This is a genomic window from Pseudomonas sp. TWRC1-2 (genome assembly GCF_049896685.1).
Taxonomy (GTDB): domain Bacteria; phylum Pseudomonadota; class Gammaproteobacteria; order Pseudomonadales; family Pseudomonadaceae; genus Aquipseudomonas.
Map to the genome: position 1 here is coordinate 613,254 of NZ_JAFCUU010000002.1, position 57,671 is coordinate 670,924.

At 60.6% G+C, this 57,671-nt stretch carries 46 protein-coding genes (2 of these 46 cut by a window edge); 22 read left to right on the forward strand and 24 right to left on the reverse strand.

Translation table 11 applies throughout. The annotated features are described in order from the left end of the window. Together xdhC and guaD are read left to right on the forward strand one after the other, a co-directional pair. Positions 1 to 694, forward strand: partial view of a xanthine dehydrogenase accessory protein XdhC gene (gene xdhC, locus ACP7B3_RS07280; RefSeq protein WP_145159098.1) — the 3' portion only. The gene continues 146 nt to the left of window position 1, outside the view; only the last 694 of its 840 coding nucleotides appear in the window; its start codon lies beyond the left edge, outside the window; the stop codon is at positions 692 to 694. A gap of 12 nt (positions 695 to 706) precedes the next feature. Then, positions 707 to 2,011 (forward strand): guanine deaminase, encoded by a 1,305-nt coding sequence (guaD, locus tag ACP7B3_RS07285; RefSeq protein ID WP_426178537.1) that lies wholly within the window; start codon positions 707 to 709, stop codon positions 2,009 to 2,011. A 139-nt stretch (positions 2,012 to 2,150) separates the two neighbouring features. Here the strand turns inward: guaD and ACP7B3_RS07290 are convergent, their stop codons facing one another. Next, on the reverse strand, positions 2,151 to 2,915 hold the full coding sequence (locus ACP7B3_RS07290; protein WP_017134778.1) for a GntR family transcriptional regulator: 765 nt from the start codon (positions 2,913 to 2,915) through the stop codon (positions 2,151 to 2,153). Positions 2,916 to 3,141: 226 nt separating this feature from the next. On the opposite strand from ACP7B3_RS07290, the gene ACP7B3_RS07295 reads away from it, so the two are divergent. Next, entirely contained in the window at positions 3,142 to 4,332 is a 1,191-nt protein-coding gene (locus ACP7B3_RS07295) for a benzoate/H(+) symporter BenE family transporter (protein ID WP_242195874.1), read from the forward strand. Between the two features lie 37 nt (positions 4,333 to 4,369). Here ACP7B3_RS07295 and ACP7B3_RS07300 read toward each other — a convergent pair whose 3' ends face one another. Continuing rightward, the gene (locus ACP7B3_RS07300) at positions 4,370 to 4,714 is read right to left on the reverse strand and encodes a YggL family protein (protein WP_003193255.1); all 345 of its coding nucleotides are present in this window, start codon (positions 4,712 to 4,714) and stop codon (positions 4,370 to 4,372) included. 236 nt (positions 4,715 to 4,950) lie between these two features. Here ACP7B3_RS07300 and dacB point away from each other — a divergent pair, with 236 nt between their 5' ends. After that, positions 4,951 to 6,411, forward strand: a complete 1,461-nt coding sequence (gene dacB, locus ACP7B3_RS07305) for a D-alanyl-D-alanine carboxypeptidase/D-alanyl-D-alanine endopeptidase (protein ID WP_145159104.1) — start codon at positions 4,951 to 4,953, stop codon at positions 6,409 to 6,411. Positions 6,412 to 6,549: 138 nt separating this feature from the next. Here the strand turns inward: dacB and ACP7B3_RS07310 are convergent, their stop codons facing one another. Further along, positions 6,550 to 8,934 (reverse strand): sensor domain-containing diguanylate cyclase, encoded by a 2,385-nt coding sequence (locus ACP7B3_RS07310; RefSeq protein ID WP_242195877.1) that lies wholly within the window; start codon positions 8,932 to 8,934, stop codon positions 6,550 to 6,552. A 149-nt stretch (positions 8,935 to 9,083) separates the two neighbouring features. After that, positions 9,084 to 11,348, reverse strand: coding sequence for a bifunctional 23S rRNA (guanine(2069)-N(7))-methyltransferase RlmK/23S rRNA (guanine(2445)-N(2))-methyltransferase RlmL (gene rlmKL / locus ACP7B3_RS07315; RefSeq protein WP_145159108.1), 2,265 nt, complete (start codon positions 11,346 to 11,348; stop codon positions 9,084 to 9,086). A gap of 532 nt (positions 11,349 to 11,880) precedes the next feature. Here rlmKL and rmf point away from each other — a divergent pair. Further along, positions 11,881 to 12,096 carry a ribosome modulation factor gene (gene rmf / locus ACP7B3_RS07320; RefSeq protein ID WP_002553055.1) on the forward strand — a complete coding sequence of 72 codons (216 nt, stop codon included), beginning with the start codon at positions 11,881 to 11,883 and terminating at the stop codon, positions 12,094 to 12,096. 184 nt (positions 12,097 to 12,280) lie between these two features. Here the strand turns inward: rmf and ACP7B3_RS07325 are convergent, their stop codons facing one another. From ACP7B3_RS07325 to sctC, 4 genes are all read right to left on the reverse strand, one after another. Next, on the reverse strand, positions 12,281 to 13,306 hold the full coding sequence (locus ACP7B3_RS07325; protein WP_426178538.1) for a quinone-dependent dihydroorotate dehydrogenase: 1,026 nt from the start codon (positions 13,304 to 13,306) through the stop codon (positions 12,281 to 12,283). Between the two features lie 86 nt (positions 13,307 to 13,392). Then, positions 13,393 to 13,848, reverse strand: coding sequence for a transglycosylase SLT domain-containing protein (locus tag ACP7B3_RS07330; protein WP_145159113.1), 456 nt, complete (start codon positions 13,846 to 13,848; stop codon positions 13,393 to 13,395). Then, complete coding sequence (locus ACP7B3_RS07335; protein ID WP_179609530.1) at positions 13,841 to 14,242, reverse strand: winged helix-turn-helix domain-containing protein; 402 nt, start codon at positions 14,240 to 14,242, stop codon at positions 13,841 to 13,843. The genes ACP7B3_RS07330 and ACP7B3_RS07335 overlap by 8 nt, the downstream gene beginning before the upstream one ends. 202 nt (positions 14,243 to 14,444) lie before the next feature. Next, positions 14,445 to 15,923 (reverse strand): type III secretion system outer membrane ring subunit SctC, encoded by a 1,479-nt coding sequence (sctC, locus tag ACP7B3_RS07340; protein WP_426178539.1) that lies wholly within the window; start codon positions 15,921 to 15,923, stop codon positions 14,445 to 14,447. A gap of 259 nt (positions 15,924 to 16,182) precedes the next feature. Here sctC and ACP7B3_RS07345 point away from each other — a divergent pair, with 259 nt between their 5' ends. The 8 genes from ACP7B3_RS07345 (at position 16,183) to cobA (ending at position 27,555) form a co-directional block, all read left to right on the forward strand. Next, positions 16,183 to 17,409, forward strand: a complete 1,227-nt coding sequence (locus ACP7B3_RS07345) for a CmpA/NrtA family ABC transporter substrate-binding protein (protein ID WP_426178540.1) — start codon at positions 16,183 to 16,185, stop codon at positions 17,407 to 17,409. A 13-nt stretch (positions 17,410 to 17,422) separates the two neighbouring features. Next, positions 17,423 to 17,998, forward strand: coding sequence for an ANTAR domain-containing response regulator (locus ACP7B3_RS07350; protein WP_083357333.1), 576 nt, complete (start codon positions 17,423 to 17,425; stop codon positions 17,996 to 17,998). Positions 17,999 to 18,209: 211 nt separating this feature from the next. Next, positions 18,210 to 19,421, forward strand: coding sequence for a nitrate/nitrite transporter (locus ACP7B3_RS07355; protein ID WP_426178541.1), 1,212 nt, complete (start codon positions 18,210 to 18,212; stop codon positions 19,419 to 19,421). Further along, positions 19,421 to 21,091, forward strand: a complete 1,671-nt coding sequence (locus tag ACP7B3_RS07360; RefSeq protein WP_426178542.1) for a protein kinase domain-containing protein — start codon at positions 19,421 to 19,423, stop codon at positions 21,089 to 21,091. Before ACP7B3_RS07355 ends, ACP7B3_RS07360 begins: the two co-directional genes overlap by 1 nt. Before the next feature lie 235 nt (positions 21,092 to 21,326). Then, a complete protein-coding gene (gene nirB / locus ACP7B3_RS07365) occupies positions 21,327 to 23,780 on the forward strand; it encodes a nitrite reductase large subunit NirB (protein ID WP_426178543.1) in 2,454 nt (817 codons plus the stop codon). Then, positions 23,777 to 24,094 carry a nitrite reductase small subunit NirD gene (gene nirD, locus ACP7B3_RS07370; RefSeq protein WP_145159126.1) on the forward strand — a complete coding sequence of 106 codons (318 nt, stop codon included), beginning with the start codon at positions 23,777 to 23,779 and terminating at the stop codon, positions 24,092 to 24,094. Before nirB ends, nirD begins: the two co-directional genes overlap by 4 nt. Beyond that, complete coding sequence (locus ACP7B3_RS07375; protein ID WP_426178544.1) at positions 24,094 to 26,802, forward strand: molybdopterin-dependent oxidoreductase; 2,709 nt, start codon at positions 24,094 to 24,096, stop codon at positions 26,800 to 26,802. Before nirD ends, ACP7B3_RS07375 begins: the two co-directional genes overlap by 1 nt. A 9-nt stretch (positions 26,803 to 26,811) precedes the next feature. After that, complete coding sequence (cobA, locus tag ACP7B3_RS07380; protein WP_426178545.1) at positions 26,812 to 27,555, forward strand: uroporphyrinogen-III C-methyltransferase; 744 nt, start codon at positions 26,812 to 26,814, stop codon at positions 27,553 to 27,555. 60 nt (positions 27,556 to 27,615) lie between these two features. Here cobA and ACP7B3_RS07385 read toward each other — a convergent pair whose 3' ends face one another. The 8 genes from ACP7B3_RS07385 to ppsA form a co-directional block, all read right to left on the reverse strand. After that, positions 27,616 to 28,599, reverse strand: a complete 984-nt coding sequence (locus tag ACP7B3_RS07385) for an OmpA family protein (RefSeq protein ID WP_106576304.1) — start codon at positions 28,597 to 28,599, stop codon at positions 27,616 to 27,618. A 107-nt stretch (positions 28,600 to 28,706) separates the two neighbouring features. Then, entirely contained in the window at positions 28,707 to 29,297 is a 591-nt protein-coding gene (sigX, locus tag ACP7B3_RS07390; protein WP_034120675.1) for an RNA polymerase sigma factor SigX, read from the reverse strand. An 87-nt stretch (positions 29,298 to 29,384) separates the two neighbouring features. Continuing rightward, the gene (locus ACP7B3_RS07395) at positions 29,385 to 30,209 is read right to left on the reverse strand and encodes a mechanosensitive ion channel family protein (RefSeq protein ID WP_003193288.1); all 825 of its coding nucleotides are present in this window, start codon (positions 30,207 to 30,209) and stop codon (positions 29,385 to 29,387) included. A gap of 2 nt (positions 30,210 to 30,211) precedes the next feature. Next, the gene (locus tag ACP7B3_RS07400; RefSeq protein ID WP_005790375.1) at positions 30,212 to 30,457 is read right to left on the reverse strand and encodes a hypothetical protein; all 246 of its coding nucleotides are present in this window, start codon (positions 30,455 to 30,457) and stop codon (positions 30,212 to 30,214) included. Between the two features lie 86 nt (positions 30,458 to 30,543). Beyond that, a complete protein-coding gene (locus tag ACP7B3_RS07405) occupies positions 30,544 to 31,539 on the reverse strand; it encodes a zinc transporter ZntB (RefSeq protein WP_426178546.1) in 996 nt (331 codons plus the stop codon). 25 nt (positions 31,540 to 31,564) lie between these two features. After that, on the reverse strand, positions 31,565 to 32,056 hold the full coding sequence (gene rraA, locus ACP7B3_RS07410; RefSeq protein WP_145159137.1) for a ribonuclease E activity regulator RraA: 492 nt from the start codon (positions 32,054 to 32,056) through the stop codon (positions 31,565 to 31,567). A 230-nt stretch (positions 32,057 to 32,286) separates the two neighbouring features. Next, positions 32,287 to 33,276 carry an alpha/beta fold hydrolase gene (locus tag ACP7B3_RS07415; RefSeq protein WP_426178547.1) on the reverse strand — a complete coding sequence of 330 codons (990 nt, stop codon included), beginning with the start codon at positions 33,274 to 33,276 and terminating at the stop codon, positions 32,287 to 32,289. 106 nt (positions 33,277 to 33,382) lie between these two features. After that, a complete protein-coding gene (ppsA, locus tag ACP7B3_RS07420; protein WP_106576300.1) occupies positions 33,383 to 35,758 on the reverse strand; it encodes a phosphoenolpyruvate synthase in 2,376 nt (791 codons plus the stop codon). Positions 35,759 to 35,936: 178 nt separating this feature from the next. Between ppsA and ppsR the strand changes: the two genes are divergently transcribed. Next, complete coding sequence (gene ppsR, locus ACP7B3_RS07425; RefSeq protein ID WP_058412273.1) at positions 35,937 to 36,755, forward strand: posphoenolpyruvate synthetase regulatory kinase/phosphorylase PpsR; 819 nt, start codon at positions 35,937 to 35,939, stop codon at positions 36,753 to 36,755. 127 nt (positions 36,756 to 36,882) lie between these two features. Here the strand turns inward: ppsR and ACP7B3_RS07430 are convergent, their stop codons facing one another. Continuing rightward, entirely contained in the window at positions 36,883 to 38,307 is a 1,425-nt protein-coding gene (locus ACP7B3_RS07430) for a PLP-dependent aminotransferase family protein (RefSeq protein ID WP_416362834.1), read from the reverse strand. Positions 38,308 to 38,467: 160 nt separating this feature from the next. Here ACP7B3_RS07430 and ACP7B3_RS07435 point away from each other — a divergent pair, with 160 nt between their 5' ends. Genes ACP7B3_RS07435 through ACP7B3_RS07455 form a run of 5 tightly spaced genes read left to right on the forward strand, consistent with a single transcriptional unit; the run spans position 38,468 to position 43,956 of the window. Further along, positions 38,468 to 39,361: a DMT family transporter gene (locus ACP7B3_RS07435; RefSeq protein WP_426178548.1), complete on the forward strand. Its 894-nt coding sequence runs from the start codon at positions 38,468 to 38,470 to the stop codon at positions 39,359 to 39,361. A gap of 38 nt (positions 39,362 to 39,399) precedes the next feature. Then, positions 39,400 to 41,262, forward strand: a complete 1,863-nt coding sequence (moeB, locus tag ACP7B3_RS07440; protein ID WP_426178549.1) for a molybdopterin-synthase adenylyltransferase MoeB — start codon at positions 39,400 to 39,402, stop codon at positions 41,260 to 41,262. A 15-nt stretch (positions 41,263 to 41,277) separates the two neighbouring features. Then, a complete protein-coding gene (locus ACP7B3_RS07445) occupies positions 41,278 to 42,192 on the forward strand; it encodes a PLP-dependent cysteine synthase family protein (RefSeq protein WP_119742096.1) in 915 nt (304 codons plus the stop codon). A 37-nt stretch (positions 42,193 to 42,229) separates the two neighbouring features. After that, the gene (locus tag ACP7B3_RS07450; RefSeq protein ID WP_106576296.1) at positions 42,230 to 43,222 is read left to right on the forward strand and encodes a serine O-acetyltransferase; all 993 of its coding nucleotides are present in this window, start codon (positions 42,230 to 42,232) and stop codon (positions 43,220 to 43,222) included. Between the two features lie 2 nt (positions 43,223 to 43,224). After that, positions 43,225 to 43,956, forward strand: a complete 732-nt coding sequence (locus ACP7B3_RS07455) for an alanyl-tRNA editing protein (RefSeq protein WP_426178550.1) — start codon at positions 43,225 to 43,227, stop codon at positions 43,954 to 43,956. 59 nt (positions 43,957 to 44,015) lie between these two features. Here the strand turns inward: ACP7B3_RS07455 and ACP7B3_RS07460 are convergent, their stop codons facing one another. Further along, the gene (locus tag ACP7B3_RS07460) at positions 44,016 to 44,981 is read right to left on the reverse strand and encodes a hypothetical protein (RefSeq protein ID WP_426178551.1); all 966 of its coding nucleotides are present in this window, start codon (positions 44,979 to 44,981) and stop codon (positions 44,016 to 44,018) included. A gap of 330 nt (positions 44,982 to 45,311) precedes the next feature. Between ACP7B3_RS07460 and ACP7B3_RS07465 the strand changes: the two genes are divergently transcribed. Beyond that, positions 45,312 to 47,057, forward strand: coding sequence for an ABC transporter permease (locus ACP7B3_RS07465; RefSeq protein WP_242195915.1), 1,746 nt, complete (start codon positions 45,312 to 45,314; stop codon positions 47,055 to 47,057). A gap of 14 nt (positions 47,058 to 47,071) precedes the next feature. Beyond that, positions 47,072 to 48,391, forward strand: a complete 1,320-nt coding sequence (locus ACP7B3_RS07470; RefSeq protein WP_145159151.1) for an AAA-associated domain-containing protein — start codon at positions 47,072 to 47,074, stop codon at positions 48,389 to 48,391. A gap of 156 nt (positions 48,392 to 48,547) precedes the next feature. On the opposite strand, the gene prpD is transcribed toward ACP7B3_RS07470, so the two are convergent. The 6 genes from prpD to ACP7B3_RS07500 form a co-directional block, all read right to left on the reverse strand. Next, complete coding sequence (gene prpD, locus ACP7B3_RS07475; RefSeq protein WP_426178552.1) at positions 48,548 to 50,032, reverse strand: 2-methylcitrate dehydratase; 1,485 nt, start codon at positions 50,030 to 50,032, stop codon at positions 48,548 to 48,550. 232 nt (positions 50,033 to 50,264) lie between these two features. After that, a complete protein-coding gene (gene prpF / locus ACP7B3_RS07480) occupies positions 50,265 to 51,455 on the reverse strand; it encodes a 2-methylaconitate cis-trans isomerase PrpF (RefSeq protein ID WP_124418255.1) in 1,191 nt (396 codons plus the stop codon). A gap of 10 nt (positions 51,456 to 51,465) precedes the next feature. Next, positions 51,466 to 54,060 (reverse strand): Fe/S-dependent 2-methylisocitrate dehydratase AcnD, encoded by a 2,595-nt coding sequence (gene acnD / locus ACP7B3_RS07485; protein WP_426178553.1) that lies wholly within the window; start codon positions 54,058 to 54,060, stop codon positions 51,466 to 51,468. A gap of 199 nt (positions 54,061 to 54,259) precedes the next feature. Continuing rightward, the gene (gene prpC / locus ACP7B3_RS07490) at positions 54,260 to 55,387 is read right to left on the reverse strand and encodes a bifunctional 2-methylcitrate synthase/citrate synthase (protein WP_426178554.1); all 1,128 of its coding nucleotides are present in this window, start codon (positions 55,385 to 55,387) and stop codon (positions 54,260 to 54,262) included. Between the two features lie 42 nt (positions 55,388 to 55,429). Continuing rightward, positions 55,430 to 56,323 (reverse strand): methylisocitrate lyase, encoded by an 894-nt coding sequence (prpB, locus tag ACP7B3_RS07495; RefSeq protein ID WP_025854214.1) that lies wholly within the window; start codon positions 56,321 to 56,323, stop codon positions 55,430 to 55,432. 11 nt (positions 56,324 to 56,334) lie between these two features. Continuing rightward, positions 56,335 to 57,030 carry a GntR family transcriptional regulator gene (locus ACP7B3_RS07500; protein ID WP_426178555.1) on the reverse strand — a complete coding sequence of 232 codons (696 nt, stop codon included), beginning with the start codon at positions 57,028 to 57,030 and terminating at the stop codon, positions 56,335 to 56,337. A 270-nt stretch (positions 57,031 to 57,300) separates the two neighbouring features. On the opposite strand from ACP7B3_RS07500, the gene ACP7B3_RS07505 reads away from it, so the two are divergent. Beyond that, a protein-coding gene (locus ACP7B3_RS07505; protein WP_119742081.1) for an ATP-dependent zinc protease family protein crosses the window boundary here: on the forward strand, positions 57,301 to 57,671 show its 5' portion. 166 nt of this gene lie beyond the right edge of the window; the window shows 371 of its 537 coding nt (coding positions 1-371); it begins with the start codon at positions 57,301 to 57,303; its stop codon lies beyond the right edge, outside the window.

The window sequence follows — 57,671 nt, forward strand, 5'->3', positions numbered from 1 at the left end:
CGGTGGCGGGCACCTGGAATACAAGGCGATGCAGATCGCCCGCGACATGCTCGTGCGCGGCCAGCAAAACACGCATCTGGAGCGCTTCAGCCTCGGTGCAAGCCTGGGCCAGTGCTGCGGCGGTGTGACTGTGCTGCTGTTCGAACCCATGGGCCAGGTGCAGGCGCACATTGCAGTGTTTGGCGCCGGCCATGTCGGCCGCGCGTTGGTGCCGCTGTTGGCGAGCCTGCCGTGCCGGGTGCGCTGGATCGATTCCCGCGACCAGGAGTTTCCGGAAGACATTCCCCAGGGCGTGCGTAAAATCGTCAGCGAGGAGCCGGTCGACGAAATTGCCGACCTGCCAGTGGGCAGTTACTGCATCGTCATGACCCACAATCACGCGCTGGACCTGGAACTGACCGCCGCGCTGCTCAAGCGCAATGACTTTGCCTACTTCGGCCTGATCGGCTCGAAAACCAAACGGGTCAAGTTCGAACACCGCCTGCGTGATCGCGGCTTCGACACCGCGCAACTGCAACGCATGCGCTGCCCGATGGGCCTCACCGAGGTGAAGGGCAAACTGCCGGTGGAGATCGCCATCTCCATCGCCGGCGAAATCATCGCCACCTATAACGCCAATTTCGGCCAGCACACCGCGAGCGCCGAACCCATTGCCAAACTGCTGCCGGCCTCGCGCCGCAGCCAAGCACTCTAAATTGAGAACACCATGCCTTTGACTCGCAAAGCCTACCGTGCCGCCATCTTGCACAGCATCGCCGACCCTGCTGAAGTGGGGATCGAAGCGTCCTATGAGTATTTCGAAGACGGCCTGCTGGTGATCGATAACGGCCAGATCAGCGCCCTGGGCCACGCCAGCGATTTGCTGCCGACGCTGCCCGCCGATATCGACGTCACCCATTACCAGAATGCGCTGATCACGCCGGGCCTGATCGACACCCATATCCACCTGCCGCAAACCGGCATGGTCGGCGCCTATGGCGAGCAGTTGCTGGATTGGCTCAACACCTACACCTTCCCGTGTGAAAGCCAGTTCGCCGACAAGGCCCATGCCGAAGAAGTCGCAGACATCTTCATCAAGGAACTGCTGCGCAACGGCACCACCACGGCGCTGGTGTTCGGCAGCGTGCACCCGCAATCAGTCAATTCATTTTTTGAAGCGGCCGAGAAACTCGACCTGCGCATGATCGCCGGCAAGGTAATGATGGACCGCAACGCGCCGGACTATCTGACCGACACCGCCGAATCCGGCTACCAGGAAAGCAAGGCGCTGATCGAACGCTGGCACGGCAAGGGCCGTTTGCACTACGCGGTCACGCCACGTTTTGCCCCGACCAGCACCCCGGCGCAACTGACGCTGGCCGGGCAATTGCTGGGCGAATACCCGGACCTGTACATGCAGACTCACATCAGTGAAAACCTGCAGGAAGTGGCATGGGTGAAAGAACTGTTCCCGGAGCGCAAGGGCTATCTGGACGTGTATGACCACTACAAATTGCTGGGTGAGCGCTCGGTGTTTGCCCACGGCGTGCACCTGTGCGATGACGAGTGCGCGCGCCTCGCCGAAACGGGTTCGGCGGTAGCGTTCTGCCCGACCTCGAACTTCTTCCTCGGCAGCGGTTTGTTCAATCTGCCGATGGCCGAGAAGCACAAGCTGAATGTCGGCCTGGGCACTGACGTGGGCGGCGGTACCAGCTTCTCGCTGCTGCAAACGTTGAACGAGGCCTACAAGGTCATGCAGTTGCAGGGCGCGCGGTTGAGCCCGTTCAAGTCGCTGTACCTGGCCACCTTGGGTGGCGCGCGAGCGCTGCGTTTGGAAGACAAGATCGGCACGCTGCAGCCGGGTACCGATGCGGACTTTTTGGTATTGGATTACAACGCCACGCCGCTGCTCAGCTATCGCTTGAAGCAGGCCAATAATATTGCCGAGACGTTGTTTGTGCTGATGACGCTGGGGGATGACCGGGCGGTGTTGCAGACATATGCGGCCGGCAATCTCGTGCATCAACGCTGATCTAAAGCACACCGAGAAACAAATGTGGGAGCGGGCTTGCTCGCGAATACGGAGTGTCAGTCACCAAACGCATTGACTGATCTACCGCATTCGCGAGCAAGCCCGCTCCCACATTTCTGGCCCTGGTGAGTCAGGGAAATTACAGTTTTACGGACGAGCGTCCCGGCTTTTTCGTCTGCAACAAATGCGAGAACACCGCGTGCAAATCGTCCGACGCGCTTTCCTCATCGAGGTTGAGCTTGCTGTCGATGTGATCCATGTGGTGCATCATCAAATTCACCGCCAACGTTGCATCGCGTGCTTCGATCGCATCGATCAGCTGCGTGTGCTCATCGTAGGAACAGTGCGAGCGGTTGCCGCTTTCGTACTGGGCGATGATCAACGAGGTCTGCGACACCAGGCTGCGCTGGAAGCTGATCAGCGGCGCGTTCTTCGCCGCCTCGGCCAGCTTGAGGTGGAATTCGCCGGAGAGGCGGATACCGGCACCGCGGTCGCCGCGGGAGAAGCTGTCGCGCTCGTCGTTGACCATCTGGCGCAGCTCGGCCAGCTGTTCGGCCGTGGCGTGCTGCACTGCCAATTCCGTGATCGCCCGTTCGACCAGACGCCGGGCCAAAAATACCTGACGCGCTTCTTCTACACTCGGGCTCGCCACCACCGCACCACGATTGGGCCGCAGCAGTACCACGCCTTCATGGGCCAGACGCGAGAGCGCGCGGCGAATGATGGTGCGGCTGACGCCGAAGATTTCGCCCAGTGCCTCTTCACTCAACTTGGTTCCGGGCGCCAGGCGTTGTTCAAGGATGGCCTCGAAGATATGCGCGTAAACGATATCGTCCTGGGTTCCGCTGCGACCGGCCTTGCCGGCTCGCGGTTGTTTCTTGAGAGGTTGCAACTGTTCGTTCATGGGCACTCGGGTTTGGAGAACGGCGGCGAATTAACGGTAATACGGCAAGCGCAGGTTGCTGGCAAGTATCACCTAAAAACAGGGCACATTGTACACAACCCAATGCGCCAACACACTGTACGGCTGTTTGCAGCGTCGGCTGTATCGCAACGAGTAGTTACGTTTGAGTTTAGGCTTGAATCTGCGCCTTCACTGACAAATACCCAGGTAAAAGGAACACCTCTCCATGAACGACGCCACCCAAGCGCCTTTGCGCCCGTTGGCCGACACTTCTGCGTCGGCCATCGTCGCCGGCTTCATTGCCATGATGACCGGCTACACCAGCTCGCTGGTCCTGATGTTTCAGGCCGGCCAGGCCGCCGGGTTGACCACGGCGCAGATTTCTTCGTGGATCTGGGCCATCTCCATCGGCATGGCGGTGTGCAGCATCGGCTTGTCCCTGCGCTATCGCACGCCCATCACCATTGCCTGGTCCACACCCGGCGCGGCGCTGTTGATCACCAGCCTGGGCGGCGTGAGTTACGGCGAGGCCATTGGTGCCTACATCACCTGCGCCGTGCTGGTGACGCTGTGCGGGCTGACCGGCAGTTTCGAAAAACTGGTCAAGCGCATCCCGTCGTCGCTGGCGGCGGCCTTGCTGGCGGGAATCCTGTTCAAGATCGGCAGCGAGATTTTCGTCGCCGCGCAGCATCGCACCGGCCTGGTGCTGGGGATGTTTTTCACTTACCTGATCATCAAGCGCCTGTCACCACGCTATGCGGTGCTCGCCGCGCTGGTGCTTGGCACTGTGCTGTCGGGGCTGATGGGGTTGCTGGATTTCAGTGGTTTTCACCTCGAAGTGGCGATACCGGTGTGGACCACGCCGCATTTCTCGCTGGCGGCGACCATCAGTATCGGCATTCCGCTGTTCGTGGTGGCAATGACCTCGCAGAACATGCCCGGCGTCGCCGTGCTGCGTGCCGATGGCTACACCGTGCCCGCCTCGCCTTTGATCACCGCCACCGGCCTGGCCTCGCTGGTGCTCGCCCCCTTCGGCTCCCACGGCATCAACCTGGCGGCAATCAGCGCGGCCATCTGCACCGGGCCGCATGCCCATGAAGACCGCAACAAGCGCTACACCGCCGCGGTGTGGTGCGGTGTGTTCTACGGGATTGCCGGGGTATTTGGCGCGACCTTGGCGGCATTGTTCGCAGCATTGCCAAAGGAACTGGTGCTGTCGATTGCAGCGCTGGCGTTGTTTGGCTCGATCATCAATGGCTTGAGCATCGCCATGAATGAGCCGAAGGAACGCGAAGCGGCGCTGATCACCTTTATGGTCACCGCGTCAGGCTTGACGTTGTTTTCCATCGGTTCGGCGTTCTGGGGGATTGTGGCGGGGGTGTTGACGCTGCTGATTCTGAACGGGCGCAAGGCATAAAAAAACGGCGACCCGAAGGTCGCCGTTTTTTTCAGTATCACTTAGCCGCGTTGATCGGCTTTTCTGGATACCACACGTCCAGCAACGGGCTGACTTCAGCCTTGGTCAGCTCGGAACGGGTTTTCAGCCAGGCTTCAACAGCAGCACGCTGCTCTTCGGAGACCGAGCCACGCTTCTGCAGGCAAACCAGACCGTAGTCATCGCCGCCGACATAGCCCAGACCGTTGGCTTCCATGGCTTCTTTGATGAATGCTTCGAGGAAAGCGTCGATAGCTTCTTCACTCAGGCCTTCGTTGAAGTCCAGGTTCAGTTCGAAACCCAGCTCTTGAAATTCATCAACGCACAGTTTTTTGCGCAGACGCTGGGAACGGTTAGTCGCCATTGGAACAATCCTCATAAGTAATAACGGGCGGCACTTTAGCAGTTTAAGGCAAGGATTGCCCGACTCTCTGGGACAGGCGGCTATCTGTCTGCAAAAAAACGCGCAATACCAGCTATCGTTCAGCTACAACTGGATCCACCTTGGGGCATAATGCCGACACTTTCGTGACCAATGAGGGATTTTCTTCCATACCCCTCGCCTTTTTCACCCTTCTCAGCAGTAGGGTTTTATTCCTTATGATCAAATCTTTTCGTTCCGTGTTATTGGCCAGCGTTCTTCTTCCACTGGCCTTTTCCGCCGCTGCCGCCCCAATCAACAACACCCTGCCACCCAACGTTGCGCAGGCCCTGCAGAAAGCCAAGCTACAAAATACCGCGCTGTCGCTGGTGATGCTGCCCCTCACCGGCCCCGGTACCCCCACCGTGTTCAACGCCGACGTGTCGGTGAACCCGGCCTCCACCATGAAGCTGGTCACCACTTACGCTGCCCTGGAAATGCTCGGCCCCAACCATCAGTGGAAGACCGAGTTCTACACCGACGGCACCCTCAGCGGTGGCGTCTTGCACGGCAACCTTTACCTGAAGGGCGGCGGCGACCCGAAGCTGAACATGGAAAAACTCTGGCTGCTGATGCGCGACCTGCGTGCCAATGGCGTGCAGCAAGTCACCGGCGACCTGGTGCTCGACCGCAGCTTCTTCAACCAGCCGCAATTGCCCGAATTCAATGACGACGGCAATGACGAGAACAAGCCGTTCCTGGTCAAGCCCGACGCCCTGCTGGTCAACCTCAAGGCCCTGCGCTTCGTAACCCGCAATGATTCGGGCCGCGTGATCGTATCGGTCGAACCGCCGATTGCCAGCATTCGCATCGACAACCAGGTGAAAGTCTCCAACGCCAAGCAATGCACCGGCGACGTGCGCTACAGCCCGGTCACCGCCGCCGACGGCAGTGTCACCGTGACGGTCAGCGGCCAACTGGGCGATGGCTGCAGTTCGCAGACTTACCTGTCGCTGCTCGACCACGCCACCTACACCGCCGGCGCGGTGCGTGCGATCTGGCAGGAATTGGGTGGCACCATCCAGGGCCGCGACATCCAGGCGCCCGTGCCCAAGGACGCCAAAGTACTCGCCCGTGCCTTCTCGCCGGACCTGGCGGAAATCATCCGCGACATCAACAAATACAGTAACAACACCATGGCTCAGCAGCTGTTCCTGAGCCTGGGCGCGCAATTTCGCAACGATGCCGACGGCGACGACGCCAAGGCTGCGCAACGTGTGGTCCGTCAGTGGCTGGCGAAGAAAGGCATCACCGCGCCGCACCTCGTCATGGAGAACGGCTCCGGCCTGTCGCGCGCCGAACGTGTCAGCGCCCGCGAGATGGCGGCCATGCTGCAAGCCGCCTGGAAAAGCCCGTACGCGGCGGAATACATCAGCTCGCTACCGATTGCCGGCACCGACGGCACCATGCGTAAACGCCTGAAGACCACCGCCATGCGCGGCGAAGCCCACGTCAAGACTGGCACCCTGAACACCGTGCGTGCCATCGCCGGATTCAGCCGTGACAACAATGGCAACACCTGGGTGGTGGTGGCGATCCTCAACGATTCGAAACCGTGGGGCGCCTCATCAGTACTGGACCAGGTGCTGCTGGACCTGTATCGCCAGCCGAAGCTGGCGGCGGCTGCGCCGGTGCTCTAAAGGCAACACAGATCAAATGTGCGAGCGGGCTTGCCTGCGATAGCGGTGTATCAGTGTCAGATTCGCTGACTGACACGCTGCAATCGCAGGCAAGCCAGCCCCCAACATGAATGCGCGCCGTCTGAAAAAATCTGTCAATCAAGCCCTGATTCGCTCAGCCTCCACCCGGTCCCTGCCCGCCTGCTTGGCCCTATACACCGCCGAGTCCGCCCGCAGCAGCAGCCCGTCAATGCCGTCATCGATCCGCCAACTGGCCACACCGAAGCTGGCGGTCACGATGCCCACCGTTTCCATCGGCGCACTGCGCAACGACTGCCACAACTCCATCGCCAGGCTGTACGCCTGCTCGCAATCAGTGTGCGGGCACAACACCACGAACTCTTCGCCGCCCAGTCGGCAAAACACATCCGTGCGCCGCAGGCGCTGACTGATGCGCTTGCACACCTCCTGCAACACCCCATCGCCTACCGCGTGACCGTACTGGTCGTTGATGCGCTTGAAGTGGTCGATATCCAGCATGATCAACGACAGCGCCCCACTGGTGCGGTTGAGCCTGAGCATCTCGACCTTGAGACGATCCTGGAAATAACGCCGGTTATGAATGCCCGTCAGCGAATCGGTAATGGACAGCGCGCGCAGCTCTTCCTCCACCCGCTTGAGATCGGAAATATCCGACACGTAGCCATGCCACAGCGTACCGCCGCCCGGCAGTTCTTCAGGCGTGGCTTCGCCGCGAATCCAGCGCAGGCCGCGTTGTGGCAACAGCACGCGGTATTCTTCGCGCCAGTGGCTCAGCTGCAACGCCGACAAGCGTATCGACAGGCGGACCCGCTCGACGTCCTGGGGATGAATGCGCTCGAAGACCTTGGCCGCGTCCTGTTGCAACACGCCGGTTTCGATTTCATAGATATCGCGCATGCCATCGCTGGCATAGATAAAACGCCCGTTGCCCTGAGGCTCGAGGGTGAACTGGAAGATCCCGCCGGGCACATGGGCACTGAGTTTTTTCAGCAAACGATCGCGCGCCGCCAACGCCTCGTAGGCGCGTTTCTGCTCGGTGACATCCAGGTAAATCGCCAGATGCCCGATCCACAAGCCATGGTCATCCAGCAATACGGTGCCGAGCATGTTCACCGTCAAGGGGCTGCCATTTTCACGTAACAGGGTCCACTCTCGCGCCTGGTGCAGGTGGTCCGGGCTCTCCACCAACATCGCCTGGCTTGGCGGGATGCGCTTGCCCATGGCCGCGCTCAAACGGGTGGCGCGCGCTTCGAGCTCAGCGGCCAGGTGCAGGCTTTCCAGGGTCATGCGCCCCAGTACCTGGTCGGACGTATACCCCAGCATTTGCTCGGCCCCGGCATTGAACGTGTTGATCACCCCGCGCAAGTCAGTGGCGATGATCGCGACCTGCGTGGCAGCATTCAGCACGCTGCGCAATTGCCCGTGCGCACCGCGCAATTCCTGTTCACGCAGGCGCAACTGCTCGGTGCGCTGCTCGACCAGTTTCAGCGCGCGCTGGCGTTGGCTGACCACCACATACAACAAGGCACTGAGCAGCAGGCTGAGCAACCCGCCCATGGTCAGGATGGTGCTCATCGAGGAGTGGTTGGCCTGATCGAAGACCTGGCTGCCACGCAACGTGAGGGCATACACATGGTCGCCGAGGGTCAAACGGCGCGCGGCGCTGAGGTCGCTGGCGCCCACCGCATTGCTCGAGGCATACAGCACGCGCTGCTGGGCGTCGGAGGTATCGACGATCTGCATCACCAAGTTGTCGCGGTTCGGCTTGGGCAAACCGTCGGCCACCAGCTGTCGCATGCTGATCACCGCCATCACAAAGCCGCTGGGCTCGGCCTCAGCCGGCTTGCGCACGGGCGCCACCAGCAAAACCCCGGCCGCATAGGCCGGTTCCACACCCACCAATTGCATCGGCTGGGATACCGCGGGCGTACCGCTTTCTTGTGCACGTTCAAGGACCGAGCGCCGAAGCGGCTGTGCCAACAGGTCGAAACCGAGCGGCGAGCCCAGCAGGCTTTGGGTTTGGCTATACAACACCGGCACGTATTCATCGCGCTCGGCGGCAGGCGCCAACTCCCCTGACGAATTCAGTTCACGGATAGCAAAGGGCGCGCCGCGCTGGCGCGAGATCTCCTGTTCAAACGGCTTGCGCTGATCGCGAAAAATTCGCGGTGCCCAGGCATACGCGCGGGCGCGCAACAGCAAGGGTTGGGCAAATCCATCGAACTCGGCGCGGGACACATCACTGGAATTGACGAAGAAGCGCTGCAGGCTGGCCAGGCGTTGCTCCTGGTCTTCGAGGCGCTCCTGCAGGCGGGTGTAGCGTTCATTGACCAGCAACTGGAAACGCTGGCGAACCTGTTGCTGATACAGATCGGCGGCGGCCCAGGCAATAATTACCGTCAGCGCGCAACCTGCCAATAACACCACCAATGCCACCAGCCAAGCCGACGCCTGCTCACTGATAAAGCCTAGGATTTTGGGGCGTACGGCATGCATCGGCATAGGCAACACTCACAACGCCAGCGTGCGGGGCTGTCACTTTGGCTAGGGCTTCAGTTATAGCCATGAGGCCACTGTTTGACCAGCGCAAAAAAGCCGCAAACCCGGAATACGCCAGGCTTGCGGCTTTTTGTTCCAACTTGGTGCAGCAATCAGCGCGCAGTGATTTTCCACGCCCGGTGGATCTTCGCGTTACGCGCGAAATCCGGGTCGAGGGTCTTGTCGCTGATTTCCTCGACCGCATAGCGTTCGCTGAGGTTGTCCTCGAGCACGAACTTGCGGAAGTTGTTCGAGAAGTACAACACGCCGCCCGGTGCCAGACGCGCCATGGCCAGGTCGAGCAACTGCACGTGGTCGCGCTGCACGTCGAAGATACCTTCCATGCGCTTGGAGTTGGAGAAGGTCGGCGGATCAATGAAGATCAAGTCGAACTCATCGCGGCTGGCTTCCAGCCACGCCATCACGTCGCCCTGCTCCAGACGGTTCTTGTCGGAGAAACCGTTGAGCGAGAAGTTGCGACGTGCCCAGTCCAGGTAGGTCTTGGACAAGTCGACGCTGGTGGTGCTGCGCGCGCCGCCCTTGGCCGCGTGCACACTGGCGGTAGCGGTGTAGCAATACAGGTTGAGGAAGCGCTTGCCGGCCGCTTCCTTCTGGATGCGCATGCGCATCGGGCGGTGGTCGAGAAACAGGCCGGTGTCCAGGTAATCGGTGAGGTTGACCAGCAGCTTCACGCCGCCTTCGCTGACCTCGGTGAACTTGCCCTGGGCGCTCTGGCGCTCGTACTGCTTGGTGCCGCTTTGGCGCTCGCGACGCTTGACCACCACGCGGCTCTTGTCGACGTTCAGCGCCTGGGGAATCGCGGCCAGCGCATCGAACATGCGTGCGGAAGCTTTTTCCGGGTCGATGGATTTCGGCGCGGCGTATTCCTGCACGTGCACCCAGTCGTGGTAGAGGTCGATGGCCATGGAGTATTCCGGCATGTCGGCGTCGTACACACGGTAGCAATCCACGCCTTCGCGCTTGGCCCACTTGCCCAACTGCTTGAGGTTCTTCTGCAGGCGGTTGGCGAACATCTGCCCGCCTTCGCTCAGGCGCGCCTGTTCAACCACCGGGGCCGGGGCTGGCTTGATCGGGTTCCCGTTCTTGTTGTACTGGCGCTCTTGCGGCTCGGTCGGGGCCTGATCGTAAGCGGCCTGCTCACGTTCGGCCTGACGCTGCTCCGGGGTGCGGCGCTCGCCGGTGACGAACTGGTCCGGGTTGACCTTGATCAGCAGCAATTTGCACGGCAAGGCGCCGTTCCAGAACGAATACTGTTTGTGACTGCGAATGCCCATGCGCTTGCCCAGGTCCGGCGCGCCGGTGAACACCGCCGCTTCCCAACCCATGCACGCCTGACGCAGACGCTCGCCAAGGTTCTGGTAGAGGTACAAAAGGCTGGCTTCGTCACCCAGACGCTCGCCGTACGGCGGGTTGCAGATGACCAAACCTTTTTGATTCTGGTCCGGACGCGGCTCGAAGGTGCCGACTTCGCCCTGGTACACCTTGATCCAGTGGCTCAGGCCAGCGCGCTCGATGTTATTGCGCGCGGGCTGAATCAAGCGTGGGTCGGCTTCGTAGCCTCGCACCCACAACGGCGGCTTGTTCATGCCGATGGCAGCCCGCTCGGTCGCTTCGGTGTGCAGCTTTTTCCACAGCGCCGGAACGTGGCCGAGCCAGGTGGTGAAGCCCCACAGTTCGCGATTGAGGTTGGGGGCCATGTCGGCGGCGATCATTGCGCCTTCGACCAGGAAAGTACCCACGCCACACATCGGGTCGGTCAGCGCGCCGCCTTCGGCCGCAATGCGCGGCCAGCCGGCGCGAATCAAAATCGCCGCCGCCAGGTTTTCCTTCAACGGTGCCGCGCCCTGCTGCAGGCGGTAACCGCGCTGGTGCAGGCTGTGGCCGGACAGGTCGAGCGACAGGATCGCTTCGCCGCGGTCCAGGCGCAGGTGAATACGCAGGTCCGGGTTGATCTTGTCGATGGAGGGGCGTTCGCCGGTCGGGGTGCGCAGCTTGTCGACGATCGCATCCTTGACCTTCAGCGCGCCGAAGTGGGTGTTGTCGATGCCCGAGCCGTGGCCGCTGAATTCCACCGCCAGGGTGCCATCCGGGACCATGTGGTCAGCCCATTCGATGTCCAGCACGCCATGGTAAAGGTCTTCAGCGTCCTTCATCGGGAAGCGCTTGAGCACCAGCAATACGCGGTTGGCCAGGCGCGACCAGAGGCACAGGCGGTAGGCGGTTTCCATGTCGGCCATGCCGCGCACGGCCGAGGTGTGCTCGCGTGCGTCCTCAAGGCCAAGCCCGACGGCTTCCTCGATCAGCAGGCCTTCGAGGCCCTTGGGGCAAGTGAGGAAGAGTTCAAAACGGTCCGACATGGGGCATTCCAGGCTTTTCAGCAATAAATGAACAGGCGACGCATCGCCGGCTCGGTTTTTAATCAAGCACTTTTCTTGAAGAGTGCTCGCGTGGCACGAATGTGCCGTCCCACCCCGGCTGCCGGGCCTTTGGGCCAGAATTTCCGGGGCAGAGAAATAATTGATTGCAACAAAAAGAAATATTCCGACCCTTCGTCGAATAATAACCGACTGCGGCGGGCGGACATTCTCACTAAAGGATTAAACCCATCCTCTATGCAGGGCACATCATAGCTGGCTTTGCCCAACAAAAGGGGCGAAAAGCCATCCCAGCTTATGGCTATAGCATCGTTATCGTTACGTGCTTATGACAAAACGATCATTGAATCCATGTGACCTATTGGTTAGAACTCAACACAGGTTGGCGCCGTAACGACGCCGACACATCGGCTCGCCACGCCGGCAGCGAGCCCACCAACGGCAGAAAAACTCTGCCCGGCCTCAGACGAGGCCGAAGGATATCAAGACAGTCAACAAGTGAGGGAAACACCCTATGAGAAGACTTAAGCGTGATCCGTTGGAAAGAGCATTTTTACGCGGATATCAATATGGCGTTCATGGCAAATCCCGTGAGCTTTGCCCATTTACTCTACCGTCGGTACGCCAAGCCTGGATCAACGGCTGGCGAGAAGGACGCGGCGACAACTGGGACGGTATGACTGGCACTGCGGGAATCCACAGACTCAACGAACTTCACGCCGTCGGCTAACACAGGGCACTTAATCCGACACACCACCTTGAATATGTAACGACTTAACCACGCACGCCCCATCAGGGCGGCGGGCTTCGGCCCAGGGGCTCCTTTAGGGAGCCCTTTTTATTGGGTCGGTGGCGATGCGGACTACACACTCACAGGTGTATTTTTAGCCTGCCATCGCCAACAAGCCGGGCGCCTACCTTTTTGGCAAGGCCGCTATCGCATCCACCGACTCGCGAATCAGCGACGGTCCTTTATAGATAAAACCTGAGTACAGCTGCACCAGGCTTGCACCGGCGGCGATCTTCTCGGACGCGTGCTTGCCTTCGGTGATGCCGCCCACGGCGATGATCGGCAAGCGCCCGGCCAACTCAGCCGCCAGCACCTTGACGATGTGAGTGCTCTTGTCGCGCACCGGTGCGCCCGACAGCCCACCCGCTTCATCACCATGCGCCAGCCCTTCGACACCCACACGGCTGAGGGTGGTGTTGGTGGCGATCACCGCATCCATGCCCGAATCCACCAGCGCCTGAGCGACCAGCACGGTTTCTTCATCGCTCATGTCTGGCGCAATCTTGATGGCCAACGGCACACGTTTGCCATGACGTATGGCCAGGTCTTCCTGGCGCTGACGCAAGGCTTCGAGCAGTTGCTTGAGCGAATCACCGAACTGCAGGCTACGCAGACCCGGCGTATTCGGCGAGCTGACGTTGACGGTGACGTAGCTGGCGTGGGCGTAGACCTTGTCCAGGCAAATCAGGTAATCATCGACGGCGCGCTCTACGGGCGTGTCGAAGTTCTTGCCGATATTGATGCCGAGGATGCCCTTGTATTTCGCGGCTTGAACCCGTGAAAGCAGATGATCAACGCCCAGGTTGTTAAAGCCCATGCGATTGATGATCGCCTCGGCTTCCGGCAGGCGGAAGATCCGAGGTTTTGGGTTGCCCGGTTGCGGGCGTGGCGTCACGGTGCCGATTTCGACAAAACCGAAACCCAGTTGCGCAAACCCGTCGATGGCCGCGCCGTTCTTGTCGAGGCCGGCAGCCAGCCCGACCGGGTTGGGGAAGTCGAGTCCCATCACCGATACCGGCATTTTTGCCGGTGCCTTGCATACCAGGCCATTGAGCCCCAGACGACCACCGGCACCGATCAGGTCCAGGGACAGATCGTGGGAAGTTTCCGGAGAGAGTTTGAACAACAGCTGGCGGGCCAGGGTATACATGGGCGGGCTAGACTCGGATGGCGGCGAAAGGTGGCGCCGATTATAGCCGGGGTGGCGCGCCAGGTGCGAGGTGCGCCGTCCAATCGTCAATGACGTTGTGCTACCAACGCCTCATACCGCGCCCATATTTTTTCTGCGTAGCGCAAACGCAACGCTTCACGCTCAGGTGCCGCGCCGGCGTTGTAGGAGCCCACGGCTGTCCAGTTGTAACCGAAACGCTGGATAAACCCGGCAAGTATCGAGGCGCCCACCTCGACCGACAAACAGGGCTCACTCAATAACCGCTCCTCGGTAATGCCCTGCTTGGCCAGGCGAGGCAAGTGCATGCTGTTGATCTGCATCAGACCAATATCCCGGGAGCCATCGCTGTTGAGCGCGTTCACGGCGTGCGCGCGGTAACCCGATTCCACAGCGGCGATGGCCTGTAAAAGCTCAGGTTCGAGGTCATAGCGGCTAGCCACCTCTTCCCAGCAATTGGCCCAGGCCTGATGGCTGCCCATCAACAGGCTCAACACCAACGCTTTGCCCAATCGATTAATCATGAGTCACCTGCCCACAAGCCGAGCAGATGCGTTGCAGACGCCCTGGCCCCGTCTGGAGAATGGCGCGCTGCTCGGCTTTCACGGCACAGGTAAAGCGATACCCCCTGCCGTAAATTGTCTTGATAAAGCCCTTGTCCTTCTTCAGCTGCTTGCGCAATGCGTAGATACAGCGCGTCAGCGATTCCTCTGCAACCTCCCCTCGGGGCCAGACCAACTCAAGCAGACGATCCTTGGTCATCAACGCTCCGTCAGACGCCAACAGCAGCCGCAGTACATGCCACTCCTTGGGCGGCAACTGAATATCCGCGCCTTCGCCGATCAATCGGCCATCGCCCTGCAAGGTCCACCCGGCAAACACCCAGGCAGCCGTCAGCCCATCATTCACGAGGGTCATGCACACCTCTGCACCCGACTACTGACATTGAATTCCTTGTTTCCAGAAACGGCCGATACGCCAACATCACGACTATAAAAACCCGAGCCGCGAACAACGTTAGGAAAAAACCCATGTCATCGAGGCTTTCGGCGGGCGCCACGTAGGACTTTTCGCAGTCACCGACCGCAAAGCGTTTCAGGGCTCTGACCAACGGGTTGTGTCACTCAAGGACATCACGGCGTTCGCGCACAAACGCACGCTGCACACGCTCATATTGGCTCGGGGTCAGCGGCGGCGGGCCGACAGCACCGGCCAACATCCGCGGCTCACTGCCGACCGCCCGCGCCTGGATCACAAAGAGCCGTACCTGCGCGCGTCGACCACGGCGGGTCGCCTCGCCCTCACGGTGAAAACCACCCAGCCACAAGCGCCTGCCTTGAGGTACGCGCACCACAGAGCTGACGGCCATTCGCCCCACCGCTCCTGCCGAGCCGGGCTTGAATTGGCTGTCCATCTGACGGCCATCCTCAAGGTTCACCAGCATCTCGATCTGATGCGCTCCGGCGAAGCGCGGGAGCACACTGGCTTCAATGCCATACCGCACGGGCTGCCAATCACCCTTATCGTCGCCGGGCCGTGGCAGGTAAAACGTATGGTTATCCTGGAAAACCGCAGGCACGTTTTCCTGGGTAAGGATTACGGGAAACGCGACGACTTTGGCCTTGCGCCGGCGCTCCAGCACACCGAGCTGTGCCATCAAGCGGTTGTCTTCCAAAGGTTCCAGTACGCGCGTCACGAAAGCCCCGGTCTCGGTTTCCTGAGCCCAGGCTGCGCCCATCCTGACGAATTCACTGCGCTCCACCTCCACTTGCCACAGCGACACCTCAATCGGCCGCTTGGGCTTGTCGAGCTCCGCCACCAGCTCCTCAAGCACCTTCACCTGAGCAGGTTTGCCCTTGATCAACAGGCTGTTTGAATCCGGATAAGCCATCACCACCAGGCTCTTGTCGGCCAGCAAACCCGGGGGTCGTTGCGTGTCCTTCTTTTGCTCGCTGGCCAGCACGCTTTCGATCATCGAGGCCATGCCCGGAACGTTGACCTGGTCGTCGCCCATCGAATACGTGCGATCCGCCACGTGCGTGTTGAACACCTGCACCACGCCGAAGGTTTGCGTGCCGACGCGGACCTCAGTGCGCTGCTTGTCCATCAGTTGAGCCAAGTGCAATACCTGGTCGACATAGTTAGGTGGCCCGGACACATAGAACGTCCGCCCGCCGCTCTCCCTCAGGGGAAAGCGCGACTCATCAAGCCCGGAACGGCGCATGAACCCGCGCAGCCTGTCGACCGAGATATGCCGCAGCGCTACCGCCGAGCTTTTTGCCTCCCCGGCGTCATACAGGTAAAGCACTTGCCCGTCGCTGTACCAGATCAGGCCTTGCTGCTCGGCGACGGTTTCCAGCGTGTGCTGCGCCGCCCCAAGGTCGAATTGCCCGGTGATGGTTTTACGCGCCACCTCGCGGCTGACAACGACAGGCAAGCCCAAGGGCACCGACAGCGCGGTAAAAAAGGTATGCAGGCTTTCATCCCGCGCCTGATAGCTATCCCCCAAAGCGCACGCGTTTGCCAACAGCAGTGCACCGCACAGCAGCCAGCGGCATAACCTGCGGTAACTGCGCATAGTTGGGGAATAGATAGACACCGTGGATGTTCCTCGCCGTCTGGCGCAAAGAGGCGGCCATACTGGAAGGCAGCTGAGTTTCAATCTTGATGGAAAGCTGACGGCGGACTGCGCTTGAAGCCCCGTGGCATGTGCCTTGCTAAGAGCTATGTATCAAAGCCTGCACCAACGTCGGAGCAGGCTTACGGACAATGGCGTCGTTTCCCTGCAATGGCTTGCGCTGCCACCCGCGCAACCCTCAAGGGTTACGACGCTTTTTTTTGAGCAAAGGTGAGTGTTGATGAACGATTCGGTCGGCAACAGCCCGGTGAGCCATCCGCTGGCCTGGGTGAACGGCAGTGACGCCCCGGAAAAGAGCAGCCTCGACCTGGGCTTCATGGCGCTGACCGATTGCGCCTCGCTGGTGGTCGCCGCCACCCAGGGTTTCGCCCAACCCTACGGCCTGACGCTGAACCTCAAGCGCCAATCGTCCTGGGCCAACCTGCGCGACAAACTGGTCAGCGGCGAACTGGACGCCGCCCATAGCCTCTATGGGTTGATCTATGCCGTGCACCTGGGCATCGGCGGCGTAGCGCCGACCGACATGGCTGTCCTGATGGGGCTCAACCAGAACGGCCAGAGCATCAACCTGTCCCAAGGCCTGCAACAGCAAGGCGTGATCACTCCTGAGGCACTAGACCGCCACGTGCACCAAAGCCGCACAAAACTGACCTTTGCACAGACATTTCCCACAGGCACTCACGCCATGTGGCTGTATTACTGGCTGGCGAGCCAAGGCATTCATCCGTTGCACGACGTCGACAGCGTGGTGGTACCGCCGCCGCAGATGGTCGCGCACCTGCAAGCCGGGCGCATCGATGGGTTTTGCGTGGGCGAGCCCTGGTGTGCCAGCGCGGTGAAGCAAAACCAGGGGTTCACCCTGGCGACCACCCAGGCGATCTGGCCGAATCATCCGGAAAAGGTTCTAGGTTGCACCCAGGCGTTTGTCGATCAATACCCGAACACCGCTCGCGTCCTGGTGATGGCGATTCTCGAGGCCAGCCGCTTTATCGAGCAAAGCCAGGAAAACCGCCGCTCCACCGCACAATTACTCAGTGCTCGCGACTACCTCGATGCACCGCTCGACTGCATCGAGCCACGCCTGCTGGGTGCTTATGACGACGGCCTCGGCCACCAGTGGCAAGACCCACATGCCCTGCGGTTTTTCGGCGATGGCGAAGTAAACCTGCCGTACCTTTGCGACGGTATGTGGTTCATGACCCAGTTTCGGCGCTGGGGCTTGCTGCGCGAAGATCCGGACTACCTGGGCGTGGCCCGCCGCGTGCAGCAACTGGATTTATACCGTCAGGCCGCTGCCGCCGTGGGCGTCAACGCAAACGCAGCGGACATGCGCAGCAGCCAACTGATCGACGGCAAAATCTGGGACGGCTCCGACCCCGCCGCCTACGCGCGCAGCTTCCGACTGCACGCCATGGCAGACCACCCCAGCCACGAAGCGCAGCGCTGACAGGACGACCTTTATGTTACGCATCCTGTTAATCAACGATACGCCGCGCAAGGTCGGGCGCCTCAAGGCCGCATTGATCGAAGCCGGGTTCGAGGTGATCGATGAGTCTGGCCTGACCATCGACCTGCCCGCGCGCGTCGAAACGGTGCGCCCGGACGTGATCCTGATCGATACCGAGTCACCTGGCCGAGATGTAATGGAGCAGGTGGTACTGGTCAGCCGCGATCAGCCCCGGCCGATCGTGATGTTTACCGACGAACACGACCCGAACGTAATGCGCCAGGCCATCAAATCCGGGGTCAGCGCTTATATCGTCGAAGGCATTCAGGCCCAGCGCCTGCAGCCGATCCTGGACGTGGCCATGGCCCGTTTTGAAAGTGACCAGGCCTTGCGCGCCCAGCTCCAGGCGCGCGACCAGCAACTGGCCGAGCGTAAACGCATCGAGCTGGCCAAAGGCATGTTGATGAAAATGAAGCACTGCAACGAAGAAGAGGCCTACACCCTGATGCGCCGCCAAGCCATGAGCCGCCAACAGAAACTGATCCAGGTGGCGGAGCAGATTATCGCCATGAGCGAGTTGCTTGGCTGATCTGGCGCAGCTCTTGCTAAGCATTCACCACAGGTAACCAACGGCGGTTGCCCCTTCTACGACAAAGACGTCGCCCATCCGGTTTGCCCTCGCGAACCCGATGGCGGCGTTTTTTCGTTTTGGCCCCAGCGCCTGGGGCCGATGGGGCGGCTTTTAGCCAGCGGCCCCATCACTCGGCCTTCTTACAAGACCCCAACCGTTGAGGTGCGTGATGAAATCAAGCTTCTGGAAATCCGGGCACACCCCGACCCTGTTTGCCGCGTTCCTGTATTTCGACCTGAGTTTCATGGTCTGGTACCTGCTGGGCCCGCTGGCGGTGCAGATTGCCGCCGACCTGCACTTGACCACCCAACAGCGCGGGCTGGTAGTGGCCACGCCGATCCTGGCCGGCGCGGTGCTGCGTTTTCTGATGGGCATGCTGGCCGACAAACTGTCGCCTAAAACCGCCGGGCTGATCGGCCAGGTCATTGTGATTGCCGCACTGTTCGGTGCCTGGCAACTGGGCATCCACAGTTACGAGCAGGCCCTGCTGCTGGGCGTGTTCCTGGGCATGGCGGGCGCGTCGTTTGCGGTCGCCCTGCCGTTGGCCTCTCAGTGGTATCCCGCGGAACACCAGGGCAAGGCCATGGGCATCGCCGGTGCCGGCAACTCCGGCACCGTGTTTGCCGCGCTGCTGGCCCCGGTACTCGCCGCCGCGTTTGGCTGGAGCAATGTGTTCGGCTTCGCGCTGATTCCATTGGTCATCACGCTGGCCGTCTTCGCCTGGCTGGCGCGCAATGCCCCGGAACGCCCGAAAGCCAAATCCATGGCCGACTACTTTAAAGCCCTGGGCGACCGCGACAGCTGGTGGTTCATGTTCTTTTACAGCGTGACGTTCGGCGGCTTTATCGGCCTGGCCAGCGCCCTGCCCGGCTACTTTAACGACCAATACGGCTTGAGCCCGGTGACCGCCGGCTACTACACCGCCGCCTGTGTGTTTGGCGGCAGCCTGATGCGCCCGTTGGGTGGCGCCCTGGCGGACCGTTTCGGCGGGATTCGCACCTTGCTTGGCATGTACAGCGTGGCGGCAATCTGCATCGCGGCGGTGGGTTTCAACCTGCCAAGTTCTTACGCGGCCTTGGCACTTTTCGTCTGCACCATGCTCGGCCTCGGCGCAGGTAATGGCGCGGTGTTTCAACTGGTGCCCCAGCGTTTTCGCCGCGAGATCGGCGTGATGACCGGCCTGATCGGCATGGCCGGCGGGATCGGCGGCTTCGCCCTCGCGGCAGGCATGGGCGCGATCAAGCAAAGCACCGGCAGTTATCAAATGGCCCTGTGGCTGTTCGCCAGCCTCGGCGTGCTGGCCTGGTTCGGACTGCACGGGGTCAAACGTCGCTGGAGAACCACCTGGGGTTCGGCCGCCGTGACCGCCGCACGCGTCTGATGGGCTTGCAACTGAGTGTCGCGCAAGCCAGCGCCATTGGCCCTCGGGCCGAAAACCAGGACGCCCTGCGCGTCGTCACACCCGTGGCGGAACTGGCGGCGAGTAAAGGTTACCTGTGCGCCATCGCCGATGGCGTCAGCCAATGCGCCGACGGCGGCCTGGCGGCGCGCTCGACCTTGCAGGCGCTGGCGCTGGACTACTACGCCACGCCGCAAACCTGGGGCGTGGCCCAGGCGCTCGAGCGTCTGTTGCTGGCGCAGAATCGCTGGTTGCAGGCCAACGGCGGCGGCCAGCCGCTGCTGACCACCTTGAGTGCGCTGGTGTTTCGCGGCCAACGTTTCACCCTCGCGCATGTCGGCGATTGCCGGGTGTATCGCTGGCTGGGCGGCGAGTTGCAGCGCATCAGCGAAGACCATGTGTGGGAACAACCGGGCATGCAGCACGTGCTCAAGCGCGCGCTCGGCCTGGACCAACACTTGGTGCTGGATTTTCTCGACGGTGAACTGCGCGCAGGCGAATGTTTTTTATTGCTCAGCGATGGCGTGTGGGCCGCCTTGGGTGAGCACAGCATCAGTTCGATCCTGCGCGAGCAAACTGACCTCGATGTGGCGGTCAACACGCTGGTCAACGCCGCGCACCTGGCCGCCAGCCAGGACAATGCCAGCGCCCTGCTGGTGCGCATCGACCAGCTCGGCGCCGCCACCCTGGGCGATGCGCTGGTGCAGTTGCAGCAATGGCCGCTGCCCCCTTCGCTCAAACCTGGGCAACGCTTTGAAGGCTGGCAGATTGAAAGCCTGCTGGCGCAGAGCCGACAGTCGTTGCTGTACCGGGTACGTGATGCCCAGCAGCAACCCTGGCTGCTGAAAACCTTGCCGCTCAACCGCGACGATGACAGCGATACCGGCCAAGCGTTGCTATCTGAAGAGTGGTTTTTGCGCCGGGTTGCCGGGCGCGCGTTTCCTGAAGTCCACGCGGCCAGTGGGCGTCAGCATCTGTACTACGTGATGCGCGAATACCCGGGGCAAACCCTTGCCGAACTGTTCCGGCACCAGGGTCCATTGCCCCTGGCGCAGTGGCAGTCCATCGCCGAGCGGTTGCTGCGGGCGATGGGCCTGCTGCACCGGCGACAAATCCTGCACCGCGATATCAAGCCGGAAAACCTGCTGCTGGGTGACGATGGCGAACTGCGCGTGCTGGATTTTGGCCTGGCCTATTGCCCGGGGCTCTCCGAAGACCGCGCTCATTTGCTGCCCGGCACGCCAAGTTTTATCGCACCCGAGGCGTTCAGCGGCGAGCCGCCTACGCCGCAGCAGGATTTATACAGTGTCGGCGTTACCTTGTATTACCTGCTGACCGGGCATTATCCCTACGGCGAAATCGAAGCTTTCCAACGGCCGCGTTTCGCCCAGCCCGTCAGCGCCAGCCGCTATCGTCCCGACCTGCCTGACTGGTTGCCACTGAGCCTGGAACGCGCCGTGGCGGCTTCACCCGCGCAACGTTATGAAACCGCCGAAGAATGGCTGCTGGTGCTGGAGCAGGCCGACCGCCGTGAACTGAGCGTGCGACCACGGCCCTTGCTGGAGCGCGAACCGCTCAAGGTCTGGCAAAGCCTCGCCGCCATGTCGCTGCTGGTCAATCTGGTGCTGCTGTACTGGCTGTTGCACCACTAGAGGGCAAATTCCCAGGCAGCGCTGACTCAAAGCCCCAATAAACCCGCAAGCTGGCCAACTTGGCACAGCCACTGCATTAGCTTCCCCAACAACACACATACAGCCGTCCCTTCAACGTCGAAGGAGCGAGCTTCCCGAGAGAACGGGACCAGGACAAAGGCGTCCTCGCTAGATCACTAGCGGGGACGCCTTTTTTTGTTTGCGCGTAATTGGTCGAGCCATTGCGGAGAACGACATGAAAAAACTCAAATTGGTGATGATCGGCAACGGCATGGCCGGGGTTCGCACCCTTGAAGAATTGCTCAAGCTGAGCAGCGACCTGTACGACATCACCGTGTTCGGCGCCGAGCCCCACACCAACTACAACCGCATTCTGCTGTCGCCGGTGCTGGCCGGCGAGCAAACGTTCGAAGAGATCGTGCTCAACGATCTCGACTGGTACCTGGATAACCACATCAAGCTGTTGCTCAACCGCAAAGTGGTGCAGATCGACCGTGTCAAACGCCTGGTCATCGCCGAAGACGGCACCGCAGCCGAGTACGATCGCCTGCTGATCGCCACCGGCTCGACGCCATTTATCCTGCCGATCCCAGGCAATACCTTGCAAGGCGTGATCGGCTACCGCGACATCGCCGACACTCAGGCCATGATCGACACCGCCAAAACCCACAAGCACGCTGTGGTGATCGGCGGTGGCTTGCTCGGCCTGGAGGCCGCCAACGGCCTGATGTTGCGCGGCATGCACGTGACCGTGGTGCATATCGGCGAATGGCTGTTGGAGCGGCAGCTGGACAAGACCAGCGGCCAACTGCTGCAAACCGAACTGGAAAGCCGTGGCCTGGTGTTCCGTCTACAAGAACAGACCCAGGCGCTGCACGATGCCGGTAACGGCCGTGTCGGCTCGGTGCAATTCAAGAACGGCGACGTCATCCCCGCTAACCTGGTGGTGATGGCCGCCGGCATCCGCCCCAACACCGAACTCGCAGAAAAATCCGGCATCCCGTGCAACCGCGGGATTCTGGTCAACGACACCTTGCAGACCTACGACCCACGCATTTATGCCATCGGCGAATGCGCCAGCCATCGTGGTATCGCCTATGGCCTGGTTGCGCCACTGTTCGAGCAAGCCAAAGTCTGCGCCAATCACCTGGCGCAGCTGGGCTTTGCCACCTACAAGGGCTCGGTCACCTCAACCAAATTGAAGGTCACCGGTATCGACCTGTTCTCCGCCGGCGACTTTATGGGCGGCGAAGGCACCGAAACCATCACCCTCAGCGACCCGATTGGCGGCGTGTACAAAAAATTGGTGATCAAGGACGACATCCTGGTCGGCGCCTGTCTGTACGGCGATACCGCGGACGGCGGTTGGTATTTCCGTCAGATCCGTGAGAACCATGCGATAGGCGAGATCCGCGATCACCTGATGTTCGGCGAAAACGCTTTAGGCGATGTCGGCCATCAAGGCCAGGACAAGGCCATGAGCATGGCCGACAACGCCGAAGTCTGCGGTTGCAACGGCGTATGCAAGGGCACCATCGTCAAGGCGATCCAGGCGCACGGGCTGTTCAGCGTTGACGAGGTCAAGAAGCACACCAAGGCCGCCAGCTCCTGCGGCTCCTGCGCCGGGCTGGTGGAGCAGATCCTGATCAACACCGTGGGCGGTGCCGCGGACGTCAAACCGAAGAGCGAAAAGGCGATCTGCGGTTGCAGCGACCTCAACCACGGGCAAATTCGCCAGGCCATCCGCGATCAGCACTTGCTGACCATCTCCGGCACAATGAGCTACCTGAACTGGCGCACACCCAACGGCTGCGCCACCTGCCGCCCGGCGCTCAACTATTACCTGATCTCCACTTGGCCAGGCGAAGCCAAGGATGACCCGCAATCGCGCCTGATCAACGAACGCGCCCACGCCAACATTCAGAAAGACGGCACCTACTCCGTAGTCCCGCGGATGTGGGGCGGTGTGACCAATCCGTCAGAGCTGCGGCGTATTGCCGACGTGGCCGACAAGTACAACGTGCCGATGGTCAAGGTCACCGGCGGTCAACGCATCGACCTGCTGGGCATCAAGAAACAGGACCTGCCAGGGGTTTGGAAAGACCTCGACATGCCTTCCGGTCACGCCTATGGCAAATCCATCCGCACCGTGAAGACTTGCGTCGGCAGTGAGTTCTGCCGTTTTGGCACACAGAACTCGACGCAGTTGGGCATTGAGCTGGAGCATGACCTGTTCAATATGTGGTCGCCGCACAAGGTCAAGCTGGCGGTGTCCGGTTGCCCTCGCAATTGCTCGGAAGCCGGCATCAAGGACGTGGGCATCATCGGCGTGGATTCCGGCTGGGAGATGTACATCGGCGGCAACGGCGGGATCAAAACCGAAGTCGCGGAGTTCTTCGTCAAGCTGAAAACCGCCGACGAAGTCCGTGAATACAACGGCGCTTTCCTGCAGCTTTACCGCGAAGAAGCCTTCTACCTAGAGCGCACCGTGCACTACCTGCAACGCGTGGGCATGGAGCACATCAAGAAGGCCGTACTGGAAGACCCGGCTCGCCGCCAAGCCCTCAACGAGCGTCTGCAGTTTTCGCTGTCGTTCGAACAAGACCCCTGGAAAGAACGCCTGGAGCAGCCGCTGCTGAAAAAGGAATTCGAGGTCATCCCCGTCAAACAGCTGGAGGTGCCGGTATGAACTGGCTGGATATCTGCGCACTCGATGAAATCAACGCCCTGGGCTCGCGCATCATCAATGGGCCCAAAGGTGATATCGCGATTTTTCGTACCAGTGATGACGAAGTGTTCGCCCTCGATGACCGCTGCCCGCACAAGGGCGGTCCGTTGTCCCAAGGCCTGATCTACGGCAAGCGCGTAGCCTGCCCGCTGCACAACTGGCAAATTGATCTGGCATCCGGCGAAGCCCAGGCACCGGACATCGGCTGCGCACACCATCACCACGCCCGCGTGGAAAATGGCCGGGTCATGCTGGCCCTGCGGGACGCGGGTTGATGAACCGCCAGGTCACCGCGTCCACCTGCTGTTACTGCGGGGTGGGTTGCGGCGTGCTGATCGAGCACGATGGCGCGCAGATCCTCGGTGTACAAGGCGACCCGAACCACCCGGCGAACTTCGGCAAGTTGTGCAGCAAAGGCTCCAGTCTGCACCTGACCGGCGACCTGGCGGCCCGCGCCTTGTACCCGGAGCTACGTCTGGGCAAAGGCCTGGCGCGGGCACGCACCGACTGGGAAACCGCACTGGAGCACGCGGCCAACGTGTTCGCCGAGACCATCAGCGAACACGGGCCGGACAGCGTGGCGTTCTACATTTCCGGGCAATTGCTGACCGAGGACTATTACAGCTTCAACAAGCTGGCTCGCGCGCTGGTCGGCACCAACAACATCGACAGCAACTCGCGGCTGTGCATGTCCTCGGCAGTGGTGGGCTACAAGCGCAGCCTGGGCGCCGATGCGCCGCCGTGCAGTTATGAAGACCTGGAGTGCAGCGACTGCGTAATGATCGTCGGCAGCAACATGGCCTACGCCCACCCGGTATTGTTCCGACGCCTTGAGGAAGCCAAAGCGCGGCGCCCGCAGATGAGAGTGCTGGTGATCGACCCACGCCGCACGGACACCTGCGATTTGGCTGACTTGCACCTGGCCATCCTGCCTGGGACGGATGTGGCGTTGTTCCATGGGATTTTGCATCTGTTGCTGTGGGAAGACTGGGTCGACCGAGACTTTATCCAGGCGCATACCGATGGGCTGGCCGAGCTGAAACGGCTGGTGCATGACTACACGCCGCAAATGGTCACGCAGCTGTGCGGGATCAGCGTCGAGCAGCTGCGCCTGTGCGCCGAATGGGTCGGTACCTCCAGCAGTTTTCTGTCGCTGTGGTGCATGGGGCTCAACCAATCCACCGCCGGCAGCGCCAAAAACAGCGCGCTGATCAACTTGCACTTGGCCACCGGCACGATTGGCCGAGCGGGCTGTGGGCCGTTTTCCCTGACTGGCCAGCCGAATGCGATGGGTGGACGCGAGACCGGCAGTTTGTCGAATTTGCTGCCCGGCCATCGCGAGGCGGCCAACCCGGAACATCGGGCCGAAGTGGCCGCGTATTGGGGTGTTGAACAACTGCCCGCCAGCACCGGGCTGACCGCCATCGAACTGTTTGAACAGGTACAGGCCGGCAAGATCAAGGCCTTGTGGATCGCCTGCACTAACCCTGCCCAATCCTTGCCCGACCAGAACACCGTGCGCATGGCCTTGGAGACGTGCCCTTTCGTGGTGCTACAGGAGGCTTTTCGTACAACAGAAACGGCCCGTTTCGCTGACTTGCTGCTGCCGGCGGCCAGTTGGGGCGAGAAAGAAGGCACGGTAACCAACTCTGAACGGCGCATTTCCCACGTGCGACGGGCCATCGCCCCACCTGGGGAGGCGCGCCCGGATTGGGCGATCACTGTGGATTTTGCCCAGCGCCTGGAGCGACGTCTTTGTCCCGGAAAACCGGGGCTTTTCGCCTTTGAACACCCCTCGCAGCTCTTTGATGAGTACAAACTGCTGACCCGCAACCGTGACCTTGACCTGTCGGGCATCAGCCATGCCCTGCTCGATCGGATGGGTCCGCAGCAATGGCCGTTTCCCGCGGGCGCGCAATCTGGAACTGCGCGCCTGTACACCGACGGCGTATTCCCGACCGAGAGCGGCCGCGCGCACTTTTTTGCCGAACCCTACCGCGCCGCCAAAGAGCAGCGCGACGCACGCTTCCCGCTGACGCTGATCACCGGCCGCCTGCGTGATCAATGGCACGGCATGAGTCGCACAGGCACTGCAGCCCAGTTGTTTGGTCATGTGAACGAAGCACTGCTGAGCGTGCACCCGGATGAGTTGCGCCGCCATCGCTTCAAGGACGGAGATCTGGTCAACCTCAAAAGCCGTCGCGGCAGCGTGATTATTGCCCTCAACAGTGATGACAGCGTGCGCCCCGGCCAAGCGTTCCTGCCGATGCATTGGGGTGACCGTTTTCTCAAAGGGGGCGTGAATACGCTGACCCAGCCAGCCTTCGACCCTTTGTCGAAACAGCCGGAACTCAAACACAGCGGTGTACGCCTGGAGGCTGTGCAACTGCCGTGGCAGCTGTTTGCGTTGATCGAAGGCGATGTGCAGCAACACGTCGAGGCACTGCGCCCGCTGTGCGAGGGCTTTGCCTACGTGAGCCTGAGCCTGGCCGGGCGCGAACGGCCGGCACTGGTGGTGCGCGCGGCACATACCGAGGCGCCCGACCTGCAACTGCTGACCCGTATCGACGCACTGCTGGGGCTCAACGACGGCCCAGTGATGGCGTACGACGACCCGCGTCGCTCGATCGGTAAACGCGTAAAAATCGAAAAAGGCCGGATTACCGCGTTGCGCCTGGCCGGTGAAACCCTGGCTCGGCATTGGTTGCAAAGCCTTTGGCTGGAAGGCCGCACTGACGATCAATTGCGACGCTGGCTGCTGGCACCGCTCAGTGCGCCGCCGGGCGGTGCGGCAGCCAGCGGCAAGATTGTGTGCAACTGCAAGAACGTCAGCGAAAACGCCGTGTGCGCAGGCATCACTCGCGGCCTGGACCTTAACGGGCTCAAACAGGCGCTGGGCTGCGGCACGCAATGCGGCTCGTGCGTACCGGAAATCAAACGTCTTTTGGCCAGCAACGCGCAGCCAATCGCAATCAGTGTGTGAGGGAAAAACATGAGCGCAAAAATCTGGCTGGTGGGTGCCGGGCCCGGTGATCCTGAACTGCTGACCCTGAAGGCGGTACGGGCACTCCATGAGGCCGATGTGGTGTTGATTGATGACCTGCTCAACCCCGCAGTGCTGGAACACTGCCTTAACGCGCGGATTATCAGCGTAGGCAAACGCGGTGGCTGCCGTTCGACACCACAGGAGTTTATCCATCGCCTGATGCTGCGTTATGCCCGGCAAGGCAAATGCGTGGTGCGATTAAAGGGGGGTGACCCATGCATTTTCGGGCGTGGCGGCGAAGAAGCGACGTGGTTGCGCGAACATGGTGTGGATGTGGAGTTGGTCAACGGGATCACGGCGGGCCTGGCCGGAGCAACAAACTGCGATATCCCGCTGACGTTGCGTGGGGTCAGTCGCGGTGTAACGCTCGTTACGGCACATACCCAGGACAACAGCAGCCTGAACTGGCGTGCACTGGCCGAAAGCGGGACGACGTTGGTGGTGTATATGGGCGTGGCGAAGCTGGAGGAAATCCGTCAGCAGCTGCTGGAGAGCGCCATGGCAGAGGATATGCCGGTGGCGATGATCGAAAACGCATCGCTGCCTCAACAGCGAGAATGCCGTAGCACGTTGGGGCAGATGCACAAGGATGCGCAGACGTTCGCCTTGAAGAGCCCGGCAATTCTGGTGATCGGCAGTGTCGCCGCGGCTGCACAGACGGCATGCGTGGCGGTATCCGCCAGCGCCTGAAGCAAACGCCAGACGAAAAAAAGCCCGGCCTAAGCCGGGCTTTTTTTTACCACTCAGTAATTACTGAGCAGCTTGAGCTTCTACCGAGGCTTCTACGCGACGGTTGATAGCACGGCCAGCTTCAGTTGCGTTGTCAGCAACTGGGCGGGATTTGCCATAACCAACCGAGCTTACACGGTTAGGAGCGATACCGTCTTTGACCAGAACTTGCTTGACCGCGTCAGCACGACGCTGGGACAGCTTCTGGTTGTAAGCGTCAGGACCGACGGAGTCAGTGTGACCTTCAACAACGGTGGTGGTTTGTGGGTACTGTTTCATGAAGTCAGCGAGGTTTTTCACGTCGCCGTAGCTGTTAGGCTTAACAACCGACTTGTCGAAGTCGAACTTCACGTCCAGCTCAACACGAACAACCTGAGCAACTGGAGCTTCTGGCTCTGGAGTTGGCTCTGGAGCTGGTGCTGGGGTAGGAGCTGGAGCTACTGCGCCGGCGTTGCCGCCGAAGTTCACACCCAGGCCAACCAGTGCGGAGTAATCCCACTTGCCGTTGTCCAGGTTGTAGTCAGACTCAACACCGGCACGTGCGAACAGGTTGTTGGTGAAGTAGTACTTCACGCCAGCGCCAGCGATAGCCAGGGTGGACTGATCGCGACCTTTGTGGCCGTCAACTTCAACGTTGGTACGGCTCTGGTGACCGAAACCACCTTCAACGTATGGACGCAGGGAGTCAACACCGGCCTGACCGAAGTGGTACTGAGCAGTCACGCTGCCAGTGTCACCTTTGATCTTCTGGCTACCAGTACCGTCGTTCGAACGGGTGTGGTTGGTAGTGTCGTAGTTCAGGTTGATCGACACGTCGTCGGTCAAGAAGTAACCGATGCTTGCGCCAGGGTTGAAGCCGTCTTCGATGTGCTTAACGCTATCGTTGTACTGCTTCTTGTAGAACAGCTGGCCTTCAACTGCGCCTTGGCCTTGTGCCAGAGCGCCGAAAGAAGTGGCAGCAATAAGAGAACCAATGGCAAAGCCCAAGGTGTTTTTCAGTTTCATCCGTTAAATCCCCATCTGGTGATTGTAAAGCAGTCCCACAAACCGGGGGACAACTCGGCGACAAGTCTAACAGAACTTGCCTACACGTAAGAGATATTTGCCACGCACTAAGTTTCAGTCTCGCCCGCAAATTTCTCACGTAATTTATCAAGAGCACGCTTGTAACGCATTTTTGTAGCACTCAAACCCATGTGCATGATGTCAGCAATTTCCTGAAACTCCAGCTCTGCGACAAATCGTAGCACCAAAATTTCACGGTCAATTGGGTTCACATGCACCAACCAGCGATCAAGTCCACCCTTTTCCTCGGGTGCCGGCGCCTTTTCTTCAGACGCTTCCTCAAGGGGGTCGAGACTCAAAGCGTCCATCAACCGACGCTTTCGCCGCTCCTTACGATACTGCGTGATGCACTCGTTATACGTGATGCTGTAGAGCCATGTCTTGAACTTCGATTTGCCCTCGAAGTTCTTCAGGCCATACAGCACCTTGAGCATCACTTCCTGACAGACATCGTCCGCATCTCTATCGTTCCCTAAATACCTTGAACAAACGTTGAACAGAGTGCGTTGATATCTGCGCATCAATTCTTCGTACGCGCGTGTTACGTGAAACAGCTCCGTGTGTGCGCGCGCGACCAACTCCTCATCAGAGAGCTCACGGGGGTCATAGCGCGTGGACAGCGTTTGGGCTTTATTCAAAACAAGTCGTGCCGACAGTCAGGTCAATGTCCGCTACAGCCCGGTCACCCGGGTTTGCGGCGGCGTACATTAGCAGGGTTTGCCGGATTAGCGGCTACTGACCTGCTGCTCCAGGAGAATCCGATTGGACAGCGATACCAGCTCACCGTCATCGGTCAGCACGGTCGTCTTGACTGTGCCGATCTCCTCGATTTGCCCTTCGACCTCGCCCACACGCACCTGTTGCCCAACCTGATACAGCTCACGCACATAGATTCCCGCAAGAATCTGACCGGCAATTTCCCGGCTTCCCAACCCCATGGCCAGCGCAACGGCCAGACCAACGGTAATCAAAACAATCACAATCACATGGTTGAGCAGGTCAGTTTTGACCTCCAGCTGGCTGATCGCGACGGAAATACTGATGATGATCACCAGCCCCTGAGCGATCCGCCCCAGGCCCGCAGCATAGTCCAGCCCCACACCTTCAGCGGCTCCACGCACCAGCCCATTGGCCAGTTGCGCCAGTAAAACGCCTACGAGCAGCACCAGCGCGCCACCGAAAACCTTCGGCAAATACAGCGCCAGCATGTCGAGCGTAGCTGAAACTCGCTCAAGTCCAAGGGATTGAGCTGCAGAAACCAGAAAAATAAGTAAAACGAACCAGTAAACGATCTTCCCGATGAGGGTCGAGATCGGTACTTGCAGCCCGGCACGCCCCAACAGCTTGGTCAGGCCCGTGCCTGCCATCAAGCGGTCCAGCCCCAGTTTTGCGAGCAATTTGGACAGCAGGGTGTCGAGCAGCTTGGCCACGACAAAGCCCAGCAAGACCAAAACCAGAGCACCAAACAGGTTGGGAATGAAATTCGCCACCTTGGTCCACAATGCAGTCATCGCAGTGACCAGGCTCTGGGTCCAGAGATCAAGTTCCATATTCAATCAGCCTTATCAGCAGTGCGAGCAAGAGGTTTACGACGGGAAACCGGCGACACATGGGCCGAACCATTGTTCAGAGCCATCATCAGCGCCGGCAGCCAACGACCGAGCAGCCCGAACAGATCTCCCGCACCGACCTGACGGTTGGCGGTTTTCAACACGCGACCCAGGCAGGCGTCGTCGTCACGGTTGGACGGCGAAGCATTAAGCATGTCACGCAATGACTGTTCGAACGGATCGTGCATAAAGACCTCTCGCAAGTGATTTAAAAGACGAGGGTTAAATTCATGGGGTCACATGTACCCCCTACTACGTTCAGGTCATATTCAGGTCAAACCCAGCGCAATCGTCGAAATAGCCACCATTGTCCCAAGGCGACGGCCACCATCATCAGGCACGCAATCATGAATCCATAGGGGCTGGCGGAGAACGGAATCCCGCCCACATTGATACCCAGCAAACCGGTGAGAAAACTCATCGGCAAAAAAATCCCGGTGATGATACCGAAGCGGTACATGGTGCGATTCATCCGCAGGCTCAATCGCCGGTCGTCGGTCTCAAGCACAAGCCCCACGCGCTCTCGAGCCAATTCGAGCTCTTCCAGGTAACGCGTCAGGCTGTTGTGTAATTCGTTCCAGTAGTCAGCATCGTCATCACAAAACCACGGCAATTTGGTTCGCGTCAGTTGGGCAAAAATATCTCGCTGAGGGGCGAGAAAACGTTTGAGCCCCGCCGCGCGCCGACGGATCTGCAGGACGCTGCCATGTTCCGGAGTATACCGTTCGTCGGCATCCAGTTTTTCTTCTTCGATATCGACGACTTCAGACAAATCGGTAACCAGATCCTGCACTTTGTTGGTCAGGTACTGCGCCATATAAAGGATGAGTTCCGAAGCGGTTCTCGGCCCTTTGCCCTCCGCCAGTTGCACCAGCAACTCATCGGTGGCGCGCAGCGGACGCAGGCGCAAGGAAATCACGCGATCGGCCGCTGCGAAGATGCGCACCGACACCATGTCTTCCGGTTCGGCGCCCGGGTTCAGGTTGACCCCGCGCAGAAACAGCAGCAATTGGGCTTCGGGCAGTGGCAACAGGCGCGGACGGGTGTTTTCCTCCAGCAGCAAGTCGCAGGCGAACTCGCTCAAGCCGCTGGATTTACGCAGCCAGGTCTGGGTCTGCGGATGGCTGCGATCCCAATGCAGCCACAGGCTTTCCTGAGGCTGAAGTTGCAAGTCGTCGAGCTCAGTCCGGGCAATCGAACGCGCACCGCCTTTACCATCCAGCACCAGGGCATGCACCAGCCCCCATTGCGCGTTTTCTTCCTCGAACATCCTCACCCCTATCGGCAACAGCAGTTTATTCAGGCATTTTCAGTGGGCTGGGCGAGACGATCACGCCATTATTGTCCGCATAAATGTATTCACCGGGCCGGAACGTCACGCCGGCGAAAGTCACCACCACGTTCAAGTCGCCAATGCCGCGCTTGTCGGTCTTCATCGGGTGAGTGGCCAGCGCCTGCACGCCCAGATCGGTTTGGGCAATGACATCGACATCCCGGATGCAGCCATAGATCACCAGCCCTTCCCAGCCGTTTTTTGCAGCTTTCTCGGCAATCATGTCGCCGAGCAACGCGCGACGCAGCGAACCGCCACCGTCGACCACCAGCACCTTGCCGGCACCCGGTTGATCGGCCTGTTCCTTGACCAGGGAGTTGTCCTCGAAGCATTTGATGGTGACGATCTCGCCGCCAAAAGAATCCCGGCCACCGAAATTACTGAACATCGGCTCAACCACCTGCACCAGCTCCGGGTAGGCGTCGCACAGATCGGGCGTCACGTAATGGTTCATCGAGAAACTCCTGTCATCAAAGAAGAGGTCGAACATCCCACGGTGTACATCAGAAAAACGTGTCGCAACAGGCAATATTTAACGGTTCACCGGTTGGCGGCGGCCATGATCGGACTCGCTTCGTCGCAACGCAATAGCGACTGCGCGACTGAATATGACCAGAAGCGTTTAACGCGTCATATCTTAGCCGCAACCACACACGAGTGAAACGCCCTTGGCAGAGCGCTTGATCAAACAGCTGCCAGTACCTGCGGGTGCGCCCCGGCCAAAGGTGTCAATGGATCGTTCAACCACCGCGCCACCATTGGCCATACCTCGGCTTGAGCGGCTTTGCTGACCAGCATCTCGACATGCCCGAAATCCTCGCTGAAGCCCTGCTGGCGCCCCAGACACAGGTATTGGCGGTGCTCGGAGCCGACTTGCTCGAACAACTTGCGGCACGCCCAATCCGGGTCCTGCTGGTCACCGGCGGCACTCACCGCCAACAACGGCACATCGACTTCGGCGAGGCCCTTCCACCAATCCTGTTGCCCATCGCCAAAGCGACCGAACAGGCCGTTCCAGCGCATGGCTTCGATCATCACGCCCGCAGGCTCATCCTCCGGACCACGCTTGAGCCGCGCGCCGGACACCTCGCCAAAACGTTTCAGGAGCAAACGAGCGGTCCACTCCACCGGTGGAATTTTCAACGGCCAGTGGGTACGGCTCACCTGGCAACCAAACAACGCCACCGAGGCCGCCGCTGGCGCCCCCAGGTACTGCCCGCCGAGGGCTGCAGCCAGTGCAGTGCCGCCCAGGGAATGCCCGATCCAGTGCGGGATTTGTGCACTTTGCTCACGCACAAACGCGCCGATGGCCGGCAAATCGTAACGCGCGTAGTCGGCAACGCGATTTCTCGCGTAGTCATGGTTGCGCTTGGACAAGCCATGCCCGCGCATTTCCGCAATCCACACATCAAAGCCCTGGCGCGCCAGATAAGCGCCCAAACCGAGGCCTTTGGGCGAGTACCAGAAACGTCGGTTGGAAAAGCTACCGTGCAACAAAATGACCGGCGTGCCCCGGTTTTCCGGGACATCGGCCAGGCCCAAACGCGTCACGGCCAGCTCGACGGTGCCGTCGGGGCTGTTGCCGGGTTTGAGGCGGTACACGTCTTCACTCAGGTCGCCGCGACGTTCAGCACTGATCAGGGCGACGGGAAACAGGTTGCTGCTGCTTTGCATAATGCTCTTGCACAAAAAAGGGCGGCGTCCGGAAGGAGTTCCGCCCTGCACAGATAAGAATGCCGGTCACCCTTGAGGAGTGACCGGCACTTTTTAAGTCACGACCTTAGGCGGACGCTTGCCCTTCCGCCAGGAAGAACCAGGTTTCCAGCACGGAATCGGGGTTCAGCGAGACGCTTTCGATGCCCTGTTCCATCAGCCATTTGGCCAGGTCCGGGTGGTCGGAAGGGCCCTGGCCGCAGATGCCGATGTACTTGCCGGCCTTGTTACAGGCCTGGATGGCGTTGGCCAGCAGCTTCTTGACCGCAGGGTTACGCTCATCGAACAGGTGGGCGATGATCCCCGAGTCACGGTCCAGGCCCAGGGTCAGCTGAGTCAGGTCGTTGGAGCCAATGGAGAAACCGTCGAAGAACTCCAGGAACTCTTCGGCCAAAATGGCGTTGGACGGCAGCTCGCACATCATGATGACGCGCAGGCCGTTTTCACCACGGCTCAGGCCGTTTTCTGCGAGCAGGTCGACCACTTGGCTCGCTTCGCCCAAGGTACGCACGAACGGCACCATGATCTCGACGTTGGTCAGGCCCATCTCATTGCGCACGCGCTTGAGAGCACGGCACTCAAGCTCGAAGCAATCGCGGAAGGCCTCGCTGATGTAACGCGAGGCGCCACGAAAGCCCAGCATCGGGTTTTCTTCTTCCGGCTCGTAGAGCTTGCCGCCGATCAGGTTGGCGTATTCGTTGGACTTGAAGTCCGACAGGCGCACGATGACCTTTTTCGGGTAGAACGCCGCCGCCAGGGTGCTGATGCCTTCCACCAGCTTCTCGACGTAGAAGCCCACCGGGTCGTTGTAGCCGGCAATGCGCTTGTCGACGCTTTCCTTGATGTCCAGCGGCAGGCCGTCGTAGTTCAGCAGGGCCTTGGGGTGCACGCCGATCATGCGGTTGATGATGAACTCCAGGCGGGCCAGGCCCACACCGGCGTTCGGCAACTGCGCGAAATCAAAAGCGCGGTCCGGGTTGCCGACGTTCATCATGATCTTGAACGGCAGGTCCGGCATGGCATCGATGGAGTTTTGCTTGATGTCGAAGCCCAGCTCACCTTCAAAGATGAAACCGGTGTCGCCTTCAGCGCAGGATACGGTCACGCCCTGGCCGTCTTTCAACAGTTGGGTCGCGTTGCCGCAACCCACCACCGCAGGAATGCCCAGCTCACGCGCAATGATCGCCGCGTGGCAAGTACGCCCGCCCCGGTTGGTGACGATGGCGCTGGCGCGTTTCATCACCGGCTCCCAGTCCGGGTCGGTCATGTCGGACACCAGCACGTCGCCCGGCTGGACTTTGTCCATCTCGGACACGTCCTTGATGATCCGCACCTTGCCGGCGCCGATGCGCTGGCCGATGGCACGGCCTTCCACCAGCACGGTGCCGGTTTCTTTCAGCAGGTAGCGTTCCATGACGTTGGCGGAAGTGCGGCTTTTCACGGTTTCAGGACGCGCCTGCACGATGTACAGCTTGCCGTCATCACCGTCCTTGGCCCACTCGATGTCCATCGGGCACTTATAGTGCTTTTCGATGATCATCGCTTGCTTGGCCAACTCGCTGACCTCAGCGTCGGTCAGGCAGAAACGCGCGCGCTCGGCCTTGTCGACTTCAACGGTTTTTACCGAACGACCGGCCTTGGCCTCGTCGCCGTAGATCATCTTGATGGCCTTGCTGCCCAGGTTGCGGCGCAGGATCGCCGGGCGACCGGCCTCAAGCGTGTGTTTGTGGACGTAAAATTCGTCCGGGTTGACCGCGCCCTGCACGACGGTTTCGCCCAGGCCGTAGGCGCCGGTGATGAACACCACGTCACGGAAACCGGATTCGGTGTCCAGAGTAAACATCACGCCGGCAGTGCCGGTTTCCGAACGCACCATGCGCTGCACGCCGGCAGACAAAGCCACCAGCTTGTGGTCGAAACCTTGGTGTACGCGGTAGGAAATAGCGCGGTCGTTGAACAGCGAGGCGAACACTTCCTTGGCGGCGCGGATGACGTTTTCGACGCCGCGGATATTCAGGAAGGTTTCCTGCTGACCGGCAAAGGAGGCGTCCGGCAAGTCTTCGGCGGTGGCCGAGGAGCGCACGGCAACGGCCATGTCCGGGTTGCCGGCCGACAATGTAGCGAAGGCGGTGCGGATTTCTTCGTTGAGCTTCTCGGGGAACTCGGCGTCCATGATCCATTGACGGATCTGGGCACCGGTCTTGGCCAGGGCGTTGACGTCATCGACGTCCAGGGCGTCCAGCGCGGCGTGGATCTGGGCGTTGAGGCCGCTCAGCTCGAGGAAGTCGCGGTAAGCCTGGGCCGTGGTGGCGAAACCACCGGGCACCGAGACACCAGCGCCTGCAAGATTACTGATCATCTCGCCGAGGGATGCGTTCTTGCCCCCCACATGCTCTACATCATGGACGCCGAGCTTATCGAGGGAAACTACGTACTCTACCAAGGTGATCTCTCCACTTTCTGTGTTGGAAAAGCTCAGGACGCCAGCGGCTCAGTAGGAGCAAACGCCAGCGCTTGTGGCCTGGACCTGGAAAATAAGTGAGAATGCGGCCCACTGCGGGACGGCAAAATCGCGCCTATCATATCCAAGATTCGCCATCAGCTTAAGGCCCAGGGCTCAAATGAAACGATCTGCTTTCTTTATCTCCGACGGCACCGGCATCACAGCCGAAACATTGGGTCAGAGCCTGCTCGCGCAGTTCGAAAACATTACCTTCGCCAAATTCACGCGGCCCTATATCGACAGCGTGGATAAAGCGCGAGCCATGGTACAACAAATCAATCTGGCGGCCGAAAAAGACGGTTTTCGTCCGATCATTTTCGACACCATCGTCAATCAAGACATCCGTGAGATCCTCGCCACCTCCAATGGTTTCATGATCGACATCTTCTCCACGTTCCTGGCGCCACTGGAACAGGAGTTGAGTGAACACTCCTCCTACTCAGTAGGAAAGTCCCATTCCATTGGCCACAACTCCAACTATATGGAGCGTATCGAGGCGGTCAACTTTGCCCTCGACAACGATGACGGCGCCCGCACTCATTACTATGACAAGGCCGATTTGATCCTGGTGGGCGTGTCCCGCTGCGGCAAAACCCCTACGTGCCTGTACATGGCCATGCAGTTCGGTATCCGCGCCGCCAATTACCCGCTGACCGAAGACGACATGGAGCACCTGACGCTGCCGGCCGCCCTGCGCGCGCACCAGCACAAGCTGTTCGGCCTGACCATTGACCCGGACCGCCTCACGGCGATTCGTAACGAACGCAAGCCCAATAGCCGCTACTCCAGCTACGCACAGTGCGAGTTCGAAGTACGCGAGGTGGAAAATCTGTTCCGTCGCGAGAATATTGCGCACATCAATTCCACGCATTTTTCGGTGGAAGAGATTTCGGCGAAGATTCTGGTGGAGAAAGGTGTAGAGCGCAGGTTCAAATAACTGCACTGTCTGAACTGACGCCTTCGCGGGCAAGCCCGCTCCCACACTTGACCGAGTTCCAACACTGGAATGCATTCAAATGTGGGAGCTGGCTGGCCTGCGATGAACGATAACGCGGTAAACCTGCTTACAGGTGAAACCTGCCACCACCCTGCCCCAACGCCGTCGCCAGCGCATCAAACCCCGCCCGCAACAACTGATCGTCACCCGACGTATTACAGATACTCGCCCGAATAAACTGAGGCACCGCCGTTTGCCCTACGGCAAAGGCTTCGGCCGTGGCGATCAGGTAATTATTCTGCTTGAGTTCCGCCTCGATTTCCGACGCGCGCCAGGGCTCCGGCACTTCAATCCAAAAATGCGGGCTGTTGAGGTGGGTGCGGTACTCCAGGCCGCTCAGCAGGTCGCGCACCAGGGCTTTGCGGCGGCTGATCTCGTTGATCTGCTGACGTAGCAGGTATTCCGCCGTGCCGTTTTCGATCCACTGGGTCGCCAGTTCCAGAGTCACTGGCGTGGCCATCCAGCAGGTCGAGCGCAAGGCCGCCGAAATACGACTGACCAGCGCCGGTGGCGCATGCACGTAGCCCACCCGCAACCCCGCGGACACCGCCTTGCTCAGGCTACTGATCAAAATCGTACGTTCAGGCGCGAAATGGCTGAGGGGCGGTGGCCGATCTTCTACCAATACGCCGTGGGCTTCGTCTTCAAGAATCAGCAGATTGTGCTCGCGACACACCTTGACCAACGCTTCCCGGCGCGCGACCGACAACACCGCCGTGGTCGGGTTCTGGATGGTGGGCGTGCAGTACAACGCCGAAACCCGGTGATTACGACAGACTTCATCCAGCGCGCCCGGCAGCACGCCTTCTTCGTCCATCTCCAGGCCGATCAGGCGCACGCCGAGCATGCGCGCGGCCGTGATCAGCCCGGGATAGGTCAGCTGTTCGGTGACCACCGTATCGCCCGCCCGCAGCAATGCCATCATCGCGCACAGCAGGCCATGCTGGCCGCCATTGACGCAGATGACCTGCTCGGGAATCGGGTGAAAATCACGCTGCACCAGCCACTGCGCCCCGGCCTCACGGTAGCGCGGCAAACCGGCATCCGGGGTGTAGGCGCTGATGTCCTGGAGGAACTTGGCGTTGGTCGACAAGGTTTGGAAGCTCTGGGCCAGAAACACCGTCTCCTGACCAGGAATATGCATGTTACGGCTCATGTCGAAGTAATGGCGCGGCTCCTCGCTGACGTTGCGAAAGCCTTCATCACGCTGGCGCTCCATCCCACGCTTGCGAACGAAAGTGCCGTCACCCACCCGCGCCACCACCAACCCGAGGCGTTCCAGTTCGCCGTAGGCTCGGCTGATAGTGCCGATGGTTACACCCAGATTGTCGGAAAGCACCCGATGGGGCGGCAGTTTTCGTCCGGGTTCAATCAAGCCTTCAAGGATGCCTCGTTCCATCACATCGGACAGGCGCTTGTACTTCACGCCCTGACCGCTGGACAACCCCTCACGCATAATTGACACCATGTCAATATTTGTTTTGACAGCCATCATTCGCCCTAATAGTGTGCTTTTACGGGTTCAATAACCGAATGAAACAACTTAATACACAGTCAATATAGAGTTCAATTCCGGCTCAGGGAAGCAATAAACGATGCCAATGTCCGCCGTTCTTGAAAACACAACAAAAACAAAAACTCAGAAACAGTGGTTGGCCGGCCTGGTAACCAGCGTGATGTTTCTTATCGTGTGCCTGAGTTGGGGCACTACGTGGCTGGGGATCAAGATCGCCGTCGAGAGCGTGCCACCGCTGACCTCGGCGGGCCTGCGCTTCCTGATCGCCTTCCCGTTGTTCCTGTGTTTCGCCCTGGTGCGCCGTGAGCCCATCCTGTTCCCGCGCGAAAGCCGCTGGTTCTTCGTATTCGTGACACTGTCCTACTTCAGCGTTCCCTATTACCTGCTCAACTACGGCGAGATGCATGTCTCTTCCGGCCTCACCGCGCTGCTGTTCAGCTGCATGCCGGTGTTTATCCTGATTTTCTCCGCGCTGTTTCTGCGCGAACGCATCTATTTTTCCCAGGTGGTCGGCATCGGCATCGGTTTCGGCAGCCTCTACATGATCATCAAGAGCCAGGGCCTGCACCTGGACCATGCTGAATTTTTCGGGGTGCTGGCAATTCTGACCGCCGCGATCATGCATGCCTTGTGCTACGTCATTACCAAGCAAAAAGGCAGCGCCATCAGCGTGATCACCTACAACACGCTGCCCATCGGCATTGCCGGGTTGATGCTGTTTGTGGCCGGCCTGTGGTTTGAAACACCCACCTTCGAAACCATCACGCTGCGTTCCTGGAGCGCGCTGTTCTACCTGGGGCTGGTGGCGTCGGTGGGCGGGTTTATCGTGTATTTCATGCTGCTCAAGCGCTTGAGTCCGATCATTCTGTCGTTCGTGTTCATCATCTTCCCGGTATTCGCGGTGATCATCGGCGCCTGGTACGAAGGCGTGGAAATTTCCCGCGACCTGATGCTGTACTCCGCCATCCTGCTGGCTGGTTTCGCGATCACCAAGCTGCCTTTCGAAAAACTCCTGGCCAAGAAAAATTGAGCCTCCTGACCCACCCCTATCAGCAACGCGAGAGAAACATGGACGTCCTCCGCCCCAATGCCCTGGAGCAGATCTATGCCCACGCCAGCCGCAGCTACCCAGAGGAATGCTGTGGTTTTGTCTTCGCCGACGGCAGCGTGTACCTGGGCAGCAATATCCAGAACGAATTACACCGCAAGAACCCCCAGATGTACGCGCGCAGCGCGGCCAACGGCTACACCTTCTCGGTAGCCGACACCCTGCTGATGAACAAGGCGTTGCGCAGTGATAACCCGGTGGTGGTGATCTATCACTCGCACCCGGATGTCGGCGCCTACTTCAGTGACGAAGACCAGGACAAGGCACTGTTCCTGGGTGAGCCGATCTACCCCGTGAGCTACCTGGTGGTGGACGTACGCCAGGGCAAGGCCCTGGGCTCAAAGCTGTTTGCCTGGGACGGCAAGCATTTCGCCCCTCAACCCTTCAACGACCTGCACACGGAGTTGTCCATGAACGCTGTCTCTTTCCCCGACATTCTGGTTCGCGTGGCCAAGCTGCCGGAATCGACCCTCGAGGGCACCGGATCGACATTGCGCGAAGTCATTGAAAACCTCTGCAGCAGCCACCCGCAGCTGCGCCCGCACCTGTTTCACGAGAAGAACAATCAGCTCAAGGAACACTTCCTGTTCACGGCCGAGGAAGAACTGATCGACGCCGACGAGCCCTTGCCGGAAAAAGCCAGAATCGAAGTGCTGCTCGCCACCTCGGGCGGCATGGACGTCGAGGCTTTAAGCAACGAAGAAGTGCAGCGCTACGTGCGCCATATCACTCTGCCAGGCGTCGGGCGCGAAGGTCAGTTGAACCTGAAAAAGGCCAAGGTATTGATCATCGGCACCGGCGGTCTCGGCTCGCCCATCAGCCTGTACCTGGCGGCGGCCGGCATTGGCACCCTGGGCCTGGTGGATTTCGATGTGGTGGAAAGCAGCAACCTGCAACGCCAGATCGTTCACGGCAACAGCACACTGGGCATGCCCAAGGTCGAGTCGGCCAAACAGCGCCTGCAGGATCTCAACCGGCACATCCAGATCAACGCGCACAACACTGCCCTCAACGCCGACAACGCCCTGGAACTGGTGGGCGCCTACGACCTGGTGATCGATGGCACCGATAATTTCGACACGCGTTACCTGGTCAACGACGCCTGCGTGCAGTTGGGTAAACCTCTGGTCTACGGCGCCATCTACCGCTTCGACGGGCAGATCAGCGTGCTCAACTATAAAGGTGGGCCGTGCTACCGCTGCCTGTTCCCCTCAGCACCGCCTGCCGAGCTGGCACCCAACTGCAGCGCCGGCGGCGTAATCGGCGTATTGCCGGGTGTGGTTGGCATGATTCAAGCCACCGAGGCCATCAAATTGCTGATCGGCATCGGCGAGCCGCTGTCCGGTCGATTGATGCGCTTCGATGCGCTGGCGATGAAATTCAGCGAAATCCGCTTCAAGCGTCGCGCCGACTGCCCGTGCTGCTCGGCGCTGCGTCGCAGCGAACCCGTGGCGCCGACAGTGTGCGCCGATGCCGTGCCCAGCCAACCGTCACTGGCCGAAGAACGCTACATCAAGCCGCGAGTACTCAAGCAAGTGCTTGAACACCAGCGCAGCGCCGATGTGCTGCTGGACGTGCGTGACGCCACTGAACTGGAGGTGTGCAAACTGCCAGGCGTGGTGCATATCCCCCTGGCCGAACTGGATGAGCAACTGCACAGCCTCAGCCGCGACAACACCCACTACCTGATCTGCTACGCCGGCTCCCGCGCCGAGCAAGCCGCCAGCACCTTGCTGGCCGCCGGTTTCGCCAACACCAAAGTCCTGCAGGGCGGCATGAAACACTGGGTGCGCGACGTCGAACCCGACATGCCTTTGTACTGATCCGGGGGCTGAGCGATGTTGCATAACTCCATTCTTGACGTGATCGGCCACACACCGATCGTGCGTCTGGCGCAGTTTTCCGAAGACCTTGGCATTGAGGTCTACGCCAAGCTGGAATCCCTCAACCCAGGTGGCAGCCACAAGGCACGCATCGCGCTGGGCATGATCCTCGACGCCGAGCGCCGCGGCGTGCTGATGCGCGATTCCGGGCAAACCATCATCGAGCCCAGCGGCGGCAACACCGGCATTGGACTGGTGATGGCCGGCAACGTGTTGGGTTACAAAGTGGTGCTGGTGATCCCGGACAACTACAGCCCCGAAAAGCAGAAACTGCTGCGCCTGTACGGTGCCAGGGTGGTGCTGTCGGACAGCCGCCTGGGGAACAACTCCCACGGCGAAAAATGCATGGAACTGCAGCTCGAAAACCCCAGCTACGTGATGCTCAACCAGCAGCGTAACGGCGCCAATCCGCAAACCCACCGCGACACCACCGCACCGGAAATCCTCCGCGCGTTCGGTGAACGGCGCGTGGATTATTTCGTCAGCGGCATCGGCACCGGCGGCCACCTTACGGGCATCGGCGAAACGCTCAAGGCCGCCTGGCCTGCACTGCGGGTGATGGGCGTGGAACCGGAGGAATGCGACCTGCTGAAAAACCAGCACGCGCCGCACCATATCCAGGGCCTGTCGATTGGCTTGATCCCAAGCATTCTCAACCTGGACGTGATCGACGGCATGCTCAAGGTGTCGCACCAGGCATGCATGGACATGATCAAACGCATCATGCGCACCGACGCCATCAGCCTGGGCTTGTCCTCGGCCGCCAACATGGTCGCCATCGCCCAACTCGCCCCCGAACTGCCGCCCGAAACGGTGGTGTTGACCATGGTCTACGACAATGCTGACAGCTACCTGCCCAGTTTCGAATAACCGGTTTCCCAACCATCCAGAACGCGGGGGTGCCTCCATGGGGGGCTTTATCGACATGCAACAGCTGCACGATGAGTTGCTCACCCACCTCATCAAGACCCTGACGCCTGCGCAGATCAAGCAGTTGGAACCGCACCTGGCGCCGCTGATCCAGAACGCCGCCCAGGCGGTGGCCGAGGACCTGATCGCCTATGCCTATCGCGACCCGGCGTCACGCGGGCGCGGCGAGTTGATTCTGGAATCCTATGCCTCGTTCAAGGCCGTGCTGTTTTACCGCCTTGCGCACCTGGTATGGCATTTCCCCGATCAAACCAATGGCGAGTTTTCGCGCATGGCTCTGAAGCTCAGCAACCAGGGCAAAATCCTCTCTGGAGCCGAAATCCATCCCGCTGCGCGCATAGGCCGGCGCTTCGTGCTGGACCACGGTTACGGCACAGTGATCGGCGAAACCTGCGAGATCGGCAACGACTGCTACATCCTCTGTGGCGTGACACTGGGCGCCCGCGGGATCGCCAACAACCCGGATGGCAAACGCCACCCGCGCCTGGGCAACAACGTCGAGGTCGGCGCCGGCGCCCGCGTGTTGGGGTATGTGCTGATCGGCGACAACGTGTTTATCAGCCCTTCGTGTGTCATCACCCAGGACGTGCCTGCCGGTACCAAGGTCAAGGTGGTCAATCAGGTTCAACTGCAGAAAAACGATGAGTCAGACCACAGCAACTACCTCGGAGCTTTTGCCCTGGACGAGCGTTTGCACGTGGTCGGCGAAGTGAATGCCAGCCACAAGGTCACGGTGCTCGACGCCGACTTTCACCCGTTGCAGGGGCTGATGCTGGAGCCCACGGTGAAAGAGCGTCATCACCTGCAGTTTCGCCTGCGCCGCCTCGATGTCGGCGAGCAACTGCCACGCTTGCCGCTGAACCTGAAAATCTGCGGGCCGGAATTTGAAATCACCCTGCTCTCCCCCCCTGGCTTGAGTGCGATGGTGCGTCACCTGTTGCAAGCCAGCCCACTGATTGTCGGAGGTTGAACATGTCTGTGCACACCATGGAAACCCTGGCGCTGTTCGACAGCGCGCCCTACCAGAATGCCTTCAGCGCGCGGGTGATTGCGGTCAGCGAACACGGCATTGCCCTGGAGCACACGCTGTTCTACCCCACCGGCGGCGGCCAGCCGGGCGACACCGGGCACCTGACACTGGCCGATGGCACGCGGGTCGAAGTGATCGGCACCGTACGCGACCCGGTGCTGCGTTCGATCATCTGGCACCAAGTCCAAGAGTGCCCGCCGCAGTTGATTGCCGGGGTGCAGGTAGACGCGGGTCTGGACTGGGAGCGCCGCTACCAGCATATGAAGATGCACACCTGCCTGCATTTGCTGTGCTCGATCATTGATGCCCCCGTTACCGGTTGCAGCATCGGCGCAGACAAAGGCCGGCTGGATTTCGACTTGCCGGAAATGACCCTCGATAAAGACTGCATCACCCGCGACCTCAACGCGCTGATCGAGCAGGCCCACGTGGTGAAAACCCTGTCGATGCCCGCCTCGGAGTACTCAACCCTGCTGCAGATCACCCGTACCCAGGCAGTAGCGCCGCCGGTGATCCAGGGTTCGGTGAGGGTAATTGAAATCGCCGGCATCGATATCCAGCCATGCGGTGGCACCCATGTGATCAACACCGAGGAAATCGGCCGGGTGTTCTGCGAGAAAATCGAAAAGAAGAGCAAGCACAACCGCCGGGTGATCCTGCGGTTCGAGGGATAGGTCAACCCTGACGCGGCCCGTATGGGGTGCCCCCATACAAGGCCGACGCGGTGCAGCCCTTATTGCTTTTGCTCGCTGATTTTCTTGCTCAAGGTCTCGATCTGCGCTTGAAGCTGCGCAATCACGGCCTTGAACTGTGCTTCCATTTGATCAAGCCCGGCCTGTAGCTGTGCGTTTTCACTCATGAGTGCTTCAACGCCACGCGCAGCAGTCGCTTCTGGCTCATCGCGCGGGGCCGGCATTGGGTCATTCGCGGGGGCTGCTGCGTCGGGTGACGGACCAGGCTCAGCAGAATTTTCCGGCTCAGAAAGCACCGCGTTCTGAGGCGTGCCAATCGCGTCAATGCGTTGAGCCAAGCCCTGGATTTGCTCTTGCAGTTGCTGAATCACCGTCTTGAGCTCCCCGAAAAACGCTAACACTTCCTGGCGAAACGCTTGGCTCTCACGGTTCAACGCTTCAAGACTTTGAGCCTGGCCCGGCTCAGTCCCCGATGGATTCGGTGTAACCGGCGAAGCCTGCGACGGCGCAGTGTGCTGCTCACCTGCAGAACGGTTCTGCGGCGTAGCCTCAGGCTGATTCGAGGAGGGTTGAGTGGCTTCACGTGGCGTATTGAGTTGCTGAGTCAGGTCGACAACTTGCTGTTGGAGGCTCTGGATCTGTGGCCCAACCTCAGCGGCAAACCCCTGGAACTTGGCACGAAGCGCCATATTTTTTTGCGTCAGTTCTGCCAGCGAGTCCGTCGCCTCCGAGCCCTGTGACGGTGGCGCGTTCACGATCGCGCTGTGGCTTGAGAACTGGCCGCGCTGCTCGGGCGTCATCGCAGGACGCAGCGGCGCCGAATCGGGCTGGGTACTGGCTCGCTCGGAAGCGCGGGCGCTGTCCTGGTAGCTGATGGGCGACGGCTTTTGAGGCTGTTCATAGCCAACCGTGTAGGGTGCTGGCCGAGTATTTACGCTAGTCATAGGGACCTTCCCAGATTCAGGTAGTGAAGTCGTGATTGCCGATTTGAAGGCCTGCGTTCGCACGCCGTCTGGTTACCTGATTGGCGTTTCTCTGAAAGAGGGTTCCGGAACCGTAGGGCGGGTAAGTGGCTATTTGTATCTCAGGCAAAAACAGCGGTGCCTTGCGCTTGTGTCAGGGGCGGACGCCCGGCGCACCAACACATAAGCCGCAGTTCGTACAGGAAACTGACAGCAAATTTATGTGCTTGTAACATTCAGAAACGTACAATCCCGCCTGCAACGCCTCGTTGCCCCTGACTCACGAAAACAGCGCCCGCCCGTCTCGGTGGGTCATTCGTGCAGCAGCTAAGCTCACTCCCATCACGCCCCTGAACGCTGCAGGACTGACTGCCTATGAACAGAGTGTTTCGTCACTATTTACCGGCGTCCACGCTGCGCTTGCTACCCAATCGCTGGGATTTGGTCGCCTTGCCTTTGGTGATCGGCTTTTTATTGTTTTTCTCCATTACGGCGCGGGAAACCTGGGCACCAATCGCCACGTTGCAAAGTGAAGTCATCTCTCTGGACCCGGCCAACCTGCCGGAATACGCGATGCGCACCACCCTGCGCATGCTGGCGGCGATGGTCGCCGCACTGGTCTTCACCCTGTTGTACGGCACCCTGGCCGCCAAAAGCCGGCGTGCCGAGAAACTGCTGGTGCCGGTGCTCGACATCCTGCAATCGGTGCCGGTGCTCGGCTATATCTCTTTTACCGTGACGTTTTTCCTGTTGCTGTTTCCCGGGCGTGTGCTGGGCGCCGAGTTCGCCGCGATCTTTGCGATCTTCACCAGCCAGGCCTGGAACATGACGTTCAGCTTCTACCAGTCGCTGCGCATGCTGCCCCACGACCTGGTCGAAGTGTCGACCAACCTGCGGCTTTCCGGCTGGCAGAAGTTCTGGAAGCTCGACGTGCCCTTCGCCATGCCCGGGCTGGTGTGGAACATGATGATGAGCATGTCCGGCGGCTGGTTTTTTGTGGTCGCCTCCGAAGCCATTACCGTCGGCGACAAGACCATCACCCTGCCGGGCGTGGGTTCTTACCTGGCCCTGGCCATTGCCCAGAAAGACCTGCACGCCGTGGGTTACGTGATCCTGGCGATGATTGTGGTCATCCTGATGTATGACCAGTTCCTGTTCCGTCCGCTGGTGGCCTGGGCCGACAAGTTTCGCATGGAGACCACGGCCTCTCAGGGCGCCGCGCCGCAATCCTGGCTGTTGAACCTGATCCAGCGCACGCGCGTGGTTCAGCGCATCCTGCGCCCGATCACCCGTGCCATCAGCCGAATCGGTAACAAGCGTTTCAGCCTCGCGGGCAGTGCGCTCAAGGCGTTGCCGGCAGAAACACCAAAGGCCTCAAAAGTGATCGATTGGGTGTGGGGCACACTCATAGCGCTGCTGGCCGCTTACGCGCTGTATCACATCGTGCAGTACGTCGGCACCGAAGTGACCTTTGCCGAGGTCGGCCACGTGTTCGTGTTGGGCCTGATCACGCTGCTGCGGGTAACCGGGCTGATCCTGATCGCATCACTCATCTGGGTGCCCCTGGGCGTGATGATCGGCCTGCGCCCCCGCCTTGCGGAGAAAATCCAGCCACTGGCGCAGTTCCTCGCCGCCTTCCCGGCGAACCTGCTGTTCCCGGTATTCGTCATCGTGATCCTGCACTACAAGCTCAACCCGGACATCTGGCTGAGCCCGCTGATCGTGCTGGGTACCCAGTGGTACATCCTGTTTAACGTGATCGCCGGGGCCAGCGCGTTTCCCAACGACTTCAAGGAAGCTGCCGCCAACTTCCGCATCCGCGGCTGGTTGTGGTGGCGCAAGGTGATGCTGCCGGGGATCTTCCCCTATTACGTTACCGGCGCCATTACCGCTTCGGGCGGCGCGTGGAACGCCAGTATCGTTTCCGAGTACGTGTCCTGGGGCCAGGACAACGTGGTCGCCCACGGGCTGGGCGCCTACATTGCACAGACCACCGCCGCCGGCGACTTCCCGAAAATCGCCTTGGGCGTGGTGGTGATGTCGATCTTTGTGGTGGCCTTCAACCGCGCAGTCTGGCGGCCGATGTACGCCCTGGCTGAAAACAAACTTCGCTTGAATTGACGGGATTCGCTGTGATGAATACCAATACCGAACACGCTGCTGATACCCCGCAAATCTACTCGCTGAAAAACGTCAACCGGGTTTTCGGCAAGGGCAAAGACGAGCTGCAAGTGCTCAGCGGCGTGGACTTGAGCCTGCACGAAGGCGAGATCGTCGGCATGCTCGGCCGCTCCGGCTCGGGCAAGTCCACCTTGCTGCGCATCATCGCCGGGCTGATCCAGCCGTCGTCGGGCGAAGTGCGCTACAACGGCGCCCCGCTCAACGGCCCGGCCGAAGGTGTGGCCATGGTGTTCCAGACCTTTGCGCTGTTCCCCTGGCTGACCGTGCTGGAAAACGTGGAAGCCGGCCTGCAAGCCTTGCAAGTCGAGCGCAAGGAAAGCCGCCGCCGTGCCCTGGCCGCCATCGACCTGATCGGCCTGGACGGTTTTGAAAACGCCTACCCGCGCGAGTTGTCCGGCGGCATGCGCCAGCGCGTGGGCTTTGCCCGTGGCCTGGTGGTTAACCCAACGCTGCTGCTGATGGACGAACCGTTTTCGGCCCTCGACGTGCTCACCGCCGAAACCCTGCGCACCGACTTGCTGGACTTGTGGAGCGGCAAGCAACTGCCGATCAAATCGATCCTGATCGTGACCCACAACATCGAAGAAGCGGTGCTGATGTGCGACCGCATCCTGGTGTTGTCGTCCAACCCTGGCCGTGTGGTCGCCGAAATCAAGGTGCCATTCGCGCACCCGCGCAACCGCCTGGACCCGACCTTTCGGCAAATGGTCGACGACATTTATGCCTTGATGACCGACCGGCGCAGCGCCGATGCCAAAGGCATCCCCGAGCTGAAAATGGGCAGCCTGCTGCCGGAAGTGTCGACCAACCTGATGGCCGGCCTGATCGAAACCCTGGCCGCCGAGCCTTACAACGGCCACGCAGGCTTGCCCACGGTGGCCGAACGCCGCCTGCTGGAAGTGGACGATTTATTCCCGGTGGCCGAGATGCTCGAGCATTTGGGTTTCGCCGAACTCAAGGGCGCCGACATCACCCTCACCGACGCCGGCAAACTGTTCGCCGACTACGGCACCCAGGAACGCAAAACCCTGTTCGCCGAGCATTTGATCCGGCACGTGCCATTGGCCGCGCGCATTCATCAGGTATTGCTTGAGCGCAGCGGGCACCGCGCGCCACGGGTGCGCTTCGAGCAGGAACTGGAGGACTCGATGACCGAAGCCTTTGTGCAAAAAACCCTGGAAAGCGTGGTGGCGTGGGGGCGGTATGCGGAGATTTTCTCCTATGACGACCATACCGAGACCTTCAGCCTGGATGATGTGGAAGGCAGTATGTAAGCCGAACACTTTTTATTGAGCACACAGGGCAAATGTGGGAGCTGGCTTGCCTGCGATGCAGGCAATTCGGTCTTTCAGATACACCGAGGTGATGCTATCGCAGGCAAGCCAGCTCCCACATTGATTGGGTTTACACAGTGAGTGTTGTGGTGGTGTTCAGACCACAAACAGGTCCACAAACCGATTCACTGGCGTGGCCTCAAGCTTCGCCTGATCCTTGCACAGGGCAAAAATCTCGGCACTGCGCTGCGCGGTAAACCGGGTCGCCAGGTTGGCCTTGAACTTGTCCTCCAGCAATGGAATGCCATCCACCCGACGCCGACGATGGCCAATCGGGTACTCCACCGCCACCTGCTCGGTGCTGGAACCATCCTTGAAAAACACTTGCACCGCGTTGGCGATGGAGCGCTTGTCGGCCTCCAGGTATTCGCGGCTGTAGCGTGGGTCTTCGACGATCACCATCTTCTGGCGCAGCTCATCGATGATCGGATGGGCCGCGTGAAACGCGTCCTCGTACTGCTCGGCCACCAGATTGCCGAAGGCCAGCGGCACCGCGGTCATGTATTGCAGGCAGTGGTCGCGGTCGGCGGCGTTGGCCAACGGGCCGACCTTGGAGATGATACGAATCGCCGACTCATGGGTGGTGATCACGATGCGCTCGATTTCATTCAGGCGCGCTTTGACCTGTGGGTGCAAGGTCACTGCGGCTTCGCAGGCGGTTTGCGCATGGAATTCGGCCGGGAAGCTGATCTTGAACAGTACGTTTTCCATCACATAAGTGCCGTAGGGCTGCGACAGGCGGAACGCGCGCTTGTCCTCAGGCTTGAGCGCCAGGTCGTTGTTGGTGTGACTGAACAGCACGTCATAGAACCCCCACTGCGGCGCACTCAACACACCGGGAATGCCCATCTCGCCGCGCAAGGCGATATCGGCCAGGCGCACGCCACGGCTCGACGCATCGCCAGCCGCCCAGGATTTGCGCGAGCCCGCATTGGGTGCGTGACGGTAAGTGCGCAGTGCCTGGCCGTCGACAAATGCATGGGACAAGGCCGCGAGCAACTGCTCGCGGTTGGCGCCCATCAGCTTGGCGGAGACCGCCGTGGAGGCGACTTTCACCAGCAGCACGTGGTCGAGGCCGACACGGTTGAAGGAGTTTTCCAGGGCGATCACGCCCTGGATTTCGTGGGCCATGATCATCGCTTCCAGCACCGCGCGCACGGTCAGCGGCGCGTCGCCATTGGCCACGCGCTTTTGCGAAAGGTGGTCGGCCACGGCGAGGATGCCGCCGAGGTTATCCGAAGGGTGGCCCCATTCGGCGGCGAGCCAGGTGTCGTTGTAGTCGAGCCAACGCACGATGCAGCCGATGTCCCAGGCGGCTTTGACCGGGTCCAGACGCAACGAAGTGCCCGGCACGCGCGCACCGAACGGCACGACGGTGCCCTCGACGAGTGGCCCCAGGTGCTTGGTGCACTCGGGAAACCGCAGGGCCAGCAGGCCACAGCCGAGGGTGTCCATCAGGCAGTTGCGGGCGGTGTCCAATGCGGCCTGGGAGTCGATGCGGTAATCGAGGACATAATCGGCGATGTCCTGCAGGACCTGGTCGTAGTCGGGGCGGTTGTTCTGGTCGACGTTGGCGCTCATGGCAGTTCTCCAAGCAGTTAGGGGGTTGTTCCATCCTCAGGGTCAGGGTTGATCATGTGTTGGCAGGTCTGATTGCCTGCTTATAAGTGTTGGGTAGCGCTTAGGCTTTTGTGGGAGCGGGCTTGCTCGCGAATGCAGTGGGCCCGTCAACTTATGTGTAGCTGACACACCGTCTTCGCGAGCAAGCCCGCTCCCACACAAGCCCGCTCCCACATGGGTTCGGTGCTGGCTATTAAAAGGCGTCGCCGGGCACGCGTACGAAACCTTCCATCAATACCCGCGCGCTGCGGCTCATGATGGCTTTCTTAACCACCCATTCGCCGTTCACCTGGGTCGCCTCCGCGCCCACACGCAAGGTGCCGGACGGATGCCCGAAGCGCACCGCATTACGTTCGACACCACCGGCTGCGAGGTTGACCAAGGTGCCGGAAATCGCCGCCGCCGTGCCAATCGCCACCGCCGCCGTGCCCATCATGGCGTGGTGCAACTTGCCCATCGACAAGGCGCGCACCAGCAAATCCACATCACCGGCCTTGATGGCCTTGCCGCTGGACGCCACGTAGTCCAAAGGCTTGGCCACAAAGGCGACCTTGGGCGTGTGCTGACGCTGGGCAGCTTCATCAAGATGCTTGATCAGGCCCATGCGCAATGCGCCATAGGCCCGCACGGTTTCAAACATCGCCAGGGCTTTGGGGTCGCTGTTGATCGCGCCTTGCAGCTCGGTGCCGGTGTAGCCGAGGTCTTCAGCGTTGATGAAAATCGTCGGAATGCCCGCATTGATCAGCGTCGCCTTGAAGGTGCCGACACCGGGCACCTCCAAGTCGTCGATGAGGTTGCCGGTGGGGAACATCGAGCCACCGCCGCCCTCCTCTTCCGCCGCCGGGTCCATGAACTCCAGCTGCACTTCGGCGGCCGGGAAGGTCACGCCGTCGAGTTCAAAGTCGCCGGTTTCCTGCACCGCGCCGTCGGTGATCGGCACATGGGCGATGATGGTCTTGCCGATATTGGCCTGCCAGACCCGCACCACGGCCACGCCGTTGCGCGGCACGCGGGCGGGGTCGACCAGCCCGGCGCTGATGGCGAACGAACCCACCGCTGCCGACAGGTTGCCGCAGTTGCCGCTCCAATCGACAAAAGGCTTGTCGATGGAGACCTGGCCAAACAAGTAGTCCACGTCATGATCGGCGCGGGTGCTTTTGGCGAGGATCACGGTTTTGCTGGTGCTCGAAGTGGCGCCGCCCATGCCGTCGATTTGCTTGTCGTAGGGATCGGGGCTGCCGATCACCCGCAACAGCAAGGCATCGCGCGCGGCACCCGGCACCTGCGCGGCTTCGGGCAGGTCCTTGAGGCTGAAAAACACGCCCTTGCTGGTGCCGCCACGCATGTAGGTGGCGGGAATCTTGATTTGCGCTGCGTGTGCCATGGTTAACCCCTCAGGCGGTCGCCGCCGATTCCAGGAAGTCCTGGGCAAAACGTTGCAACACGCCGCCCGCCTCGTAGATCGACACTTCTTCGGCGGTGTCCAGGCGGCACGTCACCGGCACCTCGACACGTTCGCCATTTTTGCGGTTGATCACCAGGGTCAGTTGCGCACGCGGGGTGCGTTGGCCGACCACGTCATAGGTTTCGCTGCCGTCGATGTTCAGGGTGTGGCGGTCGGTGCCCGGCAGAAACTCCAGCGGCAACACGCCCATGCCCACCAGGTTGGTGCGGTGAATACGCTCAAAGCCTTCGGCGGCAATCGCCTCCACACCGGCCAGGCGCACGCCTTTGGCCGCCCAGTCGCGGGACGAACCCTGGCCGTAGTCGGCGCCGGCAATGATGATCAGCGGCTGCTTGCGTTCCATGTAGGTTTCGATGGCTTCCCACATGCGTGTGACCTGGCCTTCCGGCTCGATACGCGCCAGCGAACCCTGCTTGACCTTGCCGTTTTCCTGGACCATTTCGTTGAACAGTTTCGGGTTGGCAAAGGTCGCGCGTTGCGCGGTCAAGTGGTCGCCGCGGTGAGTCGCGTAGGAGTTGAAGTCGACTTCCGGCAAGCCCATTTTCGCCAGGTACTCGCCCGCGGCGCTGTCGAGCATGATCGCGTTGGACGGCGACAGGTGGTCGGTGGTGATGTTGTCCGGCAGCACCGCCAGCGGCCGCATGCCCTTGAGTGGGCGTGCACCGGCCAGCGCGCCTTCCCAATACGGCGGGCGGCGGATGTAGGTGCTTTGCGGGCGCCAGTCGTACAGCGGCGCGACTTTGGGGCCGGTGTCTTCGTGGATCGCGAACATCGGGATGTAGACCGCGCGGAACTGCTCCGGCTTGACCGAGGCTTTAACCACCGCGTCGATTTCTTCATCGCTCGGCCAGATGTCCTGCAGGCGGATTTCCTTGCCGTTGGCGTCGAGACCCAGCACGTCCTTTTCAATGTCGAAACGGATGGTGCCGGCAATCGCGTAAGCCACCACCAGCGGCGGCGAGGCCAGGAACGCTTGCTTGGCGTAGGGGTGAATGCGCCCGTCGAAGTTGCGGTTGCCCGACAACACGGCGGTGGCGTACAGGTCGCGGTCGATGATTTCCTGCTGGATCACCGGGTCGAGTGCGCCGGACATGCCGTTGCAGGTGGTGCAGGCAAATGCCACCACGCCGAAGCCGAGTTTTTCCAGCTCGTGGCCCAAGCCCGCTTCTTCCAGGTACATGGCCACGGTTTTCGAACCCGGTGCCAGCGAGGATTTGACCCACGGCTTGCGCGTCAGCCCAAGCTTGTTGGCGTTACGCGCCAGCAGGCCGGCGGCGATCACGTTGCGCGGGTTACTGGTGTTGGTGCAACTGGTGATAGCGGCGATGATCACCGCACCATCAGGCATTTGCCCCGGCACTTCATCCCACTGGCCGGAGATGCCCTTGGATGCCAGGTCGCTGGTGGCCACGCGCGCGTGCGGGTTGCTCGGGCCGGCCATGTTGCGCACCACGCTGGACAGGTCGAAGGTCAGGCCGCGCTCGTATTGCGCGCCTTTCAAGTCATCCGCCCACAGGCCGGTGTGACGCGCGTACTGCTCGACCAGGGTGACTTGTTCGTCTTCACGGCCGGTGAGTTTCAGGTAGGCGATGGTCTGCGGGTCGATGTAGAACATCGCCGCGGTGGCACCGTATTCCGGGGCCATGTTGGAGATGGTCGCGCGGTCGCCCAGGGTCAGCTTGGAGGCGCCTTCGCCGAAGAATTCCAGCCACGCCCCCACCACTTTCTGCTTACGCAGGAATTCGGTCAGCGCCAGCACCATGTCGGTGGCAGTGATGCCGGGCAGCAGCTTGCCGGTGAGTTCGACGCCGATAATTTCCGGCAGGCGCATCCACGACGCGCGACCGAGCATCACACTCTCGGCCTCCAGGCCGCCAACGCCGATGGCGATCACGCCCAGGGCGTCCACATGCGGGGTGTGGCTGTCGGTGCCGACGCAGGTATCCGGGAACGCCACGCCGTCACGCACCTGAATCACCGGAGACATTTTCTCCAGGTTGATCTGGTGCATGATGCCGTTGCCCGGCGGGATCACGTCGACGTTCTTGAAAGCCTTTTTGGTCCACTCGATAAAGTGAAAACGGTCTTCGTTGCGACGGTCTTCGATGGCGCGGTTTTTCTCGAACGCGTCCGGGTCAAAACCTCCGGCTTCGACCGCCAGGGAGTGGTCGACGATCAACTGGGTGGGCACCACCGGGTTGACCTGGGCCGGGTCACCGCCTTGCAGGGCGATGGCGTCGCGCAGGCCGGCAAGGTCGACCAGGGCGGTCTGGCCGAGGATGTCGTGGCACACCACACGCGCCGGGAACCAGGGGAAGTCGAGGTCGCGCTTGCGTTCGATCAGTTGGCTCAGGGACGCATTGAGCGTGGCCGGGTCGCAACGGCGCACCAGGTTCTCGGCGAGCACGCGGGAGGTGTACGGCAAAGTGGCGTAGGCGCCGGGGGCGATTGCATCGACTGCCGCACGGGCGTCGTAGAAATCCAGGCGGCTGCCAGGGAGCGGTTTGCGAAATTCAGTGTTCATCGTCAGGACTCGGTCACGGTAGTTGCAAAAGGAAGACCTGCGCAGATCCAGAATTGGAATGTGATCAACATGTGGGAGGGGGCTTGCCCCCGATGGCGGTTGCTCAGTGCCAGCTGTATCAACTGACAGACTGCTATCGGGGGCAAGCCCCCTCTCACATTTGACCTCATACCCATCCCGGGCTCGTCGGTCTCCTCACTCAGCGACGTTCGATTGGCACGAACTTGCGCTGCTCAACGCCGATGTACTCGGCGCTTGGACGGATGATGCGGTTGTTGGCGCGCTGCTCGAACACATGCGCGGCCCAGCCGGTGAGGCGTGAGCAGACGAAAATCGGCGTGAACAGCTTGGTCGGGATGCCCATGAAGTGGTACGCCGAGGCATGGTAGAAGTCGGCGTTGGGGAACAGTTTCTTCTGCTCCCACATGGTCTTGTCGATGGCTTCGGAGACCGGGAACAGCACCTTGTCGCCCACTTCGTCAGCGAGCTTTTTCGACCAGCCCTTGATCACTTCATTACGCGGGTCGCTGTCTTTGTAGATCGCGTGGCCAAAACCCATGATCTTGTCTTTGCGCGCCAGCATGCCGAGAGTGCCTTCTACGGCTTCTTCGGCCGAGCCGAAACGCTCGATCATTTCCATCGCGGCTTCGTTGGCGCCGCCGTGCAGCGGGCCGCGCAGCGAACCGATGGCGGCGGTGACGCAGGAATACAGGTCGGACAGGGTCGAGGCACACACACGGGCGGTGAACGTCGAGGCGTTGAACTCGTGCTCGGCGTAAAGGATCAGCGACACGTTCATGACCTTCTCGTGCAACTCGCTCGGCTTCTTGCCATGCAACAGGTGCAGGAAATGGCCGCCGATGCTCGGCTCGTCGGTCACGCAGTCAATCTTTTTGCCATCGTGGCTGAAGCGATACCAGTAGCACATGATCGCCGGGAAAGCGGCAAGCAGGCGGTCGGTGACATCGCGCTGCACGCTGAAGTCTTTTTCGGGCTCGATATTGCCCAGGAACGAGCAGCCGGTGCGCATCACGTCCATCGGGTGGGCGTCGGCGGGGATGCGTTCCAGCACTTCTTTAAGCGCCTGCGGCAAGTCGCGCAGCTTGCCGAGTTTGGCGGTGTAGGCCGCCAGTTCGGCTATGGTTGGCAATTCGCCGTACAGCAGCAGGTAGGCGACTTCTTCAAATTGCGCATCGGCGGCCAGTTCACGCACGTCGTAGCCGCGATAGGTCAAGCCGGCGCCGGCCTGGCCCACAGTGGACAGTGCGGTCTGCCCGGCCACCTGGCCACGCAGGCCGGCGCCACTCAATACTTTTGCTTCAGCCATGGTTGTTCTCCAATTTTGTAGTTATTCAGGGAGGCGCGTTCTTTACTTTTTCGCGGCGAACAGCGCGTCGAGCTTCTGCTCGAAGGTGTGGTAGTCGATGCGATCGTAGAGCTCCATGCGGGTTTGCATGGTGTCGATCACGTTCTGTTGAGTGCCATCGCGACGGATCGCGGTGTAGACATTCTCGGCGGCCTTGTTCATGGCGCGGAAGGCCGAGAGCGGGTACAGCACGATGGAAACATCGGCAGATTTCAACTGTTCGGTGGTGTACAGCGGCGTCGCGCCGAATTCGGTGATGTTGGCCAGGATCGGTGCCTTCACGCGGGAGGCGAAGAGCTTGTACATCTCCAGCTCAGTGATGGCTTCGGGAAACACCATGTCAGCGCCGGCTTCGATGCAGGCGGCGGCGCGTTCCAGTGCCGATTCCAAACCTTCGACGGCGAGGGCGTCGGTGCGCGCCATGATCACGAAACTGTCATCGGTGCGCGCATCCACGGCGGCCTTGATGCGGTCGACCATTTCCTGCTGGGACACGATTTCTTTGTTCGGACGATGGCCGCAGCGCTTGGCGCCGACCTGGTCTTCGATATGGATGGCGGCCGCGCCGAACTTGATCATCGACTTGACCGTGCGCGCCACGTTGAAGGCCGAGGAGCCAAAACCGGTGTCCACGTCCACCAGCAGCGGCAGGTCGCACACGTCGGTGATGCGGCGCACGTCGGTCAACACGTCATCCAGGCCCGTGATGCCCAGGTCTGGCACGCCCAGAGAACCCGCCGCCACGCCGCCACCCGACAGGTAAATCGCCTTGAAACCGGCGCGCTTGGCCAGCAGCGCGTGGTTGGCGTTGATCGCGCCAACGACCTGTAACGGATGTTCGCTGGCGACCGCGTCACGGAAACGCTGGCCGGGTGTACTTTTGTTGTTAGAACTCATGACTCACCTCTTCAGGAAGTGCCGTCGGGGAAGTGACGGGCAATGTTGCGTTTGGAGGCGCCGATATGCCGGCGCATCAACAATTCGGCCAGTTCACCGTCGCGATCGGCAATCGCGTCAAGAATGCGGTGGTGCTCGGCAAAAGCCTGGCGTGGACGATTAGGCGTGGCGGAGAACTGGATGCGGTACATGCGCACCAATTGGTACAGCTCGCCGCAGAGCATTTGGGTGAGGGTGCGGTTACCGGCGCCTTGAATTATCCGGTAATGAAAATCGAAGTCGCCCTCTTGCTGGTAGTAGCCCAGGCCGGCCTGGAACGCTTCGTCGCGTTCATGGGTATGAAGTACCTGGCGCAGCTCTTCGATTTCCGCGTCGGTCATGCGCTCGGCGGCCATGCGGCAGGCCATGCCCTCCAGGGACTCGCGGATTTCATAGAGTTCGATCAGCTCGGCATGGCTCAAGGACACCACTCGAGCGCCAACGTGAGGCACGCGCACCAGCAGGCGCTGGCCCTCAAGGCGGTGGATGGCTTCGCGCAGCGGGCCACGGCTGATGCCGTAGGTGCGGGCCAGTTCCGGCTCGGAAATCTTGCTGCCGGGGGCGATTTCGCCTTTGACGATGGCGGCCTGGATGCGCCGGAAGACGTTCTCGGACATGGTCTGGGAATCGTCCTGCGCCACCACTGGGGTTTCCAGTTGATCCAGCATATTGTCGACACCTTTAAAAGCAATGCCGCAAAAACTAGCCACTCAAGCCAAAATAGTCAAAGAATAAATCAACATTGTCGACAATCGTCTAATAACCCCTTCTGCGCTGAATAGGGGCATGGCCGCCTGCCAGCGCTGGCGCCAAAAAAGCATCATGTTAGAATGCCCGCCGCTTTTGCCTGACATCACTTGATGAAACGGCGCACCCGAGATTGCGCAGCAATGCCAGTCGCCTTGAATTAAACATCGCACTGCAGCGCCTCAGGATCTATGAGACTCAAGCCCTTCCTTTTAATGTTTTGCCTAGCGTGCATACCCAGCCTTGGCGGCGCCGCCGAGAAGACCGTGTATGGCCTGAATGAATACGCGAAACTGGCGGGCATTGACCTGGAAGTGGCGGCCAAACTCGACACCGGCGCCAAGACCGCCTCGTTGAGCGCCCGCGACATCAAGCGCTTCAAACGCAACGGTGAGTCCTGGGTACGTTTCTACCTGGCCATCGACACCGCCCATTCCCACCCCATCGAACGCCCCCTGGCCCGCGTCAGCAAAATCAAACGCCGCGCCGGTGACTACGACCCCGATGAGGACAAGAACTACACCGCCCGCCCAGTGATCGCCCTGGACATCTGCATGGGCAC

What these genes read in the sequence shown, in the direction of transcription:
- guaD (WP_426178537.1), top strand. Translation starts at nt 707, where the DNA reads ATGCCTTTGACTCGCAAAGCCTACCGTGCCGCCATCTTGCACAGCATC.
- ACP7B3_RS07290 (WP_017134778.1), bottom strand. Translation starts at nt 2,915, where the DNA reads ATGAACGAACAGTTGCAACCTCTCAAGAAACAACCGCGAGCCGGCAAG.
- ACP7B3_RS07295 (WP_242195874.1), top strand. Translation starts at nt 3,142, where the DNA reads ATGAACGACGCCACCCAAGCGCCTTTGCGCCCGTTGGCCGACACTTCT.
- ACP7B3_RS07300 (WP_003193255.1), bottom strand. Translation starts at nt 4,714, where the DNA reads ATGGCGACTAACCGTTCCCAGCGTCTGCGCAAAAAACTGTGCGTTGAT.
- dacB (WP_145159104.1), top strand. Translation starts at nt 4,951, where the DNA reads ATGATCAAATCTTTTCGTTCCGTGTTATTGGCCAGCGTTCTTCTTCCA.
- ACP7B3_RS07310 (WP_242195877.1), bottom strand. Translation starts at nt 8,934, where the DNA reads ATGCCGATGCATGCCGTACGCCCCAAAATCCTAGGCTTTATCAGTGAG.
- rlmKL (WP_145159108.1), bottom strand. Translation starts at nt 11,348, where the DNA reads ATGTCGGACCGTTTTGAACTCTTCCTCACTTGCCCCAAGGGCCTCGAA.
- rmf (WP_002553055.1), top strand. Translation starts at nt 11,881, where the DNA reads ATGAGAAGACTTAAGCGTGATCCGTTGGAAAGAGCATTTTTACGCGGA.
- ACP7B3_RS07325 (WP_426178538.1), bottom strand. Translation starts at nt 13,306, where the DNA reads ATGTATACCCTGGCCCGCCAGCTGTTGTTCAAACTCTCTCCGGAAACT.
- ACP7B3_RS07330 (WP_145159113.1), bottom strand. Translation starts at nt 13,848, where the DNA reads ATGATTAATCGATTGGGCAAAGCGTTGGTGTTGAGCCTGTTGATGGGC.
- ACP7B3_RS07335 (WP_179609530.1), bottom strand. Translation starts at nt 14,242, where the DNA reads ATGACCCTCGTGAATGATGGGCTGACGGCTGCCTGGGTGTTTGCCGGG.
- ACP7B3_RS07345 (WP_426178540.1), top strand. Translation starts at nt 16,183, where the DNA reads ATGAACGATTCGGTCGGCAACAGCCCGGTGAGCCATCCGCTGGCCTGG.
- ACP7B3_RS07350 (WP_083357333.1), top strand. Translation starts at nt 17,423, where the DNA reads ATGTTACGCATCCTGTTAATCAACGATACGCCGCGCAAGGTCGGGCGC.
- ACP7B3_RS07355 (WP_426178541.1), top strand. Translation starts at nt 18,210, where the DNA reads ATGAAATCAAGCTTCTGGAAATCCGGGCACACCCCGACCCTGTTTGCC.
- ACP7B3_RS07360 (WP_426178542.1), top strand. Translation starts at nt 19,421, where the DNA reads ATGGGCTTGCAACTGAGTGTCGCGCAAGCCAGCGCCATTGGCCCTCGG.
- nirB (WP_426178543.1), top strand. Translation starts at nt 21,327, where the DNA reads ATGAAAAAACTCAAATTGGTGATGATCGGCAACGGCATGGCCGGGGTT.
- nirD (WP_145159126.1), top strand. Translation starts at nt 23,777, where the DNA reads ATGAACTGGCTGGATATCTGCGCACTCGATGAAATCAACGCCCTGGGC.
- ACP7B3_RS07375 (WP_426178544.1), top strand. Translation starts at nt 24,094, where the DNA reads ATGAACCGCCAGGTCACCGCGTCCACCTGCTGTTACTGCGGGGTGGGT.
- cobA (WP_426178545.1), top strand. Translation starts at nt 26,812, where the DNA reads ATGAGCGCAAAAATCTGGCTGGTGGGTGCCGGGCCCGGTGATCCTGAA.
- ACP7B3_RS07385 (WP_106576304.1), bottom strand. Translation starts at nt 28,599, where the DNA reads ATGAAACTGAAAAACACCTTGGGCTTTGCCATTGGTTCTCTTATTGCT.
- ACP7B3_RS07395 (WP_003193288.1), bottom strand. Translation starts at nt 30,209, where the DNA reads ATGGAACTTGATCTCTGGACCCAGAGCCTGGTCACTGCGATGACTGCA.
- ACP7B3_RS07400 (WP_005790375.1), bottom strand. Translation starts at nt 30,457, where the DNA reads ATGCACGATCCGTTCGAACAGTCATTGCGTGACATGCTTAATGCTTCG.
- ACP7B3_RS07405 (WP_426178546.1), bottom strand. Translation starts at nt 31,539, where the DNA reads ATGTTCGAGGAAGAAAACGCGCAATGGGGGCTGGTGCATGCCCTGGTG.
- rraA (WP_145159137.1), bottom strand. Translation starts at nt 32,056, where the DNA reads ATGAACCATTACGTGACGCCCGATCTGTGCGACGCCTACCCGGAGCTG.
- ACP7B3_RS07415 (WP_426178547.1), bottom strand. Translation starts at nt 33,276, where the DNA reads ATGCAAAGCAGCAGCAACCTGTTTCCCGTCGCCCTGATCAGTGCTGAA.
- ppsR (WP_058412273.1), top strand. Translation starts at nt 35,937, where the DNA reads ATGAAACGATCTGCTTTCTTTATCTCCGACGGCACCGGCATCACAGCC.
- ACP7B3_RS07430 (WP_416362834.1), bottom strand. Translation starts at nt 38,307, where the DNA reads ATGGCTGTCAAAACAAATATTGACATGGTGTCAATTATGCGTGAGGGG.
- moeB (WP_426178549.1), top strand. Translation starts at nt 39,400, where the DNA reads ATGGACGTCCTCCGCCCCAATGCCCTGGAGCAGATCTATGCCCACGCC.
- ACP7B3_RS07445 (WP_119742096.1), top strand. Translation starts at nt 41,278, where the DNA reads ATGTTGCATAACTCCATTCTTGACGTGATCGGCCACACACCGATCGTG.
- ACP7B3_RS07450 (WP_106576296.1), top strand. Translation starts at nt 42,230, where the DNA reads ATGGGGGGCTTTATCGACATGCAACAGCTGCACGATGAGTTGCTCACC.
- ACP7B3_RS07455 (WP_426178550.1), top strand. Translation starts at nt 43,225, where the DNA reads ATGTCTGTGCACACCATGGAAACCCTGGCGCTGTTCGACAGCGCGCCC.
- ACP7B3_RS07465 (WP_242195915.1), top strand. Translation starts at nt 45,312, where the DNA reads ATGAACAGAGTGTTTCGTCACTATTTACCGGCGTCCACGCTGCGCTTG.
- ACP7B3_RS07470 (WP_145159151.1), top strand. Translation starts at nt 47,072, where the DNA reads ATGAATACCAATACCGAACACGCTGCTGATACCCCGCAAATCTACTCG.
- prpD (WP_426178552.1), bottom strand. Translation starts at nt 50,032, where the DNA reads ATGAGCGCCAACGTCGACCAGAACAACCGCCCCGACTACGACCAGGTC.
- prpF (WP_124418255.1), bottom strand. Translation starts at nt 51,455, where the DNA reads ATGGCACACGCAGCGCAAATCAAGATTCCCGCCACCTACATGCGTGGC.
- acnD (WP_426178553.1), bottom strand. Translation starts at nt 54,060, where the DNA reads ATGAACACTGAATTTCGCAAACCGCTCCCTGGCAGCCGCCTGGATTTC.
- prpC (WP_426178554.1), bottom strand. Translation starts at nt 55,387, where the DNA reads ATGGCTGAAGCAAAAGTATTGAGTGGCGCCGGCCTGCGTGGCCAGGTG.
- prpB (WP_025854214.1), bottom strand. Translation starts at nt 56,323, where the DNA reads ATGAGTTCTAACAACAAAAGTACACCCGGCCAGCGTTTCCGTGACGCG.
- ACP7B3_RS07500 (WP_426178555.1), bottom strand. Translation starts at nt 57,030, where the DNA reads ATGCTGGATCAACTGGAAACCCCAGTGGTGGCGCAGGACGATTCCCAG.